General features: G+C 60.8%; 55 protein-coding genes and 1 pseudogene (2 of these 56 cut by a window edge). 11 read left to right on the forward strand and 45 right to left on the reverse strand.

The window, feature by feature from the left end:
• The 8 genes from nagA to PMX60_RS04250 all read right to left on the reverse strand — a co-directional run.
• Positions 1–508, reverse strand: partial view of an N-acetylglucosamine-6-phosphate deacetylase gene (nagA, locus tag PMX60_RS04215; RefSeq protein WP_271747007.1) — the beginning only. The gene continues 662 nt to the left of window position 1, outside the view; only the first 508 of its 1,170 coding nucleotides appear in the window; the start codon lies at positions 506–508; its stop codon lies beyond the left edge, outside the window.
• A gap of 118 nt (positions 509–626) precedes the next feature.
• Positions 627–1,793 carry an AgaS family sugar isomerase gene (locus PMX60_RS04220; protein WP_148346300.1) on the reverse strand — a complete coding sequence of 389 codons (1,167 nt, stop codon included), beginning with the start codon at positions 1,791–1,793 and terminating at the stop codon, positions 627–629.
• Positions 1,794–1,907: 114 nt separating this feature from the next.
• Positions 1,908–2,639 carry a GntR family transcriptional regulator gene (locus tag PMX60_RS04225; RefSeq protein ID WP_271747008.1) on the reverse strand — a complete coding sequence of 244 codons (732 nt, stop codon included), beginning with the start codon at positions 2,637–2,639 and terminating at the stop codon, positions 1,908–1,910.
• A 185-nt stretch (positions 2,640–2,824) separates the two neighbouring features.
• Entirely contained in the window at positions 2,825–3,907 is a 1,083-nt protein-coding gene (locus tag PMX60_RS04230) for a PTS system mannose/fructose/sorbose family transporter subunit IID (protein WP_022094609.1), read from the reverse strand.
• On the reverse strand, positions 3,897–4,697 hold the full coding sequence (locus PMX60_RS04235; protein WP_035137676.1) for a PTS mannose/fructose/sorbose/N-acetylgalactosamine transporter subunit IIC: 801 nt from the start codon (positions 4,695–4,697) through the stop codon (positions 3,897–3,899). Before PMX60_RS04235 ends, PMX60_RS04230 begins: the two co-directional genes overlap by 11 nt.
• Before the next feature lie 90 nt (positions 4,698–4,787).
• On the reverse strand, positions 4,788–5,270 hold the full coding sequence (agaV, locus tag PMX60_RS04240; RefSeq protein ID WP_117640370.1) for a PTS N-acetylgalactosamine transporter subunit IIB: 483 nt from the start codon (positions 5,268–5,270) through the stop codon (positions 4,788–4,790).
• Between the two features lie 36 nt (positions 5,271–5,306).
• Positions 5,307–5,588 carry a preprotein translocase subunit YajC gene (gene yajC, locus PMX60_RS04245; RefSeq protein WP_271747009.1) on the reverse strand — a complete coding sequence of 94 codons (282 nt, stop codon included), beginning with the start codon at positions 5,586–5,588 and terminating at the stop codon, positions 5,307–5,309.
• Positions 5,588–6,031: a PTS sugar transporter subunit IIA domain-containing protein gene (locus PMX60_RS04250; protein ID WP_117564748.1), complete on the reverse strand. Its 444-nt coding sequence runs from the start codon at positions 6,029–6,031 to the stop codon at positions 5,588–5,590. Before PMX60_RS04250 ends, yajC begins: the two co-directional genes overlap by 1 nt.
• Positions 6,032–6,733: 702 nt before the next feature.
• Between PMX60_RS04250 and PMX60_RS04255 the strand changes: the two genes are divergently transcribed.
• The gene (locus tag PMX60_RS04255; protein WP_271747010.1) at positions 6,734–7,372 is read left to right on the forward strand and encodes a DUF2975 domain-containing protein; all 639 of its coding nucleotides are present in this window, start codon (positions 6,734–6,736) and stop codon (positions 7,370–7,372) included.
• A gap of 9 nt (positions 7,373–7,381) precedes the next feature.
• Positions 7,382–7,621: a helix-turn-helix domain-containing protein gene (locus PMX60_RS04260; RefSeq protein WP_118388347.1), complete on the forward strand. Its 240-nt coding sequence runs from the start codon at positions 7,382–7,384 to the stop codon at positions 7,619–7,621.
• A gap of 114 nt (positions 7,622–7,735) precedes the next feature.
• On the opposite strand, the gene PMX60_RS04265 is transcribed toward PMX60_RS04260, so the two are convergent.
• From PMX60_RS04265 to tmk, 13 genes are all read right to left on the reverse strand, one after another.
• The gene (locus PMX60_RS04265) at positions 7,736–8,821 is read right to left on the reverse strand and encodes a hypothetical protein (RefSeq protein ID WP_271747012.1); all 1,086 of its coding nucleotides are present in this window, start codon (positions 8,819–8,821) and stop codon (positions 7,736–7,738) included.
• Positions 8,822–8,947: 126 nt separating this feature from the next.
• On the reverse strand, positions 8,948–10,033 hold the full coding sequence (locus PMX60_RS04270; RefSeq protein WP_271747013.1) for an isocitrate/isopropylmalate dehydrogenase family protein: 1,086 nt from the start codon (positions 10,031–10,033) through the stop codon (positions 8,948–8,950).
• Between the two features lie 6 nt (positions 10,034–10,039).
• Positions 10,040–10,738, reverse strand: a complete 699-nt coding sequence (locus tag PMX60_RS04275) for a hypothetical protein (protein WP_117654918.1) — start codon at positions 10,736–10,738, stop codon at positions 10,040–10,042.
• A 15-nt stretch (positions 10,739–10,753) separates the two neighbouring features.
• The gene (locus PMX60_RS04280) at positions 10,754–11,182 is read right to left on the reverse strand and encodes a hypothetical protein (RefSeq protein WP_271747014.1); all 429 of its coding nucleotides are present in this window, start codon (positions 11,180–11,182) and stop codon (positions 10,754–10,756) included.
• A gap of 5 nt (positions 11,183–11,187) precedes the next feature.
• Positions 11,188–12,267, reverse strand: coding sequence for an NAD(P)-dependent oxidoreductase (locus tag PMX60_RS04285; RefSeq protein WP_271747015.1), 1,080 nt, complete (start codon positions 12,265–12,267; stop codon positions 11,188–11,190).
• A gap of 98 nt (positions 12,268–12,365) precedes the next feature.
• Complete coding sequence (locus PMX60_RS04290) at positions 12,366–13,319, reverse strand: DegV family protein (RefSeq protein WP_271747016.1); 954 nt, start codon at positions 13,317–13,319, stop codon at positions 12,366–12,368.
• A gap of 79 nt (positions 13,320–13,398) precedes the next feature.
• On the reverse strand, positions 13,399–13,983 hold the full coding sequence (hpf, locus tag PMX60_RS04295; protein WP_271747017.1) for a ribosome hibernation-promoting factor, HPF/YfiA family: 585 nt from the start codon (positions 13,981–13,983) through the stop codon (positions 13,399–13,401).
• Between the two features lie 317 nt (positions 13,984–14,300).
• Positions 14,301–15,326 carry a substrate-binding periplasmic protein gene (locus PMX60_RS04300; protein WP_271747079.1) on the reverse strand — a complete coding sequence of 342 codons (1,026 nt, stop codon included), beginning with the start codon at positions 15,324–15,326 and terminating at the stop codon, positions 14,301–14,303.
• A 732-nt stretch (positions 15,327–16,058) separates the two neighbouring features.
• Positions 16,059–17,168 carry a hypothetical protein gene (locus PMX60_RS04305; RefSeq protein ID WP_271747018.1) on the reverse strand — a complete coding sequence of 370 codons (1,110 nt, stop codon included), beginning with the start codon at positions 17,166–17,168 and terminating at the stop codon, positions 16,059–16,061.
• Between the two features lie 10 nt (positions 17,169–17,178).
• A complete protein-coding gene (locus PMX60_RS04310) occupies positions 17,179–17,985 on the reverse strand; it encodes a ComF family protein (protein WP_271747019.1) in 807 nt (268 codons plus the stop codon).
• Between the two features lie 102 nt (positions 17,986–18,087).
• On the reverse strand, positions 18,088–19,788 hold the full coding sequence (locus PMX60_RS04315; protein ID WP_148346313.1) for a PSP1 domain-containing protein: 1,701 nt from the start codon (positions 19,786–19,788) through the stop codon (positions 18,088–18,090).
• Complete coding sequence (locus tag PMX60_RS04320) at positions 19,779–20,906, reverse strand: DNA polymerase III subunit (protein WP_148346314.1); 1,128 nt, start codon at positions 20,904–20,906, stop codon at positions 19,779–19,781. Before PMX60_RS04320 ends, PMX60_RS04315 begins: the two co-directional genes overlap by 10 nt.
• A gap of 1 nt (position 20,907) precedes the next feature.
• Positions 20,908–21,591 (reverse strand): dTMP kinase, encoded by a 684-nt coding sequence (gene tmk / locus PMX60_RS04325; RefSeq protein WP_271747020.1) that lies wholly within the window; start codon positions 21,589–21,591, stop codon positions 20,908–20,910.
• Positions 21,592–21,830: 239 nt separating this feature from the next.
• Between tmk and PMX60_RS04330 the strand changes: the two genes are divergently transcribed.
• Entirely contained in the window at positions 21,831–22,814 is a 984-nt protein-coding gene (locus tag PMX60_RS04330; protein ID WP_271747022.1) for a zinc ribbon domain-containing protein, read from the forward strand.
• Between the two features lie 142 nt (positions 22,815–22,956).
• Here the strand turns inward: PMX60_RS04330 and PMX60_RS04335 are convergent, their stop codons facing one another.
• From PMX60_RS04335 to PMX60_RS04365, 7 genes are all read right to left on the reverse strand, one after another.
• Positions 22,957–25,533: a DNA topoisomerase I gene (locus PMX60_RS04335; protein WP_271747023.1), complete on the reverse strand. Its 2,577-nt coding sequence runs from the start codon at positions 25,531–25,533 to the stop codon at positions 22,957–22,959.
• A 54-nt stretch (positions 25,534–25,587) separates the two neighbouring features.
• Positions 25,588–26,271: a hydrogenase nickel incorporation protein HypB gene (hypB, locus tag PMX60_RS04340; protein WP_022093858.1), complete on the reverse strand. Its 684-nt coding sequence runs from the start codon at positions 26,269–26,271 to the stop codon at positions 25,588–25,590.
• Positions 26,272–26,325: 54 nt separating this feature from the next.
• Positions 26,326–26,682 (reverse strand): hydrogenase maturation nickel metallochaperone HypA, encoded by a 357-nt coding sequence (hypA, locus tag PMX60_RS04345; protein ID WP_022093859.1) that lies wholly within the window; start codon positions 26,680–26,682, stop codon positions 26,326–26,328.
• A 6-nt stretch (positions 26,683–26,688) separates the two neighbouring features.
• Complete coding sequence (gene tatC / locus PMX60_RS04350) at positions 26,689–27,480, reverse strand: twin-arginine translocase subunit TatC (protein WP_022093860.1); 792 nt, start codon at positions 27,478–27,480, stop codon at positions 26,689–26,691.
• Entirely contained in the window at positions 27,480–28,082 is a 603-nt protein-coding gene (locus PMX60_RS04355; protein WP_271747024.1) for a twin-arginine translocase TatA/TatE family subunit, read from the reverse strand. The genes tatC and PMX60_RS04355 overlap by 1 nt, the downstream gene beginning before the upstream one ends.
• Positions 28,083–28,235: 153 nt before the next feature.
• Complete coding sequence (locus PMX60_RS04360) at positions 28,236–28,550, reverse strand: STAS domain-containing protein (RefSeq protein WP_117746092.1); 315 nt, start codon at positions 28,548–28,550, stop codon at positions 28,236–28,238.
• A 51-nt stretch (positions 28,551–28,601) separates the two neighbouring features.
• Positions 28,602–29,906: an aspartate aminotransferase type Ic gene (locus PMX60_RS04365; protein ID WP_271747025.1), complete on the reverse strand. Its 1,305-nt coding sequence runs from the start codon at positions 29,904–29,906 to the stop codon at positions 28,602–28,604.
• A gap of 149 nt (positions 29,907–30,055) precedes the next feature.
• Here PMX60_RS04365 and PMX60_RS04370 point away from each other — a divergent pair, with 149 nt between their 5' ends.
• Entirely contained in the window at positions 30,056–30,310 is a 255-nt protein-coding gene (locus PMX60_RS04370; RefSeq protein ID WP_022093864.1) for a hypothetical protein, read from the forward strand.
• An 86-nt stretch (positions 30,311–30,396) separates the two neighbouring features.
• On the opposite strand, the gene nhaA is transcribed toward PMX60_RS04370, so the two are convergent.
• The 8 genes and pseudogenes from nhaA to PMX60_RS04410 form a co-directional block, all read right to left on the reverse strand.
• On the reverse strand, positions 30,397–31,755 hold the full coding sequence (nhaA, locus tag PMX60_RS04375) for a Na+/H+ antiporter NhaA (RefSeq protein WP_271747026.1): 1,359 nt from the start codon (positions 31,753–31,755) through the stop codon (positions 30,397–30,399).
• Between the two features lie 267 nt (positions 31,756–32,022).
• Positions 32,023–32,946, reverse strand: a complete 924-nt coding sequence (locus tag PMX60_RS04380) for a manganese-dependent inorganic pyrophosphatase (protein WP_271747027.1) — start codon at positions 32,944–32,946, stop codon at positions 32,023–32,025.
• 147 nt (positions 32,947–33,093) lie between these two features.
• The gene (locus tag PMX60_RS04385; RefSeq protein WP_271747028.1) at positions 33,094–34,047 is read right to left on the reverse strand and encodes an ROK family protein; all 954 of its coding nucleotides are present in this window, start codon (positions 34,045–34,047) and stop codon (positions 33,094–33,096) included.
• 241 nt (positions 34,048–34,288) lie between these two features.
• A complete protein-coding gene (locus tag PMX60_RS04390) occupies positions 34,289–34,621 on the reverse strand; it encodes a PTS sugar transporter subunit IIA (RefSeq protein ID WP_199411192.1) in 333 nt (110 codons plus the stop codon).
• A gap of 9 nt (positions 34,622–34,630) precedes the next feature.
• Positions 34,631–34,933, reverse strand: coding sequence for a PTS sugar transporter subunit IIB (locus PMX60_RS04395; RefSeq protein WP_035137700.1), 303 nt, complete (start codon positions 34,931–34,933; stop codon positions 34,631–34,633).
• A 162-nt stretch (positions 34,934–35,095) separates the two neighbouring features.
• Positions 35,096–35,839 carry a PTS transporter subunit EIIC gene (locus PMX60_RS04400; RefSeq protein WP_271747029.1) on the reverse strand — a complete coding sequence of 248 codons (744 nt, stop codon included), beginning with the start codon at positions 35,837–35,839 and terminating at the stop codon, positions 35,096–35,098.
• Positions 35,840–35,933: 94 nt separating this feature from the next.
• Positions 35,934–36,440: pseudogene (locus tag PMX60_RS04405) on the reverse strand (PTS sugar transporter subunit IIC); the annotation flags it as partial.
• Between the two features lie 120 nt (positions 36,441–36,560).
• Positions 36,561–37,961, reverse strand: a complete 1,401-nt coding sequence (locus PMX60_RS04410; RefSeq protein WP_271747030.1) for a glycoside hydrolase family 1 protein — start codon at positions 37,959–37,961, stop codon at positions 36,561–36,563.
• 304 nt (positions 37,962–38,265) lie between these two features.
• Between PMX60_RS04410 and PMX60_RS04415 the strand changes: the two genes are divergently transcribed.
• Both PMX60_RS04415 and PMX60_RS04420 read left to right on the forward strand, forming a co-directional pair.
• Entirely contained in the window at positions 38,266–38,985 is a 720-nt protein-coding gene (locus tag PMX60_RS04415; RefSeq protein WP_195503574.1) for a GntR family transcriptional regulator, read from the forward strand.
• A 68-nt stretch (positions 38,986–39,053) separates the two neighbouring features.
• Positions 39,054–39,992, forward strand: a complete 939-nt coding sequence (locus PMX60_RS04420; protein ID WP_271747031.1) for a type I phosphomannose isomerase catalytic subunit — start codon at positions 39,054–39,056, stop codon at positions 39,990–39,992.
• Between the two features lie 282 nt (positions 39,993–40,274).
• Here PMX60_RS04420 and PMX60_RS04425 read toward each other — a convergent pair whose 3' ends face one another.
• Together PMX60_RS04425 and PMX60_RS04430 are read right to left on the reverse strand one after the other, a co-directional pair.
• Positions 40,275–43,175 (reverse strand): ATP-dependent helicase, encoded by a 2,901-nt coding sequence (locus PMX60_RS04425; RefSeq protein WP_271747032.1) that lies wholly within the window; start codon positions 43,173–43,175, stop codon positions 40,275–40,277.
• A gap of 332 nt (positions 43,176–43,507) precedes the next feature.
• Positions 43,508–44,488: an undecaprenyl-diphosphate phosphatase gene (locus PMX60_RS04430; protein ID WP_271747033.1), complete on the reverse strand. Its 981-nt coding sequence runs from the start codon at positions 44,486–44,488 to the stop codon at positions 43,508–43,510.
• Positions 44,489–44,735: 247 nt separating this feature from the next.
• Between PMX60_RS04430 and PMX60_RS04435 the strand changes: the two genes are divergently transcribed.
• Positions 44,736–45,173: a universal stress protein gene (locus PMX60_RS04435; RefSeq protein ID WP_006235921.1), complete on the forward strand. Its 438-nt coding sequence runs from the start codon at positions 44,736–44,738 to the stop codon at positions 45,171–45,173.
• A gap of 203 nt (positions 45,174–45,376) precedes the next feature.
• Here PMX60_RS04435 and PMX60_RS04440 read toward each other — a convergent pair whose 3' ends face one another.
• The 4 genes from PMX60_RS04440 to purH all read right to left on the reverse strand — a co-directional run bounded on the left by PMX60_RS04440 (position 45,377) and on the right by purH (position 49,700).
• Positions 45,377–46,420: a sensor histidine kinase gene (locus PMX60_RS04440; protein WP_271747034.1), complete on the reverse strand. Its 1,044-nt coding sequence runs from the start codon at positions 46,418–46,420 to the stop codon at positions 45,377–45,379.
• A gap of 9 nt (positions 46,421–46,429) precedes the next feature.
• Positions 46,430–47,101, reverse strand: coding sequence for a response regulator transcription factor (locus PMX60_RS04445; protein ID WP_215693267.1), 672 nt, complete (start codon positions 47,099–47,101; stop codon positions 46,430–46,432).
• Between the two features lie 178 nt (positions 47,102–47,279).
• Entirely contained in the window at positions 47,280–48,011 is a 732-nt protein-coding gene (locus PMX60_RS04450) for a hypothetical protein (RefSeq protein WP_271747035.1), read from the reverse strand.
• Positions 48,012–48,092: 81 nt separating this feature from the next.
• A complete protein-coding gene (gene purH, locus PMX60_RS04455; protein ID WP_055310400.1) occupies positions 48,093–49,700 on the reverse strand; it encodes a bifunctional phosphoribosylaminoimidazolecarboxamide formyltransferase/IMP cyclohydrolase in 1,608 nt (535 codons plus the stop codon).
• Between the two features lie 277 nt (positions 49,701–49,977).
• Here purH and PMX60_RS04460 point away from each other — a divergent pair, with 277 nt between their 5' ends.
• The gene (locus tag PMX60_RS04460; protein WP_148332653.1) at positions 49,978–50,619 is read left to right on the forward strand and encodes a GNAT family N-acetyltransferase; all 642 of its coding nucleotides are present in this window, start codon (positions 49,978–49,980) and stop codon (positions 50,617–50,619) included.
• Positions 50,620–51,109: 490 nt separating this feature from the next.
• Here PMX60_RS04460 and PMX60_RS04465 read toward each other — a convergent pair whose 3' ends face one another.
• Positions 51,110–53,053 carry a DUF2207 domain-containing protein gene (locus PMX60_RS04465; protein WP_271747036.1) on the reverse strand — a complete coding sequence of 648 codons (1,944 nt, stop codon included), beginning with the start codon at positions 53,051–53,053 and terminating at the stop codon, positions 51,110–51,112.
• Positions 53,054–53,570: 517 nt separating this feature from the next.
• On the opposite strand from PMX60_RS04465, the gene gluQRS reads away from it, so the two are divergent.
• On the forward strand, positions 53,571–54,590 hold the full coding sequence (gene gluQRS / locus PMX60_RS04470) for a tRNA glutamyl-Q(34) synthetase GluQRS (RefSeq protein WP_271747037.1): 1,020 nt from the start codon (positions 53,571–53,573) through the stop codon (positions 54,588–54,590).
• A 15-nt stretch (positions 54,591–54,605) separates the two neighbouring features.
• Here gluQRS and PMX60_RS04475 read toward each other — a convergent pair whose 3' ends face one another.
• Together PMX60_RS04475 and PMX60_RS04480 are read right to left on the reverse strand one after the other, a co-directional pair.
• The gene (locus tag PMX60_RS04475; protein WP_055310396.1) at positions 54,606–55,331 is read right to left on the reverse strand and encodes a metallophosphoesterase family protein; all 726 of its coding nucleotides are present in this window, start codon (positions 55,329–55,331) and stop codon (positions 54,606–54,608) included.
• Positions 55,332–55,416: 85 nt separating this feature from the next.
• Entirely contained in the window at positions 55,417–55,656 is a 240-nt protein-coding gene (locus PMX60_RS04480) for a hypothetical protein (RefSeq protein ID WP_196033640.1), read from the reverse strand.
• Positions 55,657–56,015: 359 nt separating this feature from the next.
• On the opposite strand from PMX60_RS04480, the gene PMX60_RS04485 reads away from it, so the two are divergent.
• Both PMX60_RS04485 and PMX60_RS04490 read left to right on the forward strand, forming a co-directional pair.
• Positions 56,016–56,558: a UBA domain-containing protein gene (locus PMX60_RS04485; protein ID WP_022093856.1), complete on the forward strand. Its 543-nt coding sequence runs from the start codon at positions 56,016–56,018 to the stop codon at positions 56,556–56,558.
• An 18-nt stretch (positions 56,559–56,576) separates the two neighbouring features.
• Positions 56,577–56,861, forward strand: partial view of a response regulator transcription factor gene (locus tag PMX60_RS04490; RefSeq protein WP_195232729.1) — the 5' portion only. It continues 486 nt past the right edge of the window; the window shows 285 of its 771 coding nt (coding positions 1–285); it begins with the start codon at positions 56,577–56,579; the stop codon falls past the right edge of the window.

Here is a 56,861-nt window from a genome sequence, read left to right on the forward strand (position 1 = left end):
TCTTAACGATGCGACCGCCCGCAGCCTCCTGCCACTGATCGAAAACCTCCTCAGAGGGATCGATCAGGTAAGCGGGATTCTGCGCGCCCACGTGCTTCATGGTAAAGAAGGGGCCCTCCAGGTAGATGCCTTGAATGCGTGCACCGCAGAAGTCGGGGCCGCGACCCTCGTCCGCCTGGGCGATAGCGGCGCAGGCGTCCTTGATCTGCTCAACGCCATCGGTGAACGTCGTGGGCAGCCAGCTGGTGGTACCGCGACGGGCGAGCTCGGTCGAGCTGATATCGATGCCCTCGGGATCGTTATCGGTAGTTGAGTGGTTGTAGAAGCCATGGATGTGAGTATCGACCATGCCCGGTGCAATCCACGATCCCGTGTAGTCCTTAATCTCGCAAGAGGGCTCGTCGGCCTGCCAAGCGCCAAAGACGCCATCCTCGACCATAAGATAGCCGCCCAGTTGCGGACCTGCCGGCAAGAAGAACTTGTCAGCCTTAATTGCGTACGTGCTCATATGCACTCCTTGCTTCTAAAGCAGTTGACTGTGGTGTTGCTTATACCCAGCTCATGTAAAAACAAAAAGCGCCCGCCCGCCGTTATGAGCGGACGGGCGCCCTTACAGGGGGACGCGATTAAGCGGTGAAGGGGTGAATCGTCACGCCCTTAACCACGCGGTTGACCGTGCCGGTGGGACTCGGCGTATCGGGCGTGTTGCCCACGCGCACGGAGTTGAGCAGGCTGATAGCCTGGGCAAACATCACGAACGGCAGAGCAAGGTAGCCCTCGGGAAGCGCCTCGTAGCCCTTAAAGGTGAAGGACTCGCCCTCGTAGACGGTGGCGCCATCCTGCTGAACGGCGACGGTATGCTGAGCGATGTCGTCGCCACCGATCTCGTTGAGGATGTCGATGTCGTACTGACGGGTGTAGGCGTCGTTGTTGACGAACACGAAGACGAGCGTCTTATCGTCGACGAAGGACTTAGGTCCATGACGATAGCCCATGGAGGTGTCGTAGGAAGTAGCGACCAGACCGTGAGCAAGCTCGAGGATCTTGAGCTGGCTCTCCTGAGCAAGGCCACCGAAGGAGCCAGAACCCAGGTAGGTCACACGGTTGAAGTCGCCGGCAAGGTAATCGGCGATCTCGGGCTCGCGGGAGATGACCTCTTCGCCCATCTTGGCGATGGTCTCGACCCACTCGGCCTTCTGCTCATCGGAAGCCTCGTCAAAGATGAGGGTGGAGAGCAGGGTCATGCAGGTGTAAGAACCGGTCATGGCGAAGCCCTTGTCGTTGGCGCGCGGGATGAGCAGCGTCAGCGCATTGGGGTCATCGGCGGACTCGACGGCCAGCTTGCCCTCGGGAGCGCAGGTGATGTTGAGGAACTTGACGTTGTGGACGAGCTCCTTGGCAACGGCGACGGCGGCAAGGCTCTCGGGGCTGTTGCCGGAACGGGCGAAGGAAACCACGAGTGTGGGATCCTCGGCGCGCAGGAAGTCACGCGGAGCGCTCACGATGTCGGTCGTGGCGATGGGCTTAAAGTCGTAGAGATCAGTGTTGCCGGCGTGACGCAGGTACGGAGCGCAGGTATCGCCCACGTAGTCAGAAGTACCGGCACCAGTGAAGACAACGGACAGACGGCCCTCGCCCATGGCGCGAGCCTCGGCCAGGAAGGCCTCGATGGCCTCCTTGTTCTCGCGGTAGATGTTGAGCGTATCACGCCAAAGCTCGGGCTGCTGGGCAATCTCGGCCGTGGTGATCTGGGCGCCGAGCTCGGTGAGCTCCTCGACACTCTTCTCGAACATTTCTAATACCTCTCTCTAGAAGTAATCCTCTGACGTGCAATTATACACTTCGGTTGGTTATCTGGTAGTAACCAGTTAAATGCAAAGAATCATCACATGAAAACACTGGAGGCGCTAAACGTTGCGCTGGTGATAAACCTTGTATTTAAACTGATCGGCACGAGCAACCGAGAGCGTATACTCCACAACCTCGTTTGACTCGTTATACGTTGTACGGACCAAATCGAGCACGGGCGAGCCCTCGACAATTCCCAAAAGGTGGGCATCGGTGGGACGGGCTATGCTCGCATAGAATTCCTCTTCGGCCACACGTATCTTTTGCTGAAAGTCTTGCTCAATCACATCGTAAAGCGGCTTACGCTCCAGCAGCGGTCGCTTTAGGGACAGAAATTGACGAACCGGTAGATAGCTGCGTTCGACCATCATGGGCATGTTGTCGGCAGAACGAAGGCGCTTAAGCTTAAAAATGCGATCACCGATACGCAATCCCATATGCTCGGCCAGATTCTTATCGGCCTCCATCTCGCAAAACTCGAGAATCGTGGTCTCGGGGTCGCGACCCATCGCGCGCATCTGCTCAGTAAAGCTGTAGGACTGCATAAGATTGGTTGCCTTTGCCGAACGGTCGGTCACAAAGGTACCGCGACCGTGCTGCCGAACCACCAGTCCTAAACGCTCCAGTTCCTGCAGAGCCAGGCGTACCGTAGTGCGCGAGAGACCATAGCGCTCCGAAAGTTCGCGCTCGGAAGGAATCATGTCACCGGCGCGATATTCATGGTCAATCTTTTCGGTCAGAATATCGACCAGCTGATCGTACAGCGGTTGCTTACGCGCTCCGATCGCCATCCTATCCTCCCTTTTGCTCGAATTCGGCTAACTACCTAGGGTGTTAAGCATTATCAGTCCGCAACACCCGAATCATCAAGAAAACAAAAGCCGCGCGCTCTTTCGAGCACGCGGCTTTTAACATACACATGGCTTAAGGGGTCGGGGTGTGAGCCGCGTAGGGACACACCCCTCAAGCTAGAGCCTTACCAGATGCTCGGCCAGAGACCAAGCGGGCCAGCGCCCAGGATGCCAAGGACAAAGAGCAGGAGAATGCCCTTGGTCGGGGTCCAGCTGTGCTTAGCGAACATGTAGTAAAGCAGCAGCGTAAGCATAAGCGGGACGAGCTTCGGGACGATGGTGTTGAGGGTGTCGGCAACGGAGAAGTTGACCGGATCCTCGGTGACGGTGCCGTAGGTAACGGACTCCATGCCGTTGCCCAGATCGGTGACGCCGCACTCGACAGCGTTGCCGTCGGCATCGGAAGCGGTGAGGGCGTTGCCGTCCTCATCGGTCATGGCGATGGTGCCGGCCTCAGCGGTCTCGGTATCGATGCCCTCCATACCGGTGAAGTTCTCGGCCTCCTTCTCGGAGACGATCACGGTAGTAGCGGAGAGGCCACGGGTGGTGCCGTTGGGGATCTGGAGGTTGATCTGGGTGCCACCCATGGTGACGACCAGGCAACCGACGACGAAGACGCCCATGATGGAAGCGGCACGCGTGAAGGCCTGCATGTTGGCAGTCAGAGCGTCAATAGCGCTGGTGCCAAGCTTGTAGGACCAGTTCATGAGCCAGAAGCGCAGAGCGAACTGGACGACGTTGAAGATCACCAGGAAGATGATCGGTGCAGCGGCGTTGCCGTTGATGGCCATGTTGGAGGTGATGCCGGCCGTGATAGGCACGAGCGTCAGCCAGAACAGAGCGTCACCGATACCACCGAGCGGGCCCATTGCGGCAACGCGGACGGCGCGGATCGTGGGGATGTCAACCTTGTTCTGCTCGAGCGAAAGCACGATACCCATAACAAAGGTGACGAGGAACGGGTGGGTGTTGAAGAACTCCAGGTTGTGGCTCATGGAAGCCGCGAGGTCGTTCTTGTTGGTGTGGATCTTCTCCAGACCGGGGATGATGGAGTAGAGCCAGCCAGCAGCCTGCATACGCTCGTAGTTGAACGAGGCCTGCAGGAAGCAGGAGCGCCAAGCCATCTTGTTGAGGGTCTTCTGGTCGAGCTGCGGAGCAGGAGTGAGATCCTCGTAGTGCTCCGGGATCACATACTCATTAGATGCCATCTTCGAAGTCACCTCCGTCAGAAACAGCTGCACCCTTCAGCTCGGTCTGCTGCTGGAAGTCCCAGAAAGCGATGCCGAAGCCGATGAGAGCGAGGATGAGCAGGGCAGGGGTTGCCAGAGAATCGTTGGCAACGGTGATGAGCGCGAGGCCAAAGCCCATGAGGAAGAAGCCCCACATATCGCGGTTCATCATAACCTTGAGCAGGACGGCGAAGCCGACGAAGCGCATCATGCCGCCTGCAGCGGAGAGACCGGTCTGCAGCCAGGTCGGGATGGCGGAAGCGATGGTCTGACCGATGGTAGCGCCAGCGATGAAGAACAGGGTGACGACGACAGCGAAGATCAGGCCGAGCAGAGCCATGGCGAAGTAGTTCAGACGCTCGATACCCTTGGTGTCAGCGTTGTGAGCCATGTTGTCCGCGGAGGACATGAGCGGCGACATAAGCGTGAAGACCAGGGTAACGCCGAGCTGACCAAGCAGAGCGAACGGAATGGCAAGGCCGACTGCCGCGTTGGGCTCGAGGCCCGTAGCGATAGCGAGAATGGCTGCCATGATGCCGCCGATAACGGCGTTAGGCGGCTGAGCACCTCCGATCGGCATGTTGCCGATCGTCATGAGCTGATAAGTACCACCCACGAGAAGACCGGTGTTGAGGTCGCCAAGGATAAGACCGATGACGGCGCCGGTGACGATGGGCTGATAGAGAGACTCGAGGAAGTTAAACTGGTCGATTGCCGCGACGAACGTGACGATGAAGACCAGAGCGACCTGGAAGATCGTGTATTCCATCTTGCTCCTCCTTTCAAAATGTATGTACGCACTTTGGATATCACGTACAGAATGTCAGGGTTTCACTCCTGACAACGTGGATCACGAGGATTACGAGAAGAGCTTGCTCGTGTCCTCAACAGGCGTGCTCGGAACGCGCCTGATCTCCAACTCCACCCCCAATTCCTGCAGCTCTTTAAACGCAGCGACATCCTCGTCGTTAACTGCGACGGAGGTGGCGACTTGGCGCTTTCCTTCCGACATGTGCATGTTGCCGATGTTTACCTTCTTTATAGGCACACCGCCCTTGACGAGCGTAAGCACGTCTTCCGGTGTTTCGGCCACGATGAAGATCTTCTGGCGCGGGCTCGCCTTGCCGATGACGTCGATGGTCTTCTGCAGGGAGAAGAAACGCGTAGCGACGCCGGTGGGAGCGGCCATCTTCATGAGGTTCTGGCGCATGGTGTTGGTCGACACGTCGTCGTTGGCGACGAGGATGAGGTTGGAGCCCAGGGTGGAGTTCCACTGGGTGGCAACCTGACCATGAACCAGTCGGTTATCGATGCGGGTAAGAAGAATGTTGGGTTCTGCCATGTTGATCAGCTTCCTTTCGTTGATTGCTGACGACAGTTACTTGATCTCCTGAATCGCGTAACGCGAAACATCTACGACGGCACCGGATCGGACTTTGATTTGGACCTTATCGCCTTCGATGCCCTTGACGGTTCCGTAGATACCGCCGGCGAAAAGGACCTCCTGACCCGGCTTGAGCTCGGTGTGCAGCTCTTTGAAGTACTTCTGCTTCTTCTTCATGTTGATCTGAGACCAAATGGTGTAAATCACACCCATGATGGCAAGAAGACCTAAAAGAGCGACCGAGGAGCTCAGGACGCTAGCTCCGAAATCGGCCATTAGATGCCGTCCTCGTCGCCGAAGATATCCTCTTCCTCGGCACCAGCCACGGAGGCGACCGTCTGAGCGGTGATGCCCGTCTGGCCAACGGTCACGGCCTGCTCGCCAAGCTCGGCGAGCGTGGCGTTGCCGCGGAGGAACAGAAGCTCAATAACCATGGGAAGGTTAGTTCCAGTCAGAATCTCGACGTTGTCGACATCCTGGGCAATCATCATTGCCTGGTTGAACGGGGTACCACCAAGCAGATCGGTAAAGACGAGCACGCCGTCGCACTCCTCGCGCATGGCGGTAATAGCGGCGCGGAGATCCTCACCGTAGGAAGCAGCCTGGTCGCCCTCGAAAGGAACGACGGTAAAAGCGGGCTGGTCACCAGCGACCATAGCGATAGCGCTTGCAAGGCCGGGTGCGAACTGTCCATGACCGGTAAGAATAAAGCCAACCATTCAAATTTCCCTTCCGAAGGTGTGTACAATCTGAGTCCGATAGTTTTCGGAAGCCAGCGGGCAGACGCCCTTAAAGCTTCTTGGAAAGCGTTCTTTGAAGACCAGTGGTCTCTCAACTGGTAGTAACCATGTGACGTGTTGTTGTCACTATATCACCACAGAAGAGGTTGCTTTCGTTGATTCATACAGTAAAACGTTTTTGCACCGCTCACGGCGATAAATCGACCGTTTACCGCTCGTTAACACTTCTACCTACGGTTTTGAAACCGTTTCGAAATGACTTAGCGAAAGATCGGAACCTTTTCTGTGTCTAAACAACGCAGGGTGGCTAAAAATGGCGTGTAGAAAAAATGCAGGTCATTGTGAAGATTTGTGAATTGGTCTTTTTGACTTAATACCAGTTAGAACCAGTTTAAAAATTATCGGTGAACGGTAGTTTTTGACCGTTCACCGGTTATTTGCAGTCGTTTGCAGCTGTTTTCCCATATGAATTAGGGGAACCCGATGGAGCGCTTGCGCGATCACAGGAAATTTTGGCATTTGTCCTTATCCCCCACGCGCCAAACTCCGGCACCCAAAATGAGCTAATAGCTCACGCTAATCGTTTTCAATCATTACTTACTCAGTATCCGTAATTATTTATCGTTTATCGTTAATTCTAATATGATACAAGTATCATCCAAAACGCCGATTGGAGGGGTTATGGTCCATCGAAACGCGTCTATATCGAATGAAACCATCAGCCGCGAACAGACGGTAGCCAAACTGAGGAAGCTCGCTCGCATCTGCAAATGGGCCACGATCTGCATTACCACCGCGCTCGCTCTGGGGTTCCTCGCAGTCATTGCGATTGACCTTCTACTCATATTGCCTGGCCTCTCCCAAGGCTCGTGTCTCCAATCCGTAGAACTTCAAGCCGGCGAAGGGCGGTGCCTTGCTATCGTCGGTACCGATGCGCAGGCCCCACTTATGCTCGTCGCACACGATGGTCACACTGCCATAGGGAGCCTCTTGATGACATGTCTCGCGCTTACCATCGCGATAAGCGTGCGCAGGCTTTTCTTCAGCATTGAAAAGGAAGGCAGGCCATTTGACCTTGAATGTAACCAGACACTTCGTCGAGTAGGACATTTATTCCTTATCGGCGGCGTTGCCGTGAGGCTTCTTGGCGCCGTAATCACGGGAATGATACTCTCAGGATTTGGCGGCAGCTTTACGGATGCGTTCGTCGGCCAGTTATTCGAGCCCTCCATGCTCTTTGCAGGCCTGATTATTTGCCTGATTGCCAGCATCTTCCGCTACGGGTATATCCTGCAAAAACAAGATGACGAGTTGCTCTAGGGGGAATCCATGATTATTCTGCGGCTTGACCGCATGCTCGCCGAACGCAAGATTTCATCCAAAGAGCTTGCGGAACGTGTGGGCATCTCCCAGGTCAATATGTCACGCATTAAGACGGGCAAGGTTTCTGCCATACGTTTTTCAACTCTTGACGCGATATGCCGGGCACTCGACTGCCAACCGGGCGATGTACTGGAATATATATCCGACGATGAAGCCGATAGCCTTTTTGGGCTTAAAGATGAATAGCCATAATTAAACTGCCGATCACGCTCTCAACGCAAATAGCCCGCCAGAACGACTTCCGTACTGGCGGGCTACTTGCTGTCTATCGGCTAGATGCTCGATGAGCCGTGCAACTCTTTACGCAAACAGGCCGTAGATGCTGATGTTGGCCTTGGCGTAGAGGCCGTTAGCATACTCGGTCCACTTGGAGCTGGCGCTCGAAGCCTGCGAGGAATACTGCTGGTAGGCGGTGTAATAGGCGGTCATGGCCTGCTTATAGGTAGCGCTATCGGCCGTAAAGGCATCGTCAGCGAAGGCCTTAGCGTAGGTGCTATCGGCGTCCTTCCAGGTACCCTTTTCGCTATCCCACTCGTCGCCGGCAAGGTTGATGATGTAGTCGGCATAGTCCTTGCTCGCGGTCTCCTCGTTGCCGTCAGAAGGCTCGGTCGGGGCGGTCGGCATGCTTGCGGAGCTGTCGCCGACCTTCTTCTTGTAGAGCTTCTGCAACGTCGCGGACTGGCGGACGATCTGCTTGGCCTGGTCCTTGGACACGCCATACTGCGTGGCCATGGTCTTGTAGTCCGAAGTGCCGATGGAATCCTCGGCGTACTTCTTCATCTCCTTAGAAGAGACGGTGATGCCCTCGTCCTCGGCGGCGTCGAGCAGGATCTTGTTGCGCACGTAGGACAGGATAACGTCGGCAGAAGGAGCGGTGTAGTTGCCATCGCTATCCTTGACGGTATCAAGGCTGTACTGGCTCTCGATGGCCTCGCGCGCGGTGATGTCGCTCTTCTTGCCGTTGTAGCTGTAGCTTGCAACGGTCGAATCGAGCTGGTCCTCGGTGAGGGTCGCCGAGCCGACGCCCTTGCTGCCAAAGCCGCCATTGCCGATAAAGAAGCCGACCACCGCAGCGATCACGACTGCAACCACAAAGGCGGCAATCATCGTCTTCTTGTGCTTGGATGCATGGTCGTCCACGTCGGAGTCGTTGTCCTCATCCTGCTCCTCGGGCATCAGATTCTCGTCGGCGGCATCCGCGGCAATCTGAGCCTCCAGGCGGGCGTCCTCCTCCTCGGCCGTCGTACCGGCGGCAATGTGCTCGGCAGACGTACCGGCGACCAGGTCGATCTTCTCGTCCTCGTCACCGTCGGGGCCTTCGCCGCGCTCGATGATCTGGATGCCGTCGATCTCGTCCTTCTCGTCCTTCTTTTGAATCAGACCCATATCAGTTACTCCTTGTTAGGAAACATAGTCCGCAATAGAATACGCCCGACAGAGCGCCGGGCGTATTGATTCTCAGGTTATACGCAAACACTTAAGTACTATTTAGGCGTTTGCAGCGTGCATACCTTAGGCCAGGTGCGCGATAACGGCATCGGCAAAGGCTTGCGTGCCCACAGCGCCCTCAACGGAGCCGGTCTGGGCACGACGAACGTCGCCGGTAACCTGCTCGCCCTCGTCAAGCGTGGCAGATACGGCGGCGCGAATGCGATTGGCAGGGTCGTTCTCGCCTAGGTGATCGAGCATCATCGCAGCAGACAGAATCTCGGCCGTGGGGTTAGCGATATCCTGGCCAGCGATATCGGGCGCGGAGCCGTGCGTTGCCTCGAAGATAGCGCAGTCGGCACCGATGTTGGAACCCGGAGCCATCCCTAAGCCGCCCACCAGGCCGGCGCACAGGTCGCTCACGATGTCGCCGTACAGGTTGGGCAGCACCAGGACATCGAAGTCGTTGGGGTTCTGGACCAGACCCATGCAGGTGGCGTCGACGATCTTGTCGTTGAACTCGATATCGGGATAGCTGGCGGCCACCTCGCGCGCCACGCGCAGGAACAGGCCGTCGGTCGCCTTCATGATGTTTGCCTTATGCACGGCCGTCACCTTTTTGCGGCCGCAGCGGCGGGCATACTCAAAGGCATACTCCACAATGCGGCGGCTCTTGGCGATGGAGATGGGCTTGATTGAGATGGCGGAATCAGCGGCGAAGGTCTTCTGACCCGAGCGGTCGACGAGCTGCGAGAGCTCCTCGACCTCGGCAGCGCCCTCATCGAACTCGATGCCGGCGTAGAGGTCCTCGGTGTTCTCGCGCACGATGACCAGGTCGACATCGCGGAAGCGCGAGCCGTCGCCCGGCTGCGACAGGCAAGGTCGCACGCAGGCGTACAGGTCGAAGTGCTTGCGCAGGGCGACGTTAACGCTGCGGAAACCCGTGCCGACCGGCGTGGTGATGGGGCCTTTGATAGCAACCTTGGTCTCGGCGACCGCGTCGAGCACGTGCTGGGGCAGCGGAGTGCCAAACTCGTCCATGACGCCGGCGCCGGCCTCCTGGACGTTCCAGTTGATCTGGACACCGGTGGCCTCGACCACGCGGCGCATGGCCTGCGTAATCTCGGGACCGATACCGTCACCGGGAATCAGGACTACATCGTGCGCCATAATCTGTTACTCCTCGTCTTCGGCGTCGTCAGATTTTTTAACGCTAGCACGCTTCTTCTTTTTGGAGAGATCCAGGCCAAAACGTTTAACAAGCATTTCGCAAATCTCGCTCGAACGGGCCTTGAGATAGCTGCCCTTGCCGTTCTCGGCATCGAACTTAAGGCGCAGCGCAAGCTTCTCGGCGACCTCGGCGTCGATCTCGCCCTGGCCAAACTCGTACAGGCAACCGAGCATGTCGCGATACTCGAGGTCGCCGTGGTAGCACTGGATAGCCTCGTCTAGGATGGGCCAAGCCTCGCGCGAACGCTCGACGCTCGTGGCACCCCACACGCACAGCAGGCGGAAGGCGGCATAGCGCAGCGTGGAGGAAATCTCGTCGAACAGCGCGGTCTCGGCGCCCTCAAAGGCATCGCCCAGCTGCTCGGGGCAGGTGGTGGCGAGCGCCGCAAGGGCATCGAGGGCCTCCCAGCGGGTCTGAGCCTCGGGACGGTCGAGTGCCTCGATCAGCGCGGGCACGCAGGGCACGACGCGCTGCGGATCGCGCTCGGCAAGCAGGTGCAGCACGCGGGCGGCAAACTGACGGATGCGGCGCGTGGGGCAGCCGAGCTCCTTGACCAGACGGTCGACGGCGTTCTCGTTCTCCTCTGCCAGCTGAAGCTGTGCCAGCTCCTCATCGGTGAGCTGTTCGTCTTTGTTTTCTGCCATAGTTACCTCTTCTTACTATTTCTTAGCGTGCTTGCCAGCACCCTTGCTGTCATCGGTGACCGAGATGAGCTGTCGGTCGGCCGCGCCATTGCGACGTGCGCGGCGGCGCTCCTCGGCGTCGCCCGCGTCGGCGGCGGCTCGATGAGCCTTGTTGACGTTAAAGACCTCGTCGTGCTTGCGCCATGGGCCAACGGACTCGCCAAAGCTCATCTTAAGGCCGGCGATAAAGCCACCGAGCCAGCCGACCGGCGCAAACTGTACCAGCGGGAACAGCGAGAACACCCAGGTCAGCAGGATGACTGCCGCCGCACCCGCAAAGTTGGCGATCCAGTAGTCGCGCTTGGTGATCACGCGCTTTTCGCAGGCCCACTGGCCGCACAAGAAGCCAATGTAGATCGCAAATAGAAAGAGCACCAGCGAGAGCACCACGAACGTCCAGCTCATGGGCGCTACTCCTCGTGATGATGGCCGCAGCAGCACTCGTGGCCGTCATCGTGGCCGTGACCGCCGCAGCACTCGTGGTCCTCGCCATGGTGGTGACCACAACCGCACTCGTGGTCGTCGGCGTGCTCGCCGCAACCGCAGCCGTCCTCGTGAGCACCGTGCTCCTCGGGGCGATACTGCGACCAGTCCAGACCGGCGGCGATGGCGTCGGCCTCCTCCTTGTAGAGCACCGTGATGGCCTGGGTGCCCAGCTTGGCGCCACCGATGGCGTCGAGCATGTCGTAGAGCGTAAAGGCCACGTCGGCACCGGGCAGCGCGAGCTCGCGGTCGTCGGCGTAGGCGAGCGCCAGGCGCAGGTCCTTAATGAAATGCTCGACCATAAAGCCGGGCTTGTAGTCGCCGTCGAGCGCCTTGGGCGCCAGGCTCTCCATTGCGCCGGACTTGCCGGTGCCGCCCAGGATCATCTCGCGGGTCTTTTCCAGATCGAGGCCGCTCAGCTCGGCAAATGCCATGGCATCGGCCATACCGACCATGCAGGCGCCCAGCGACACCTGGTTGGCGAGCTTGGCCGCCTGGCCCTTGCCAGCGCCATCGAAGCAGCAGATGTTGGCCGCAAAGGTGGCAAGGATGTCGCGAACCGGGGCGATGTCGTTCTCGGTGGCACCCACGATAGCCGTGAGCGTGCCGGCGATAGCACCCGACTCACCGCCGGTGACGGGGCAGTCAAACGCCATGCGGCCGGAGACCTGGGCGGCCTCGGCAATGTCGCGGGCGAGCTCGGGCGAGCTCGTGGTGAGGTCGATCAGCACCGCTCCCGGCTTGGTGCAGGCCAGCAGGCCGTCGCCCGCCAGGTAGAGTTCCTCGACCTCGGAGGGATAGCCCACCATGGTAAAGACGACATCGGCGCTTGCCGCGGCCTCGGCCGGCGTGTCGGCCCAGACGGCGCCGCGCTCGACGAGTGTGGCGGCCTTGGACTTGGTGCGGTTGTTGACCGTGACGGGATAGCCGGCGTCCAGGATGTGACCGGCGATGGGGGCACCCATGATTCCGGTGCCGATGAATGCGACGGAGAGCTTGTTTGCCATGAAACCTTTCCTTTTGGGTTGGGTGTTGTTACCAGGTTAAGTACTCGGCGCCAGCGTTTGGGCCGTGACTTGAGGGCGCTTGCGACCGCAACGCCTGCCTACTCGCCGCGCACGCGGCGCGCGATGCGATCGGAAAGCGAGGCCTTGTCGGCGCGGTTCTTGCCCCAAAACGCACAAGCCACCATGCCGGGGCCCACATGCGAGCCGATGGTGGGGCCCACGGAGCTGCGAATGATCGTGACGTCGGCGCAGCCCTCCTCCTTGCGGATGGCGGCTTCGAGCCAGTCGCCGTCCTTCTCGGCATCGGCCGTCATGATGGCGATGGGCATGGTGCGATCGGGCACGTAGTTCTCGCGGAACGACTTGAGGATGGACTTGAGCGCCTTCTTGCGGCCGCGGTTGACGCCGATCAGCGACAGCGAGCCGGCCAGGTCGTAGGAGAGCTCGGGCTTGACATCGAGCTTTGCCGTGAGCTGCGCCGCCGCGGGCGGAATGCGGCCGCCGGCAGCCAGCGCGTCAAAGCTCTCGAGCGTAAAGTAGCCGTGGACGTAGGTCTTTGCCTCGTTTGCCCAATCGACCAGCTGCTTGGCGGTCAGTCCCGCCGAACGCTGGCGCACGGCCTCGAGCGCCAAGAGCGCGCCGGTCGCGCAGGGCAGAGCGTTGTCGACCACGTACAGCTCAAAATCGGGATACTCGGCGCGCACGGCGTCCGCCGCCTGGCACGCGGAGTTGTAGCTCGACGACAGCGCCGAGGTAAAGCACAGGTAGACCGTGGGCGTACCTTCTTTGGCACACTCGGTAAAGAACTCGATATAGCGACCGAGCGACACGGCGGAGGTAGACACGCGAGCGCCGGCGCGCATGCGGTCGTAGAACTCTTTGGGCGTGATGCTCGACCAGATATCGTCCGTGCGCTCTTCGCCATCGATAATGAAGGGGAAACCCAGGATATCGACATCGAGGTTCGCAGCGACCTCGGGGCTAAAGTCGCAGCAGGTATCGACGACGATGCGGCAACGGTTCGAATGACCGGCGGATGCGGCCTTGTCCATCAAAGCGACTCCTTACGTAAAAAGGCGGCCACCCGCATGGGATGGCCGCCAACCGTTAACTCATGCAAGTTAACGTATTTTACTCGTCAAGTGTTTCGATTCGGGGCTTGATGATGCCATATCCACCATTCTTACGGTGATACACCACATTGATGAGGCCAGTCGTCGCGTTCTCGAACACGTAGAAGTCGTGGCCCAGCAGATCTGTCTGCACCAGCGCCTGCTCCTCAGTCATCGGGGTGACGTCGATAATCTTCTCGCGGACGAGCAGGTCGTCCTCTTCCTCGGGCAGCAGCAGGTCGGCCAGATCCTCAACGCGCTCGACCGGTGCGACATCCGCGGCGCTGGCACCGCCCTGGCGGTTGTCCACGACCTTGGTCTTGAACTTGCGCAGCTGGCGGGTGACCTTATCGGCGGAGAGGTCGATGGCGGCGTACATATCTGCACCGTGCTCGGCAACGCGAATCACCGAACCGCGGGCACGAACCGTAACCTCGACGATTGCCGGGTTGGGGTTCGAGGGGTTCTTCTCATAGCGAAGTACAACGTCGACCGTCATGGGCTCGATATCGAAAACCTTGAGCGCCTCGCCGATCTTCTCATCCACATGCGCACGCAGAGCATCGGTTACCGTCGTCTTGCGTCCAGAAACCTTGATATCCATACGTGGCTCCAATCTGCCTCGGGGACTTACTGTACTGGCTATGTACCCATTGCCGTGCATTTAATCACGCGGATTCCTAAAGACCCGAATAACGATTGCTTGATACCGCATACCGAAGTCTCGCACTTTTCCATGGCAAAGTGCGCTATAGGAGGGAGCCGACAGATTTGTATTTGGTCCCGAAAATTGGCTTTGACCTGCTGGTTTTATAGGGATGAAAAAGCCGGGCTCCCCTATTGGGGAAGCCCGGCAGTGCATGTTGAAACCGTGAAGAGGTGTCCTTTCCAACGTATAGGAGACACCACCCCTGGCAATAACTAGCTATTGAGTTTGTTAATGTCATCGTCAGTGATGGTGCCTTCCTGGCTGGACGATTTGTCCTCGGAGGATGCGGTCTCATTGTTGGAATCGAAAGACTCGCTGCCGGAGGACGTGGTCTCACTGGACTCAGAGTCGCCCGGTTGCACGTTAGCGCCCGAAACCGTCTTAGTGGTGAGGTCGTAGGGAATCTGACCGTACCAGACGCAGTGAACCGCCTCGAGCGTACCGTCGACCGTGATGTCGTCGAGGGCATCACTCACGGCACGGCACAGTTCGTCATTGGACGAGAGGCCCGCAACACCAAGCGTCGAGGGCGCCTCGAGCGCACCGACATAGGAGACCTCGCTCATCAGGCGTGCAAGGTAGCCGCCGGCCGTGGAGTCGCAGACCACATAGTCGACCTCGCCGGACTCGAGCGCCTCAAAGCACTCGTTGATGTTGGAGTAGGTCTTTTGGTTGGCGGTGATGCTCTGCTTAGCAAGCGCCTCCTGCGAGGCCGAGGACATCTGAATACCCAGAGTAGACGTGTTAAGGGTATCGGTGGAAACGCTTAGCGACCCACCATCGCTGGTTTTACCGAACACGGAAGCGGCATCGTACAGGCAGGTGCCGAGCGAGCTAACGTCCCCGTCCGTGGAGTTGATCTCGCCGATAAAGATATCGGCCTTTTTGTCGCCGAGCGCGGAACCTGCCGAGGACGCATCGACAAAGGCGACCTTAAGGCCCATGCGGCTTGCGAGGGCGCGGGCGGCGTCGACCGCATATCCCGTGAGCTCGCCGTCGGCGCCCTGCATGGCCTGCGGCGCCTCGGAAGTATCGAGGGCAACCGTCAGGGTACCTGGAGTGACCAGGGCATCGTCCGACACCGTAGGGGTAACGGTCTCGCGCTCGATCTGGTCAATCGTAGGCGTCGTGAACGTGGACAGTGGATTGAACGCGCATCCGCTCAAACCCAATACGGCAATGACCGCCGCGGTCCCAGCACCTAACCGAGCCGCGTGCATCAAGCTGCCCCTCACCATGTCCACTACCCTGCCTTCTGTGTCGTATACAATCCGTGCGTTGCGCGGAATAACGGGTGTTCCCACCAGCTGACCTGGTATTTGACCCCACACTTGCGCACCGGGGTGTTTGCTCGGGAGGCCATAGCCACCTTCACGACTGGCCCGCTCGCCCGCGAGGCGGTATTGCCCCAAAGAAAGTAGAACGGACGGTGCGGCTTACATCTAGGACGCGCCATGATCGCGCCGCGCGCACGCGGTCGCTTACGTGGATCCCTTTGACCGCGTCTGTCTTGGACTAGGATGGATATTTCGTCCGTCCGCAACCACAGCCTGGCAGGAACGTAGCGCATTATAGCTAAGTTCAAGCTAAAGTTTAAGGTTAGGGGCGTCATTCGCACCGTGAGCACAGATTTTGCAGGTCGGAGCGGACCATTCGTGCCCCCCATGAAGCCCGGAGCTCCCCTACGGGGAGCTCCGGGGCACCCGTCTCAGGGTGCCGTGGCCAAAAAATAGCAAATATGAGTACTGTTACCAATTTTGTAACAGGCAATTTTGGCCTCTCGGACAGATTTTGCGCTTAGTGTCGCCAATCTGATGCTTAGTTATTCTACGTTTGTTTATTATCTTCTTTCTTTACGCCGCCTCCGAGTCCTAAATTCTTTGATTTTGCTGTTACTGATTTAGTGACAGTACTCATATTTGCCATTTTTTGGCCAGGGCATATGATTAACCCCCTATTTTTGACGCGAATTATACCGGCTTAAGCCCAAAACACGCCCGCAGCGTGTTAAGCAACGCCTCTTGCTTCTTCCTGCGGGCATCGACACGATTCCGGTACCGCTTTCGCATACGCTGGTGGATGCGCCATGCGAGTGCCTCCATTGCCTCCATGTCGCAGAGCATTTCGTTGTTGACCGTCGCGACCTCGATTCCCATAGTAATCAAGCCCGTGTTGCGTTTTTCATCATGGATACGCCCCCTCCGGGAGGAATGACCCAGCTCGCCGTTGTATTCCAGGTCAAACCGGGCTGCCTCCTGATATGCATCGCAAACTGCATGGGGCATCCCCGAGATTGCCTGCGCGCGGTCATCGAACTCGATCTTGTAGTCGGTCTTAAAGGGACCGCAGGCAAATCCGCCATAGGAAAACGGAAGCGAAAACATGGCAAGCATGATGCACTCCATGGGTGAGCGCAGGTTTTCCGACAGATAGGGACACAGCCGCCGCAGTTGTTTGGCCGCACTCCCCTTGCATGCCGCGAGGTAATCTGTCAGGCGATCGGGCGTCAACACCGGCTCGACTTCAAAGTAGCCCACGTCTGCCGGTTGGTCCTTGTCCTTTACAAGTCTATTCGCAACAGGTGAGGTGTAGGGAGGCAGATACTTCCCGCGATCGCTCAGTGAAATCTTGGAACACAGTTCCTGGGCCAGGGCAAACGCCTGGATACAGCCGACCTCGCGGGCGACGGCAACACAAAGGGCCTCGGGAGATAGGCTGTACACCCCCGGTTCCACCTCTAGAATCGAGCCGGCAGGCAACCCGGAACACACGGACCAGCCCACGCCAGGCATGCGTCGGCGCTGCGCCGCAGATCCCACCAGCAAGCACAGATCTTCTTGCACCTCGCCGCTTTTGGCTCCAATTCGCACCAGGTCGGGAAGATAGATATCCTCGGTCGAAGGCGATGACGTACACAGCACGCGGCGCTCTTCATCGGGATTAAGGTCTTTCCAGCTGATATAGCCCATCTGCCGGCGCTCGGCGCGCATCATGCGCAGCGCTGAAGCACCTGTTAGGATTACGGAAGCCGCTAGCTGTTCGCCTGTCGGCTCGTTGCGCCGCTCAATCTTCACTGCCACAAAACCACCCCTACCAAACACGTGCGATAGCAAGGCCATCGACTGCCGCAGCGCCGGCACGCTTGAGCTCCGCCGAGGCTGCTGCCATGGTCGCGCCCGTGGTAATGACATCATCGATAAGCAGCAGGCGGCGGCCGTGCACGTCCTCAACCGTCTCGTACATGCCTTGGGCACGCTCGCGACGCTCCTCGCGACCGAGTTCGCGCTGGTCGACATGCCCGTACTTGACGAGGGCATCGAGCAGAGGAACACCCGACAGCTCGCAAAATGGGCGCGCAATGGCCTCCATATGATCAAAGCCACGCCGCCGAAACGCTGCCGCCGTCGCAGGCACAAACACCACCGCATCCGCACCGGACAGCACACCTCCTAAGCGTTCGGGCGCTACGACCTGGGCATGCAGGGCGGTGTCGTAGAGCAGCTCCGCCAGATACGGCGCCAGGCGTCGCTCGCCCGCGTCCTTGTACGCTTTAATGATGCGCGGCAGCGGCTGCGCATAGACGGCGCACGCCAGGCAGCGGTCGAGCGCCTCCGCCATTGCCGAGGACGTGCCCTCGACCGAACACTCAGTGCACAGCAAATCCCCAAACGGGGCGCCGCATCGGGTACAGCTATGACGTGGGTCGATGAGCGCGAGCGCGGCCAGGCAGTCTTGGCAAATAAGCGCACCGGCGCGCTCGCAGCCGGCACATCGTGTTGGCGACAATGTCTCGAGTGCCTCGCGTGCCGCCCGCTCGGCAAACGGCAGCAATTCGTCCGCAAACGGTAGGGCGCCGGCACCCTGCAGACGGCTCAATTTGTTCAGATGGCTCTTCAAGACACAACCCTCCCTACGTTCGGTCGCAGGGAGGGTTGTTGATTCAGCGCTATGGTACCCCGACGCGATTGGGGTAAGGCGGGTTAAATCCGCTCGCGGGCGTTATTCGCCGGCGGGCGGTTGTGGTGCGGCCGAAGACGGGGTCGAGCCCTCGCCACCATTCTGGCGCGACTTGCGGGAACGGCGACGGCGACGGCGCTTTTGACCCTGGTCGGCCGAGCCCTCGCCACCGCGATCTTCGCGCGACTCGCGCTCGTCGCGAGCGGCGCCACGCGAAGCCTTGGCAGCCGCTCCCCCGCCATCTCCGGGACGACGGCGCGTGACCTTGACCTCGCCATCCGAGACCTGATCGGCAACGGAGGGCACTGAGGGCTTCTGTTGCGTGCCCGAGGAATGGCGACGGCGCGGACGCGGCGCGCGCTCATCCTCGCCACGTGACTTGCCGCCCTTGTCGGCAGGCGCATCGGAACCCGAGGGACCCTTGGAAGCGGCACCAGCCTCGCGAGCAGCTGCGGCGCGGAAGGCATCCTCGCGCTCCTCGCTCGACAGGTGACGGCGGCGACGGCGCGTGGGGTTCATGCCACCGCCGCGGTTTTGCTGCTGAGGCTGCTGAGTCTCGCGCTCGCGGGAGGAGTTCTTGCCTGCAGCTGCAGCCTCGCCGACATCGCCCGAGCCCGCGCGCTTGCGACGACGACGGCCACCGGCGGCCTCCTCGGCCTCGGGCGTTGCGGCATTGCCGCGGCCCTTTCCGCGGCCACGGCCCTCGCCCTGACCCTGACCGGCGCGAGCATCGGATTCAGCATCGCGACGACGGCGCTTGGGCATCGACGTGCCGGCCAGACGGTCGGCACTCGACAGGCCATCGCCCACGTCGACGCCGTTTTCGCGATCGAGCTCCATGAGCGCCAGGCGCATCTCGGGCGACTCGATGCGCTCGAGCACGTCGCGCGTCACGCAGTCGGGGCGGCAGTTGCAGCCCTGCTCGGCGGCCTTCTTTTTGCAACCCTCCGAGCACGTCATATCGGCTAGGTTGACCTTAAAAACCTTGCCGTTCTCCAGGCGCAGCACCAGCTGCTCACGCGGCGTGTCATATTCCTGAATACGCGCCTTGCCGAGCGGCGTATCGATGAGCGTCTTCTTTTTGGGCGCACGGCTCTTAAAGTCCTTGTACGCCTCGAACTCATAACGCAGGCAGCACATCAGGCGGCCGCACACGCCGCTGATCTTGGACGAGTTGAGCGGCAGGTCCTGCTCTTTTGCCATGCGAATCGAGACGGGCTCAAACTGTCCGCCAAAGCGCGTACAGCAGAGCTCCTGTCCGCACTGGGCATAGCCGCCCACCAGGCGGGTCTCGTCACGCACGCCGATCTGGCGCATATCGACGCGAATGTGCAGCGTCGAGGACAGGTCCTTGACGAGCTGGCGAAAATCGACGCGCTCCTCAGCTGCAAAGTAGAACACGGCCTTCTCGCCGCCAAACAGGTACTCGACGCCCACCGGCTTCATCTCGAGGTCGAGCTCCTTGACCAGGCGGCGGAAATCGACCATGGCCTCGTCGCCCTGGATGGCCAGGTCATCGGCAAGCTGCAGGTCGATGGCGCTCGCCACGCGCAGCACGGGCTTGAGCGGCTGACCGATCTCGTCTTGCGGCACCTCAAAGGGATCGGCCGTGACCAGGCCGATCTCGGTTCCGCGCTCGGTGGAGCAAATGGCATAATCGGCCTCGAGGATATCCAAATCCTGCGGATCGAACCACAGGTCGCGCGAGGCGTAGGTAAACTTAACGGGTACGACTAACGGCATTTCAGTGCCTTCCTGATATCGAACAGCATGACCTCGATGGCCAGCTGGGGAGTAACGTTTCTGGCGATGTTGCGCTCGGCGGTCGCGACTGCCTCGAGCGCCCGGGTGGCACCCGCAACATTGGTCGCGGCGGCAAGCCGACCGATCGTGTCGCGCACGTCTTCGTTCACCACGTCGGCTGCCTCGTCCTGAAGCGTCAGCAGCACGTCGCGCATGAGCGTCCGCGCGCTCGCCAGCGCTTCCATGATACCCGAACGCTCGCGCGCGTTGAGTTCGCGCTTGTTGCGGTCCTCAAGCTGCTTCAATGCTCCACGCGACAGGTAATCGGCGTTTTGCTCGAGCACCTTTTCCTGCGTGGACTTGACCTCGGCGAGCGGCGCCTTAACGGCGACGATGAGCGACTTGGCACGGCTGAGCACGTCGGCCTCGTCGGCGGCGATAAGCGAATCGATGGCGCGAACCATCTGACGGCGGGCGTCCTGGCGCTCGGCGCTCTTGAGGAACTCGATGCCACGCGTGGGGCTTCCCGCTACGGCGACGGCCATGCGGCAACGCGCAGGGTCCTGACCGGTGGCGCGGCTCACGGCCTGCGCGGCGACGGCGGGCGATACCAGCCGAAACGGCACGCACTGGCAACGACTCACGATAGTGGGCAGCATCACGTCGGCCGAGGTGCCCAACAGGATGAACATGACGCCCTCGGGCGGCTCCTCGAGCGTTTTGAGCAGCGCGTTGGCGGTGTTGGCGCGCAGCTGCTCGGCACGGTCGATGATGTAGACCTTTGCCTTGGCGCGGATGGGCGCCAGCGGCACGTCGTCGAGCAGCTCGCGGGTCTGGGCGATGAGGTAACCCGTGGCGCTCTCGGGCGTGCAATAGTGCACGTCGGGATGCGTATGCCGAGAGACGCGCACGCAGCTGTCGCATGCGCCGCAGCCGTCCTGCTCGCACAGGAAGGCCTGGGCGAGCGCCCACGCGGCGTCGAGCTTACCCGCGCCGGGCGCGCCCAAAAACAGGTAGGCGTGCGATGCGCGACCGCTGGCGACGGCATTGGTCAAAAAGTCGCGCACACGTTCCTGGGTGTCAAGCTTGGCCAGCAGACTTGCCTGAGCGGGGGCCATGTTACTCGGCCTCCTTGGCAAGCGCGGCGGCAACGGCTTCCCGCGGAATGTCGAGACCGTACGCGCGAACCTGCTCGACCGTCTTCCCGAAGACTTCCTCGACGGTCGTAGTGGCGTCGATGAGCTTTACGCGGTTTGGCTCCTCGGCAGCAATGGCGCAAAATCCCTGATAGACACGCTCTTGGAAGGCCATGCCCTTGGCCTCCATGCGGTCGGCCACACCACGGGCGGCCATGCGCAGCGCCGCCTGCTCGGGCGTGATGTGGTAGACGAGCGTGAGCGCCGGGTGCGTTCCCGCGACGGCCAGGCTGTTGGCATCGCGCACCATCTGGCGATCGAGGCCATCGGCAAATGCCTGGTAGCAGGTCGTGGAATCGTAGAAGCGATCGCACAGGACCACCTTGCCGGCAGCGAGGGCGGGGGCTATGACCTCGTGCACCAACTGGGCGCGCGCCGCCTCGTAGAGCAGCAACTCGCAGGTATCGCCCATCGCCGTGTTGGCAGGGTCGAGCAGCAGGGCGCGAATCTTTTCGCTGATGGCAGTGCCACCCGGCTCGCGCAGGCTCACAACCTGGTAGCCAGCGAGTTCGAGCGCGCGGGCAAGCAGGCGCGCCTGCGTGGACTTGCCGGCGCCATCGACGCCCTCGAGCGTGATAAAGCTATGTTGAGCGGGCTCAAAAGCCATGGGCGCAGCCCCTTCCTACAAGGCGCGTAAATGCAGATATATCAACCAAGCCATGATACCCCAGTGCTCGGCGCGTCCCCAATGGCTAAAGGTGCCTTTCCAAAGTTGCGGTGAAATAGGGACTGATTGAAACTCTGAGACCGCCAAACAGTCCCTATTTCACCGCAACGTATGATGGGGATTTTTGGATGCTGGGTATAATCGTCGTATTGCATTGAAATGTGGCGAAAGGAGTGGCAATGTCTCGGTATTGCGCCTCGTGCGGCAAGCTTCTTGCAGATAATGCCAAGTTCTGCACCTCGTGCGGTGCACCCGTTGAGCAAACAACCGCGAGCGATAGCCAGCCCGCTTTTGAGCAGACCGGCTCCCTCGATACGCCGCAAGCCAAGGCGGACGACCCCCTCGCCTATCGCCCCGACCCCGCCGCAAGCCCCGCGGCCGTCGAGACCACGCAGCGCATACCCGTCGCGAGCGGCTCGCCCCAACAGCAGCCGGCTCCCGCATACGCGCCCGCTTCGCCACAGACCCCCGCTCCCAAAAAGAGCGGCACCGGGCCGCTTATCGCCGTTATCGTTGTGCTGGCGGCGATCATCATCGCCCTGGTCATCTTCTTTGCAATCAGACCGTTCGACAACGCCACCACGCAGACGACTGCCGAGGTAGCTAAGCTGCACCATGACGTCGACGACGATGACCTAAAACCTCTCGGCGATCCCAACAGCCTGTACGACGATGATGACGATGACGACGAGGATGGCGGCGAAGCAACGCTCTCCGAGCAGAACCTCTACCGCCGACTGAGCGAATACTACGACCTGCTCGAAGATCTCGACAGCCAGGTCCGTGGCTGCGCGCAGAACTTCAACGGCAACTATCTGGAAGAGGATCGAACCACCCGTCAAAATCTCGCCGACGTCGCCGAGCGCACGGAGGACACCATCGAGCAGTATTACGACATCGTCGAGAACCTGGACGTCCCGACGAGCTCCAAGAACTGCAGCTCCTGGAAGGACATCATCGCCCTGTACGACGACCTGGATCACCGCATTGACGCAATCTGTGATGCCTGGGAGATCAGCCTGAAATACGCCAAGCCTGCGGACCACAAGAATGAGATTGTGGCGCCGCTGTCGCGCGACAACGTGGCGGGCACCAATGACAATAAGTACCGCCTAGACTTTGAGGAGCGCTATCCCGGCGCCAAGCCTGTCGAGGTGAACTAGCGCTTTGTCGTTCCCGAGCCGGCAGTTAGGGACGTTCCTAAACTGCCGACAGAAAAGGAACGTCCCTAACTGCCGGTCAAAAAAACGAGCGAGAATCGCGGGGTCCTCGCTCGTTTTTTAGGGCAATGTTTCGACTGTGCCGTTACTTGTCGGCGGCTGCTTTCTTGGCAGTCGACTTCTTCGCGGTCGTCTTCTTGGCGGCAGTGGCTTTCTTAGCCGTCGTCTTCTTTGCCGTGCTCGCCTTGGTTGTGGTCTTGCGGCCGCGGACGGGCTTCTTCTCCTTGGTCGGGCAGTCCATGTTCACGCAGATGCGCCACGGTCCGCGCGCCGTGTTGACCACCACTATGGGAGCGCCGCACTCGGGGCAGGTCTCACCCGTCGCCTCGAGCTTGCCGCGCGCCGGCAGCGGATAGCTCACGCCACAGTCATCGTAGTTGGTGCAGCGGATAAAGCGCTTGCCGCTCTTCTCGCTCTTGTGCGCGATCAGGTCGCCATGACGTCCTGCCTCGGCGCACACCTTGCACTCGCCCACCTTAAGGTCTGGCTCGTAGTTGGTGGGGCACGTGGGGTTCACGCAAATCTCGAAGGCCTTCTGGCGGAACGGCTGGCACTTAATGCGCGGCGCGCCGCACTCGGGGCACACGGCCGCCTCGCCCTCGAGCGGGCTTACCTTGACGCCGCTCGGCACCGGATAGGTCACGTCGCAGTCGGGCCAGCCCATGCAGCCGATAAAGCTGCCGCGGGTCTTGGCGCTCGTCTTCATAACCAGGTCCTTGCCGCACTTGGGGCAGGCACCCACGCGCGCATCGGCCGTGACGGCGTCGCTGATGGCGTCGCCCAGCTCCTGCGTATGCTTGAGTAGCTCGTCGAGCACGCCGGCCAGCAGCGCGCGCGAGTGCGTCACGACATGCTCTTCGGTATCCTCGCCGCGCTCCACGCGGGTCATATCGCCATCGAGCTCGCTGGTCATATCGGGGCTCGTGATGCGCGGGGCAAACTGCGTCAGCGCGTCGATGATGGCGATGCCTAGCTGGCTCGGCTCAACGGGATCATTTTTGAGATAGCGCACGGCGTACAGACGCTCGATGATGCTCGCGCGCGTGGACTTGGTACCCAGGCCGCGCTTTTCCATCTCCTGAACGAGCTTGCCCTGGCTATAGCGCGCGGGCGGCTCGGTCTGCTTGGCCTCGAGCTTAATGTCAAACACGTCGACCGTATCGCCCTGCTCCAGCGGCGGCATCTGCTCGTCGCGCTTAAGGCCGTACGGATAGGCCTCGCGGAAGCCAGGGGTCACGAGCACGTCGCCCGAGGCCACGAACGGCTCGCCGTTGACGTCGAGCTCGAGCTTGGTGTTCTCGATGGTCGCGGGACCCATAAGCGTTGCCAGGAAGCGACGGGCGATGAGGTCGTAGAGCTTGCGCTGGCCGCCGTCGAGCGTGGATGGGTCGCCCTCGCCCGTGGGATAGATAGGCGGGTGGTCGGTGGTCTCGACCTTGCCGCGCGTGGGCTTCATGGGACCGGCGAGCACCTTTTTGCAAACGGGCGCCAGCGCCGGGTTGATCTTTGCCAGGTCGCTTACCACGGCGCCCAGATCGAGCGTCGCAGGGTACACGGTGTTGTCGACACGCGGGTAGCTGATAAGGCCCGCCATGTAGAGGGACTCGGCGATGCGCATCGTACGCGCAGGCGAGATGCCCTCGGCCGCGGCGGCAGCCTGCAGCGAGGTGGTCGCAAACGGCGTGGGCGGCTGCTGCTTGCGCGAGCGTTTGGTCACCGCGGCGACGGTTGCCGTCGTAACGCCGTCGACATGGCCGTACGCCGTCTCGGCAGCATCCTTGTCGGTAAAGCGTACCGTCTTGTGCGCAATCTTAAAGCGGTCGTCCTCGGCAGCACCCTGCGCGGCACCCATACCGCGGATCTGCCAATAGTCCTCGGGCACAAACGCCATGCGCTCGCGCTCGCGCTCGACCACCAGGGCAAGCGTCGGCGTCTGCACGCGGCCGGCGGAACGCACGTTGCCAAAGCCGCCAAACTTGGCGAGCGTCAGGTAGCGCGTGAGCACCGCACCCCAAATGAGGTCGATGTGCTGACGGCTCTCGCCGGCGTCGGCCAGGTTCTGGTCGAGCGAGACAAGGTTATCGAAGGCCTGCGTGATCTCGGCCTTGGTAAACGAAGAATACTGGGCGCGGGCAACCGGCAAGTCCGGCGCAACCTCGCGCACCTTGTTGAGGGCGTCCGAACCGATCAGTTCGCCCTCGCGATCGAAGTCCGTGGCGATGATGACGCTGTCGGACTTTTTGGCGAGGTTCTTGAGCGAGCGGATGAGCTCCTTCTCAGCCGGCAGCTTAATGACGGGTGCCCAGGTGAGATAGGGCAGGCTCTCAAGCTTCCAGCCCTTGATGGAGATGCCATCGGCAAGGAACGGCTTACGCTTGGTGTCGTAAGGCGGACGAGCCAGGCCATCGGGCATGTCGGCCGGCAGCATCTCGCCGTCCTCGGTAACCGAATACCAGCCCAGCTTTTTATCGAACAGCACGCTGTCGCAAAAATCGGGCGCAAGGATGTGACCGGCCAGGCCGATGGTCACGCACTCCTCGCCCTTCCACTCAAAACGGTAGATGGCGGTGTTGTACACCTTATCCTTTTTGGGTTTACCCGTGGACAGACGCTCGGCGATCTGACGCGCGGCGTCGTTTTTCTCGGCGATGATGAGCTTCAAAAGAGGCTCCTATCTCGTATCTCTGCGGCTACGCCCGCCCGTATGGCGGCCGACTTACGCCCTTGCTTGCTCAATCTGCCCGATGAGCCAATCGCACCAGGCATCCATGCCCTCGCCCTTGCGCGCGCTGACGGAAAACCGCGGCGCCTGCGGATTGAGGTCATCGAGTGTCTTAGTATACCTATCCATGTCAAAATCGAAAGCCGGGGCCACATCGACCTTGTTGAGCAGCTGCGCGCCGGCGTGCTGAAAGATGCCCGGGTACTTGATGGGCTTGTCGTCGCCCTCGGGCACCGAGAGAATCATGATGGACAGGTTTTCGCCCAGGTCAAAGTCGACTGGGCAGACCAGGTTACCCACGTTTTCGATAAAGATGACGTCGATGTTTTCCAGACCCACGGCCTGGTCGAACGCGTCAACGGCCTCCATGATCATGTTGCCCTCGAGGTGGCACAGGCCGCCCGTGTTGATCTGGATGGCAGGCATGCCGGCTTCCTTCATGGTGATGGCGTCGACGTCCGAGGCGATGTCGCCCTCGATGACGGCGCAGCGCAAGCCGGCCTTGTCGCGCAGGCGCTCGTTGGTGCCCAGGATCGTAGTGGTCTTGCCCGAACCGGGACTCGACAAGACGTTGATCACATAAGTGTTTGTCTCATTAAATCGTTGACGCAGTTGATCTGCCAGGCGCTCATTGCGCGACAGAATCGGCGACGCGATATCAATCGTTTTCTCGACCATACTTAGCGCTCCTTACTTCTACCATTTATACCCCGTCCCCAGGTTGCTGGCGGGCTAATCGTCGGGGGTCTCGATCTCGATACTTGCGATGTCGAGTTCGCGGCCGTGCAGCAGACGCACGTTGGCGCCGCCACACTGGGGACAGCGACAATGGAAACGGTCGTGATCAAAGACCTCGCCGCAGTCCAGGCACTCGCTTTGTGGATGGACTTCCTCCACGGCAAGCTCGCAGCCGCGCGTGAGCGGGTCCTCGTCGCGAAACGTCTCCCAGGCAAAGTCGAGCGCCTCGCGCACGACCTCGGTCATATCCCCGATACGCAGCGTTACCAAAACGGCGCGCGAGGCCCCCGCCCCACGCGCCGCGCGAATCACTGTATCGAGTATGCCGTTGACAATGCCAACCTCGTGCATACCGATTTACTCCTCGTCGTCCTCATCGTCCGAGAACAGGTCCAGACGACTCACAAACAGGCCCTCCTTGCCCTCGCGCGCGGTAATGACCACGCGAGCGATGGCAAGCGAAATCTCGTAGAGCGAGAGCAGAGCGCCATACATGAGGCCCAGCGTAACGGGCGAGCCGTCGGGCGTAATCACAGCCGATCCCACAAGCAGGCCCACGTACACGTAGCGCCAGGCGCCGCGGAAGGCCGCGTAGGACACGATGTGGAAGACGGACAGGTAGAAGATGATGAGCGGCAGCTCAAACGCCACACCAAAGCCGATCATAAAGAGCAGCTCCATGTTGACGTAGTTCTCCAGATCGGGCAGCGCCGTGGCGACGGCCGAGGTCTCGCCGATGAGCCACTCAAAGCCTGCCGGGATAATGATGAAGTAGCAGAAGATGGCACCCAGGAAGAACAGCACCGTCGAGGCGAGTACCGTAGGCACGACCCACTTGCGCTCGTTGGGACGCAGTGCCGGCAGGAAAAACGCCAGAATCTGCCAGATGATCATGGGCGTGCACATGACCACGGCCATCTTGATGGCCAGCGAGAAGCGCAGGCCAAAGCCGCCGAGCGTGGTGGTGATGTAGAACTTACCGTCCGGCACAAACGAGCGGATGGGATCTTCCAGGATATCGAGCACCACGGGCGTGGCGAAGTACAGCACGATAGCGGCGGCAAACACCGACACGACCACGATAGTCAGACGGCGACGGAGCTCTCCCAGGTGATCGAAGAGCGGCATACGCGCAGGTCCGATAGGCATTACTCATCGCCTCCCTTCGGGGTGTCGGCGGCAGCGGCCTCGTCCTCGTCCTCGTCCTCGGCCTCGAGCTCGCGAGCGAGCTGGTCGACGACGGCCTTGCGCTTGCGGGGACGACGGGCATAGAGGTCGGCCGTCGTGGGCTCTGCCGGCTCAGGCTCGGGCTCCGGTTCTGCAGCAGGCTCAGGCTCGACGACAGGCTCAGCGGCAGCGGCAGGCTCGGCACCCTCGGCCTCGGACTCCTCAGCAGCACCCTCGCCCTCGGCGGCAGCCTCGCTCGCGGCCTTCTCGGCAGCAAGACGGGCGCGACGCTCGGCAAAGGTCTCCTTCTTGGCGGGCGCTGCCGTCTCGGCGGCATCCTCGTCCGCATCGGAATCGTCGTCGGTCGCAGCAGCCTTCTTGGGCTTGACCGGGGCCGAAGCGGCCTCGCTCACCGGATCGATAATCTCGGACTGAACAACGGCCGTCATCTTTTCCTGCGTCTCGCGGAACTGACGGATGGCACGGCCGATCGTGCGGCCCATCTGCGGGAGCTTATCCGGGCCAAACAGCAAAAAGCCGAAGACCACGATGATCGCGAGCTCACCCTCTCCAATACCAAACACACATACCTCCAAGGCTCGATGTGAGTCGAGCCCGCACCGCGCCATTCGGCCGGAACTCGTCTATTCATTCGGTCAAGTATAGCGCCCGGACGCCAAAACGTCCGAGCGCATCACAAACATATGCCAAACGGCACGCCCTTTTGGGGGCAAAGATTATGCAGCGGTGATCGAAATCTCTTGGTCGACACCCAACAGCTGAACCACGCGCATCACCGGGGGCTGCACATTGGTGCAGCTAAAGCGCTTGCCGTGGTCGACCGCGTGGTGTGCGGCGCCCACGAGCACGCCAATGCCCGTCGAATCGATGTAGCTCACCTGGGCAAAATCGAGCTCAACGGCCTCAGTGGGCTGCTCGAGCGCCAGGTCGATGGCATTGCGCAAGCTATCGGCGTTAGAGATATCGATCTCGCCGGCCACCTTAATGGTGTAGAGCTCTGGCGTGGGGTTGGTGGAAATACCCAAATCCATGTATACGCTCCTTTACGTATCGAAAGTGCGGATAGTACGGGAAGCCGCGCGTTAGGCGCGCTCGGCACGCGCAAGCTCGGCAGCGACGAGCTTAACAGCCAGCACCAGCACATCGAGCGCGGCCTCCAGGTCCTCGACCGTGGGATAGCTCGGCGCGATGCGGATGTTGGTGTCGCGCGGATCCTTGCCATAAGGCCAGGTGGCACCAGCCGGCGTGAGCTTGACGCCCAGGTCGGCGCAGAGCGCGGCGACCTTCCGGGCCGAGCCCTCGGGACCATCGAAGCTTACAAAGTAGCCGCCGCGGGGGTGCGTCCAGGTGGCGCAGCCCGTGTCGCCCAAGCCCTCGGTGAGCTTTCGCTCGACAGCCTCAAAGCGCGGGCGCAGGAACTCGGCATGCTTTTTCATGTGCTCCTTGACCGCCTCGATGGTGGGAAGGAAGCGCACGTGACGCAGCTGGTTGAGCTTATCGGCGCTGATGAGGCCGGCCTTCAGGCGCTTGGAGAACTCCGCGATAACCGCGGGGCTCGCACCGATAAAGCCGATACCGGCACCCGGGAAGGTGATCTTGGACGTCGAGGCGAATGCCACCACGCGGTCCTCGGTGCCCGCCGCGCGGGCAAGATCAAAGATGTTGGCGAGCTCGTCGGTCTCGTCGTACAGGTCGTGCACGCAGTAGGCGTTGTCCCAGAAGATGCGGAAATCGGGCGCGGCCGTGTGCATCTCGACCAGGCGGCGCACGGTGTCCTCGCTAAAGGTGATACCCGTGGGGTTGGAATACTTGGGCACGCACCAGATGCCCTTGATGGAATCGTCGGCGGCAACGAGACGCTCGATCTCGTCCATGTCGGGGCCGTTGTCGGTCATCGCGACGGGGACGTTCTCGATACCCAGGTCGGCGGTGATGCCAAAGTGGCGGTCGTAGCCGGGAACAGGGCACAGGAACTTGACCTTCTTGCCGTCATGCGCGGCCTCGTAAGCCTCCCAAGGCTCGCTGCCGCACGAGCCGCAGCGCCAGAACATACCGGCGATATCGTGCTCAATCAGCAGGCTCGATGAACCCAGCACGAGCGTCTGCTCGGCGGGGCAGCCCAAGAACCCCCCTGCCAGCTTGCGTGCCGAGGGAATGCCCTCAAAGCAGCCGTAGTTGGAGCAGTCGACATTGCCGTCGTGCAGATCGGCATCGGCATTGAGGATATCGAGCATGGGTCGAGAGATGTCCACCTGGGAGGGCGACGGCTTGCCGCGGGCCATATCGAGCGCCAGGCCCTTGGCCTTGACCTCGGCGACCTCGGCTTTGAGCACCTCGATGGCGGCATCGAGTTCGGTGGTTTCCATCTTCTGGTAGATCGTCTGCATGGGTGCGACCTTTCGCGAAGCGGTACGTTGCAGTTCGTCTAAGTATAGACCGCCACCGCCGCAAGGGTATGAAGCCGTGATAGATTAAGTCCATCGCAATAAATTACGAAACGCCGCGCATGCCGGCGTGGGGCGCCCAAGGAGGCACTATGGAGTACGGATCGTTCCAGGCCGAGGAATTCGGCGACCTGCAGCGCCTGGTCGACGGGCTGTTTTATGACCGCCACGCCATCGACCGCCTGGATCTCATCGTGCAGGCCGAGATCTTGGACCTCGCGCCCGACCTTATGGAAATCGTGAACCTTTTGCCGCCCGGCTACTACGACCGCCAATCGCTTTGCGACCAGCTCAACTCGGCCCTTGCCGCCCACGGCTGGGGCGCCGTCTACGGCACCGTGGAATAAGCCTAGTCATTTAAGAACGTCCCCAATGACTAAAACGCCGCTTGTGATGGTGTTCACAGGCGGCGTTTTCAAACTTGTATGTGCTTTTACTCGCCCTTGGGCGCGGGGTGTTTGCAAACCACGCTCATGTAGATCATGCCGAGCACGGCAGCGGTGACCGAACCGGCAAGAATGGCAGCCTTGGCGGCAAGAACCTCAAACTCGGCCGTCGGGAAGGCAAGGCCGCTGATGAGAATCGACATCGTAAAGCCGATGCCACCCAGAATGCCCACACCGGCAATCATGTGCCAGTTGACATTGCGCGGCAGCTCGCAAGCCTTAAGCTTGACTAGGGCAAACGTCATGCCAAAGATGCCGATCGGCTTGCCCAGCAACATGCCAAAGTACACGCCGAGCGTCACCGGGTCGGTGAGTAGCGTGCTCATGTCCACGCCCACCAGGCGAACCTGTGCGTTCACGAACGCAAAGATCGGCAGGATCACAAAGTTGACCGGCGTGGAGATCAGACGCTCCATGCGGATGAGCGGCGGGGTCACGCGGTGCATGACGCGCTCGACCTTGGTGGTCGAGACGGTAAAGTCATGCTGACCCAGGATGTGCGCCTCGTCATCGTAGCGGTCATCGAGCAGCGGCAGGCACTCCCCCAACCAATCGGTAAGGCTGTCGAGCTTAACACCGCACTTGGCCGGGATGGTAAAGGCCAAGATGACGCCAGCAAGCGTGGCATGTACGCCGCTCTTGAACATGCAGAACCACAGCAGCAGACCCAGTACCGAATACGGGGCAAGGCGGTAATGCTGCGTCTTGTTGAGCCACACGAGCGCGCAGGTCACAAGCGCGGCGGCGCCCAACCAAAACGGATTGGGGCTCTGGCCGTAGAAGATGGCGATGGCGGCGATGGAAATGAGGTCGTCGGCGATGGCGAGCGTCGAGAAGAACACGCGCACGCCGTTGGGCACGCGATTGCCCAAAAGCGACAGCACGCCCAGCGCAAAGGCAATATCGGTTGCCATGGGAATGGCCCAGCCGTTGTGCGCGCCGGCATGGTTAAAGATCAGATAGATGCAGGCGGGAACGACGACGCCGCCCACGGCCGCCAGCATGGGAAGCATAGCCTGGCGCGGGTTTTTGAGCTCGCCAACTGTCATCTCGTACTTGAGCTCAATGCCCACCAACAAAAAGAAAATCGCCATGAGGAAGTCGTTGACGAAAAGCTCGACGGTGAGGCCAGCCGTCAAATGCCCCAGACCCACATACAGCGGGGTCTCCAAAAAGTGATGGATGGCCTCGTAGGCATCGGTATTAGCGCAAATGACGGCGGCGATGGCGGCGAAGACCATGACGGCGGCGGAAATCGTGCCGTTCTCGGCGATGCGCTCCCAGATGTCGTGACGTTCAAAGCGCTTGCGCTCGCGAACGTTGAACAGCTGCTCAGTTGCTGCCATGGGCGGCTCCTTTCACGGGATGGCTCCCGTCTTAAAAAAGCACGGCCCGCCCAAGTGGCGGCGCCGCGCTCTAACGTATTACGCTTGCATCTAGCCTACCCTGCACGACAAGCACGCAGGCGTGGCCGAAAAGCGGAACCACAGGTTGAACATTATTTGCTCAACGGCACGGGCACGCCTGTCCAAGAGACGACGCGGCGCCGTGCACAAAAAACGACCGGAGCGCGGGGCGTCCGCGATCCGGTCGTGGCGTTTGGTCAACTAAACCTAGCAGGCGGCCATGATGGGAGCAGCAACCTGCTTCTTACGGGAGAGGACGCCCGGCATCCAGACGCCGTCGTGCTCGTCGGCAATGCCCAGGCCCTTCTGAGCAGCCTCGGTCTCGCCCTCGAGCAGGACCTGCGAGCCTTCCTCCATGATGTCGGTGATGCACAGGACAATGCCGTCAGCACCCTTCTCGGCGGCGTAGGCGCGCATGGCCTCGCGGATCTCGTCGATCATACCGAGCGCACGGCTCTTGTCGACGGTCTCGTACTGGCCGATGAGCAGCTTCTTGCCGGCGGGCTCGAACATCTTGATGTCGTTGCCAACCATCTCGGCTGCGGTGAAGGAGCCGGACGGGCGGGTGAGGAAGACCTCCATGCCAAACTTGACCGGGTAGACGCCCACCTGCTCGCCGAGCTTGGCGGCGACGGCGCGGTCGACATCGGTGGTAGTGGGGCTCTTGAGCATGAGCGTGTCGGTCATCATGGCCGAGAGCAGCAGCTTGGCCTGAACGTCGGAAAGCTCAACGCCGAGCACGCCGGCGAGCTTGGTGACGATGGTGCAGCTGGAGCCCCAGGGCAGGCAGATGTAGTGCAGCGGGCCGGCGGTCTCGAAGTCGCCGATGCGGTGGTGGTCGACGACGCCAAAGACCGTGGCGTCCTTAAGACCGGCGACGGACTGGGCAGACTCGTTGTGGTCGGTGAGGACGACGAGCTGACCGGCCTCGACGGACTCGATCACGCGGGGCTCGGCAATGCCGGCGTCGGCGAGCAGCTTGGCGGACTCGGCCGGAAGCTGACCAAGGGCGCAGGCCTCGTAGGTGTTGCCGGCATACTCAACCTGGTTGAGCAGCTGGGACAGGACGACGGCGCTCATGATGGCGTCGTTATCGGGGTTCTGGTGACCAAAGACAAGAACGTTTGCCATGGATATCCTCCACTTGATATGTGTACTTGGACGAGGCTATGGTAGCACGCTGGCGCCGAACCTTATGAGACGCAAGGGCCGCGGCGCAATTTGGGGCGAGCCTGGGGGCGAAGTCTGCCCCCTTGTACCACCGCCCTCCTGCACCGACTATTTACCGGCGGCGCGCAGGGCTACGTAGGCGGCACCGATGATGCCGGCGTCGTTTCCGAGCGAAGCGACCTTAATGGGCGTCTCGTGCGAGGCAGAGAGCGCGTACTGCTTAAAGTGCTCGCGAACCTTGTCGAGATAAACATCGGCCGAAGCGGACGCGCCGCCACCGATCAGGAACATCTCGGGGTCGACCACGTTGGCGATAAGCGCCAGGGCGCGGCCAAGGTAGTCGGCCATGGTGTCGGCTGCGGCCAGCGCGAGCTTGTCGCCCTCGCGGCAGGCCTGGAACACGTCCTTGGAATCGGAGGGGCCGGTGAGCTCGATGGGCTCGACGCCCGCCTTCTTGCACTCGGCAAGGTAGTTGCTCACCACGCCGGTGGCGCTGGAATACTGCTCCAGATGGCCATGGCCGCCACAGCCGCAGGTGCGCTCCTCGGCCGGGTTCAGGCACATGTGGCCAATCTCGCCGCCGGCGCCCACAACGCCCGATACCACGTCGCCGTTAACGATAACGCCGCCGCCCACGCCGGTACCGATGGTGACCATCACCACGTTCTGCACGCCCTTGGCAGAACCGAGCCAGGCCTCGCCCATGGCAGCGGCGTTGGCATCGTTCTCATACTTAACGACCGCGTCGGGGCAGTGCTTCTGAATGGCGATCCTCAGCTCGGGCAGGTTAATGGCAATGTTGGCCTTGACCTTGGCATCGCCCGACGCCGGGATGGGGCACGGAACGGCCAGGCCAATGCCCGCCGCAAAGGCACGCGGAATCTGGGCCTTGGCGACCACCTGGTCGATAGCCTCGGTCACCGCGGCAAAGCCCGCAGCGTCAACGATGGGAGGCGTGGGCACGCTGGCCTTGGCAAGCAGGTTGCCGTCCTCGTCGAACAGGCCCTCCTTAACCGAAGTGCCGCCGACGTCGATGCCGATGTAGTACTGCTTAGGTTCCATGGGAGCCCACCTTTCTCGTTTAAACATTGCCTGTATGGTACCGCTCCCAAGGCAAAAACCTACCAAAAAGGGACAGGTTTATTTTGGCAGGTTTTATCTGGGGAAACGCAAATGGCTGCCCAACAGGCCGCGCAAGACCATCCCCAAAAATAAAGGCGCCGGGAGGCGGAGGCTCCCGGCGCCCGTCAAAGGGACTATGTTGTCTATTGGACCTCACGGTCCGTCGCGGCGATAACGCCGATTAGGCCTTAAGTGCCTGCAACTGCTTGTGAATCTCGATGAGCTCCGTCGCCATGACGCGCATGGTCTCGGTGCCAGCCATCTGGTCCTCGGCATGCAGCAAAATCAACGGGGCCTCGCCGTTACGCTCGCCGTTGGCCTCCTTCTTCAGAAGCCCCATGTGAACATCGTGGCCACCGTTATAGGCCTCATCGCCCTGCTTGATAAGCTCCTCGGCGGCGTCAAAATCGCCCTCCTTGGCCTTTTGCACGGCATTGATGTACATGCTCTTGGCGGTACCGACGTAGCTGATGATCTCGAAGCAGGTCATCTGCAGTTCGTTCATATCCTCCATGCGGAGCACCTAGCCCATCACGCTGACGCAGTGGTCGATGATGCCGGCAGCATTCATGCGGCCGTAGTCGACCATGTTGATGACTTCGACCGGAAAACGACCGGCGGCTTCCTTCTCAAAATCGCCCTTGGTGTAGCCGATCTGCGGGCCAAGCAGCAACATGTCGCACTCGTCCAGGTGATCGTGGGCCTCGTTCATGGGACGAGCCTCGACCTCGATATCCAGACCACGGTTTGCAACCTCGGCCTGCATCTTCTGGACCAGCAGGCTCGTGGACATACCGGCATTGCAGCAGAGCATGATCTTCTTCATGGTTTCCTCCTTATAACTGCGCGGCGCGCAGACGACAACTGGTTGTATTCCTTGCGGCTATTGTGCCCACCCCCCCTGCATCTTTACACAAGGGAGAGAGCCGCGGGCACCGGCACCGCGTACCGGCGCCCGCAAAGGTAAAAGGGACGAACGTTAGGCGTTCTACTCGGCGAGAGCCTCCTGCTTGGCGATCGCCTTCTCGGAAATCTTCATAAAGGGCAGGTAGACAGCCATGCCAATGACAAGCTCGATAGCCTGCCACGCGCCGGCGCGCCAGTCAAAGCCCGTAGCGAGCAGGGCATTGATGACGGGAGGCATGGTCCAGGGCACCTGGGCGATGCAGGGGCTGATGATGCCTGCGCAGGTAAGGCCATAGGTGATGCCGATGAACAGGTCGGGAAGAAGGACGAACGGAATCATGAGTGGCAGGTTGTACACGATGGGGTAACCGTAGATAACCGGCTCGTTGATGTTAAACAGACCAGGCAGGATAGCCATCTTGGAAACGGTCTCGGAAGCCTTGTTCTTGGAGAACAGGAGCGTGTCGAGCAGAAGCATGAGGGTGCAGCCCGAGCCGCCGATGAGGGCGAAGCTGTTAACGATCTGCATGTTCATGTAGTGATCGGGCTGGATGGTGCCACCGGCGGCAAAGGTAGCCATGTTGTCGACGATGAGCATGGTCAGGATCGGCTCGACGGTAGCGCCAGAGATGGTGGACTGGTGAATACCGACGCAGAACAGCAGGTTGGCAAGGGTGTAGATGAGGATAACAGCCCACGGACCGGCATTCATGATGTTCTTGAGCGGGTTGGAGATGCACGTGGAGATGATGGTACACAGATCGGTGCCGGCGCACACGGCGAGCAGAGCTGCGGCAAGAGCGAAGATTGCGAGGTTGAGCAGCATCGGGATCATGACGTTGAAGGAGTTGGAGACCGCGGGGGGGCACGCCCTCGCCCAGCTTAACCTTGAGCTTCTCGACGCCAGAAATCTTGATGAAGAGCGAGACGGAAAGCAGGGCGATGATAATAGCCGAGAACAGACCGTTGGTGCCGGTGTTGGCAGTCGAAAGGGCGCCCGTGACCTCGGCGGAGGTGATCTTGTCGGTGAGCAGCGGGCTCGTGGCGGCAAGCGTGGCGGTGACCTGCTGCGGCATCATGATGACAAAAGCAGAGATGGCGACGACCACGCAAGCGAGCGGGTTATTGAAACGCTTGTTCTTAGCGAGGCTGTAGCCAATCAATCCGGCCAGGATAATGGCAGAGACGTTGAGGGTGCCCAGCGTAATTGCCGAACCCCACGTCTGAAGGTTGGCAAGGCCCGCCGCATCGAGCGGGAACAGGGGGAACACGACGTTGTTAATAAGAACCGCGATACCCGCAAGGATATAGAGCGGCGTGATGGTCGCGAAGGCGTCACGCAGGGAACGCAGGTGAACCTGGTTTCCCACCTTCGCAGAGACCTCGGCAAACTTGTCGAGGAAGCTCTTTCCGTTGTCACTGGCCATGATTGCTCCTAACTTTCAAATCCGGCCTTTTCCTATGCGCACGGTGGTCTGTCGCCCTCTGCCACCAGATGTGCCATGTGTTGCGCGCAGCGGCGCGCGGTCTGGGCGTTCGCCCGTTCGCTAATCAACCACGTGAGTCGTGGCGACCTGCTTGAGCCAAGCTGCCGACTTCTTAAGGCGGCGCTTGTAGCCGTCCATAAGGTCGACCTCGACAAAACCGTAACGGTTCTTAAAGGCATTCGCCCAAGACCAGTTATCGATGACGGCCCAATAATGGTATCCGCGGCACTTGGCGCCCTCGGCAATTGCCTTGGCCACCCACTCCAGGTGCTGACGTACAAAGTCGACGCGGTAGTCATCCTGGATGGTTCCTTCGGCGTCACGGTTCTTGTATTCGTCCATGATGCCGATGCCGTTCTCGGAAACGAACCACTCAAGATCGGGGTAGTTCTTAGCGCAGTCCATGCCAAAGTCGTAGAGGCCCTGCGGGTAGATCTCCCAGCCGCGGCTCTCGTTCATAACGGCGTCGGGCCACACATACTCGTCGGCAAAGTGCGGCAGGCCGTACTGGTCAATCTTGCTCGCCGGCGCCTGAACGCGCGTGGGGTGGTAGTAGTTGCAGCCGAGCCAGTCGACAACACCCTGCTTAAGAATCTCTTGGTCGCCGGCACGGAACGGGAGCTTAACGCCGCCCTCGGATAGGCTGTCGAGCACGTCGGCAGGAAGCTCGCCCTTGGTGATGAGGTCGAGCCACCAGCGGTTGTTGATGCCGCTGGTCATACGCACGGCCTCGAGGTCTGCCTCGCTGGGGTTCTCCTTGGTGTAGACCGGAGTAAAGCAGTTGATCATGCCGATCTTGGCATCGGCGCGAATAGCGCCCTCGTCATAGGCGCGACGATAGTTGGCCACGGCCAGCGCGTGCGCCAGCGAGATGTGATACTGCACGGTGCGGGCGCGGTTGAAGTCGTGGAGCTGCGGGAACCACACGCCCTCCTGATAGCGCTGCTCGGGCTCGACGATGGGCTCGTTAAAGGTGAACCAGTACTTAATCTCCTGGCCAAACTCGTGGAAGGCGACGTCGGCGTAATGTGCGTAAGCCTCGACAACCTCACGGCTCTCCCAGCCGCCACGGTTAAAAAGGTAGGTGGGCATGTCAAAGTGGTACAAGTTGACAAACGGCTCCAGGCCGGCTTCGCGAGAGGCGCGGAACAACTCGTGATACCACGCGGCGCCTTCCTCGTTGAGGTTGCCGTCGGCATCGAGCAGACGGCTCCACTGGATGGAAGTGCGATAGGTATCCAGGCCCAAGTCCTTCAAAATGCGAAGGTCTTCCTGGTACTTGGCCATAAAGTCATTGCCGGCGTAAGAGCCAACGCGGTTGTAGAACGAACCCAGATCCTGGATGGACCAGGTGTCCCACAGGTTCTCGAGCTTGCCGCCCTGGTTCCACTGACCCTCAGTCTGCGGGCCGGACATAGCAGCGCCAAAGAAGAAGTCGTTGGGCAGCTGATACTGTGCCATCAAAGTCCTCGCTTTCGTGTTCTAGAGCTTCCGGTTGGAGACGGGTTTGCTTTGGCAGGTTATCCGGCGCGGGCGCGCACCGGCCATACCGATATCCAACCCGCCAAAACAAAACCGTCCCCAAACGGTCGATCCTGTTGTGCGGAAGGATTCCGTTCGTTGCTTAAACTATAGCGCTCTGATTTTAAAAGTAAAGCGTCTTTTTCTTTTTTCTTTCTCGAACTTCTTAGATAAAAGTAATATGGATGCCCTGTTGAGGGTTATACTTACTTTTTGTATTCATATATGTCGGAAAGGAGGTTCCATGATTCCCAAATACGAGGCGATAGCTGCAGATATTCGTCGAAGTATCGAGGATGGCGCTCTTAAACCGGGCGACAAGCTTCCCACCGTCGTTGAGTTCTGCGAGCTCTATAGCGTTTCCAAAATCACCGTCAAACGAGCTATCGAGCAAATCACCGAGGAAGGTCTTATTACCAGCCGGCGCGGATCGGGTACCTACGTTAAGGACACGGCGGGACTTCCCGGCCAGGCGTTTTTCCAGGGCAAAAACGACCGTGCCCAGGGCTTTTCGTATGAGCACCGCGGGGAAAAGGTGACCTCGGTGGTCTACGATTTCTCGATTGTTAATCCACCAGCGGACATCGCAGCCCAGCTGGGAATTGCCGAGGATGACTTTGCCTATCACGTCGTGCGCGTGCGTCAGGCCGATGGGAAGCCCATCGTTATCGAGTACACCTACATGCCCCTCGAGCTGATTCCGGGGCTGAAAAAGAAGGACCTGTACGGATCGGTCTACCATTTCATCCGCGAGCAATGCGGGCTGAAAATTTCGAGCTTCCACCGTACCATTCGCGCCGTGGCAGCAACCGAGGAAGAAGCCGATCGCCTGGACACCAAACCTGGCTCTCCCCTGCTCGAGCTCACCCAGATTGGCTTTTTGGACAGCGGCGCCGCCTTTGAGTATTCGGTCTCGCGCAACGTTGGCGACCGCTTTGAGTTGCACAACGTAACGTTGGCATAGGTTTTTGTAGTCATCCGGGCGCTCGCTTTGAGCTGTTTTGTGCAGCGCCCGCACAACACAATGGGGGTATGAACATGTCCGATTTGATTAAGCTGACGCCGATCTTTCACGAGAAGATCTGGGGCGGCCGCCAGCTCGAAACCGTATTTGGTTACGACATTCCCGATGGTCCCATCGGTGAGTGCTGGGCCATCTCGGCCCACCCCAATGGCGACTGCCAGATTGCGGAGGGCCCGTATGCCGGTCACACGCTGTCGTGGCTGTGGGCCGAGCATCGCGAGCTCTTTGGCAACTGCGAGGGCAAGGAGTTCCCGCTACTCGTTAAGATTCTGGACGCCAAGGACGACCTTTCGATCCAGATTCACCCCAACGACGAGTACGCCGCCGAGCACGAGAACGGCAGCCTGGGCAAAACCGAGTGCTGGTATGTGCTGGACTGCGAGCCCGGCTCCACGATTATCGTCGGCCAGCGCGCGCATGACCGCGCCGAGGCCGCACAGATGATCGAGGACGGCCGCTGGAACGACATGCTCAACGTGCTGCCGATCCACAAGGGCGACTTTTTCCAGATTGATTCCGGCACCGTGCACGCCATCAAGACCGGCACGCTCATTTTGGAGACGCAGCAGTCGAGCGACGTGACATATCGCCTGTACGACTACGACCGTCCCGGCACCGATGGCAAGCTGCGCCCGCTGCACATTGAGCAGAGCCTCGACTGCATTGACTTTGATGCTCAGGCTCCGACCGACGGCACGGTGACCGCGCCCGAAGTCGATGGCGTGACCGAGCTCGAGTCTAACTCCTGCTACACCGTCGATCGTGTGCGCGTCGACGGCAGCAAGACCCTCGACCAGCGCTGGCCCTTCATGTGCCTGTCGGTCATCGACGGCGAAGGCACCGTCTGCGGCGACCCCGTCCACAAGGGAAGCCACCTGCTGGCCCCGAGCACCGTCAGCTCCATCGACCTCGAAGGCAAGATGGAACTGATCATCAGCCACCTGTAGGTCGCACCAACAACCCAAACGCAACAAGGGGCTCTCCCGTTCTTCAACGGGGGAGCCCCTTGCCATGTCTAAGTATTCAGCCAACCCGGCTCTCCAGATCAAAAAGCGGACGAGCAAGGCGACGTTCGCAAGCAACGTTACCTAAGGACCTGGGCGGGCGTATGGGGCAACATCGATCGCGAGTTCCGCACGCAAAGGAGGCCACTTAATGTGGCCTCCGTCTTGCGCAGGACTGCCCGAGCAGGCGATGTTGCCCCATACGCCCGCCCAGGTCCGCCGGGATCACGACAGCTTGACGATCGGTGCAAAGCCCTTCATTAGCTTTTTGGTCTGGCCGGTCTTTTCGAATTGAACCTCAATCATGTCTCCGGCGACCGAGATCACGGTACCCGTGCCAAAGGTCTTGTGGCTCACGGTATCGCCCGCGGCAAAGTCCTGCGATGCGCTGGCGCGATCGACCTTGCGCTCCACCGTCGGCGACACCTTGGACGACGGCTTTTTGGCTCGCGGCGCGCCCGAACCAAAGGTCGAGGCAACACGGCCGGCATTGGGCGAGACCCCACGATGGCGTTCGGTCCCGTAGCTGCTGCCGCCAAAGAAATCGTCAAAGCTCGATCCGCCGCGCGAACCGGAACCGCCGGTCGAGCGCGTATGCGAGCCGAACACCTTGCCGCCATACATATCCGAGCCCATGCCCGAGCCAAAGGTGCCGTGACGGTCGCCGCGCTTCTCCCAGCCCGTGCCTTCAAAGCCGGCAGAGCCGATACCGCTAAACTCGATATCCTCAAACGGAATCTCGTTGAGGAAGCGCGAACGCGGGTTGGCAGAGGTCGAGCCGTAGGTGCGACGCGTGGCCGCATAGGTCAAGAACAGGCGCTTACGGGCGCGCGTGATGGCGACGTAGGCCAGGCGACGCTCCTCCTCGAGCTTACCCGGGTCATCGCTGCCGCCAAAGTCGTGCACGTGCGGGAAGATACCCTCCTCCATGCCGGCCACGAACACCGCCGGGAACTCCAGGCCCTTGGCGGAGTGGATGGTCATCATGGTAATGGCATGCGTCTCGCCGGCCAGAGAATCCAAGTCGGAGCGCAGGGCCAGCCACTCCATGAGCGCCGGCAGCGCCTTACAGGTGAGCGGACCGTAGGTGCGCTCGATCTCGTCGGCATGCACGGCACCCGCCGGCATCTCCGTCGACGCGGCATATGCGTTGCCCGCGATGGCGGCGGCCAGAGCATCCTGCGGCGAGAGCGCCGGGGCGGCTAGGCTATCGAGCGGATTGGAACCTGCGGCATCGCGCGCGCCGACCAGCGCCTCAAACGAGGACGCGGGCGCGGACGGTCCCGGCTCGGGCGCAGGCGCGCTCACCACAACGGGCTCGGGCTCAGCGTCGGCAGGCACATCGGCAACGCCAGCCGCGCGCAGCTCTTCCAAGCTCTCAAGCGTACCCTCGATATCCTCGTGTGTCTCTTCAAATTCGGCCGCAACGCCCAGGAATTCCTGGATGTTCTCGGCGCGGCTCTCGGACTCCATGGTGCCCTCGGCGCGGAAAGCCTGCAGCAGGCCCGTCTTGTCGACAATCATCTCGACGACGTCCTTGAGCTCGCCATCCATGCGACGGCCCTCGCGCACCAGCGACACAAAGCTCGACAGGCCATTGCGCACCTTGGCGCTAAACATGCCGGTTTCGGCGCACGCGATCTCGCAGGCCTGGAAGAACGAGCAGCGGTTGTCGCGCGCCAGCTGCTCAATTTTTTGAATCGAGGTGGAACCGATGCCGCGGCGAGGTGTGTTGATGACGCGCTTGACGCTCATCTCGTCAGCCGGGTTCACGATCATCTTGAGGTAGGCCATGACGTCGCGGATCTCGGCACGGTCGAAGAACCGCGTGCCGCCCACGATCTTGTAGGGCACGCCCGCGCGCAGGAACATATCTTCGAGAATGCGCGACTGGGCGTTGGTACGATAGAACACGGCGATATCGTCGTAGCTCGTGCCCTTGGAGTGCAGCTTCTCGATCTCGCCGGCAATCCAGCGGCCCTCGTCGCGCTCGTCGCTTGCCTGGAAGGCCTGGATCTTCTCGCCATCGCCCTCGGCCGTAAACAGGCGCTTGTCCTTGCGCTGCGAGTTATGGCGCACCACGGCGTTGGCGGCACTCAGGATATGACCAGTAGAGCGGTAGTTCTGCTCCAGCTTAACGGTCTTGCAGTCTTTAAAGTCCTTCTCAAAGTCCAGGATATTGGTGATGTCGGCACCACGCCAGCTATAAATGGACTGGTCGTCGTCGCCCACGACCATGAGGTTTTGGTACTTGGCGGCCAGCAGGTTGGCGATCTCGTACTGGACGTGGTTGGTGTCCTGATACTCGTCGACGCTAATGTAGCGGAAGCGCTCTTGGTACTTATCGAGCACCTCGGGGCGGGTGCGCAGCAGCTCGAGCGTGCGCACGAGCAGGTCGTCGAAGTCCATCGCGTTGGCGGCGCGCAGGCGGCGTTCCAGCTCCAAGTAGACCTGCGCGGCCTTTTTGTCGTTGGGGCTGTCGGCGGATTTGAGCATGTCCTCGGGGCCGATCATGGCGTTTTTGGCCGAACTGATCTTGCTGCGGATCATGTTGATGGGGAACTGCTTTTGCTCGATGCCGAGCGCCTGCATAATGTCACGCACCATGCGCTTTGAGTCATCGTCATCGTAGATGGTGAACTGGCCGGTGTAGCCCAGCAGGTCGGCGTCCTCGCGCAGCATGCGCACGCACATAGCATGGAAGGTGCACACCCACATGCCGCGGGTACCGCTGGGGATGAGTGCCGCCAGACGCTCGCGCATCTCGGCCGCGGCCTTGTTGGTAAACGTGATGGCAAGGATCTGCCAGGGCTTAACGCCCAGGTCGCCGAGCATATGTGCGATGCGAAAGGTCAAGACGCGGGTCTTGCCCGAGCCGGCGCCGGCAAGGACCAGCAACGGACCCTCGGTGGTCAGGACCGCCTCGCGCTGGGCGGGATTAAGGCTGTCGAGGTCGACGAGCGGCTTGGCGGGTTTGGGTGCCGGCGCGGGAGCGTCGTAGATGTCGAGCGGAACGAGCTCGGGCTCCGGCGCAGCGGGGGCGGTGTATGCATTGAGCGGCACGGGTCCCGGCGTGGGCGGCACGGGTACCGCGGCGTTCTTTTCCCAGGGCAAGGGCTGGGTCATGGGCGACTCCTCATCTGACGGACGGCGCGCCTGCGGGCGGCGCCATAGTTTGAGCCGTACCAGTATACCGAGCCGCGCGGACACCGACGCAAATCACACCACGACTCCGTCCGCCACAATCGGGCCCGCCCAGCGGATTTGGCGCAATGGGGTCAGGTTACTTTGCACCAATCTATTGACAATCACGAAACCACCGATGTCATGGCAGCAGCAGCGAGCGACGGTCAGGGCGAACAAATTGGCATGAAAAGGGGGCGGCATAGACCTTTTGGTCATGCCGCCCCCTTTGAATGACAAGTTGTCGCCCTGACCGCCGCGCAGCGTCGACTAAGTTAGAGGCCGAGCATCGGCTCCAAGACGAAGAAGTACGCAAGCACCACGATGCCCAGAACGATGCGGTAGACGCCGAAGCACTTGAAGTCGTGACGGCGGACGAAGCCCATGAGCCACTTGATAGCGATGAGCGAAACCACAAAGGCCACAACGCAGCCCACGCCCAGGATGGCGACCTCGTTGGCACCGAACGTACCGCCCTTGATGAAATACTTGACCAGCTTGAGCGCACTCGCGCCAAACATGACAGGGATGGCCAGGAAGAACGTAAACTTGGACGCCACCGAACGCGTGCAGCCCAAAAGCAGGCCGCCGATGATGGTGGAACCGGAGCGCGACGTGCCCGGAATCAGCGAGAGCACCTGGAAGCATCCGATGCCCAGTGCGGTCTTCCAACTCAGGTCCTCGAGCGTGGTGATGGAACCAAAGTCCAGATCCTCGTCATCGTCCTCATCCTCAGCGGTAGCCGCGGCGGGCGCCGCAAAGTGCGCACCGGCGGGACGTCCACCCGACACCACAGCACGCGAACCAAACGAACCGGCAACGGCCATTTCCTCGCGCTTGCTCGCGCGCCAGTTCTCGATCACGATAAACAGCACGCCGTACACAATGAGCGCCAGCGCCACGACGGGAGCATTGTAGAAATGCTCCTCCATCCAGTCGTTAAGCGGCAGACCGATCGCCGCGGCGGGAATGCAGCCGAGCACAATCTTGCCCCACAGCACCCAGGTGTCGCGACGGCCCTCCTTGCCCTTGCTGGGCGAGAACGGATTGAGCTCATGGAAGAACAGCACACAGACGGCCAGAATGGCGCCGAGCTGAATCACGACCAGGAACATATTCCAGAACGTCTCGCTCACGTTCATCTTGACGAACTCGTCCACCAAGATCATGTGACCGGTCGACGAAACAGGCAGCCATTCGGTGATGCCCTCGACCAGGCCCATGAAGGCAGATTTTAGAAGCTCGATAATATCCAAAGGGACCCCCTCGTTAGACACCCGCCGATATTGTTCTGCGGACGGTGCGGGCGATGTCCCATTATCAACCGTTCGGGCGCGTCTACGCCTACCCTTACCAAAAAACTCGCCCGTTCACAGAATTGCGAGTGGTCAAACCCAAATCCTTGGGTATAACTGCAACAAGATAAAGTGTCCGGCGGCCAACGCGCCCGCGCCCGCCCGATGCACGAGCCCCGCGCCCGTGCGATAGACCAAGGAGGAAACCATGAACGAGGGCTACACCAAGGTATTTGTTTCACTCGACGGTACTGAGCAGCAGGATTTTGTGCTCGCACGCGCCATCAAGGTCGCCGCGAACAACGGCGCCAAGCTAATCATCGGCCACGTTATCGATTCCACGGCGCTCGAGAGCGCCGGTTCCTATCCGGTCGATCTGGTCAACGGCCTAGAGGAGGCATTTAAGAACTCCATCGCCAAGCAGCTCGAAGAGGCCAAGGCCAATCCCGATATTCCCGAGGTCGAGGTCATGATTCGCGCCGGCCGTATTCGCGAGACGCTCAAGGACGAGATGCTCGACGTGGTTAAGCCCGACCTGGTGCTCTGCGGCGCCCGCGGCCTGTCCTCGATCAAGTATGCGCTGCTGGGTTCGATTTCGACGTTCCTGCTGCGCAACACGGACTGCGACATTTTGGTCGTAAAGTAGCGTTGCTCCCACCGGCCGCGGGGCCTGCGGGGTTTCCACGGGCACGTCCTCGCCGCGTTGCGGCTGCGGGATGTGCCCTTAGGAAACCCCTCCCGGCCCCGCGGCCTTCGCAGCCTTACTTCAACGAGTTATCTGATGGAAAAATGGCGTGCCGCCCCGTTTGGGGCGGCACATTTTGTTTGGACGGGCGTTTGCCGTGTGCGTTACTCGAAGTATTGGAACTTGTTGGTTGAGAAGGCGAATGTTACGACGAAGCCTTTGCCGGAGTCGGATGCCGCGGTGACGTCGATGCCCATCTTGGAGCACAGGCGCGCCACCAGGTAGAGGCCGATGCCCGTTGCGCGCTTGGTGGTGCGGCCGTTGTCGCCGGTAAAGCCCTTCTCGAACACGCGCGGCAGGTCTGCCGCACACACGCCGCAGCCGTTGTCCGCGACGGTAAGCTCGATGCGCTCGCTCGCCAGACCCTCGTCCAGCAACGCACCCGAAAACACGATCTTTGCGCCGTCCTCACGCGCATATTTAATGCTGTTCTGAATGAGCTGGCCCAGAATAAACTCGAGCCATTTCTCGTCGGTAAAGACCTCAAAGTCGAGGTTCTCGCACACCGGAGCCACGTGCGCCGCGATAAGCTCGCGCGCGTTGGCTTTAATCGCGCCCGTCACCAAGGTCTTGAGATCCCAGCGGCGAATCAGGTAGTCGCGCTCCACGACTTCCGAGCGCGCATAGTACAGAGCTTGGTCGATATAGCGCTCCACGCGGGCAAGCTCGCGTGCCAGATCGTCCACGCGCGACAGGTCGTCTTCGCTACCGTCCAGGTTTTCCAAAATCAGATGGGCCGCCGCCAGGGGCAGCTTGGCCTCGTGGACCCAGCTCTCGATATAGTCGCGATAGTCATCGGTCTGACGCCGGCCTTCGGCAACCTCGTCGCAGGCGGCTTTGCCCACCCGGCGCAAGACCTCGTACTCGAGCTCGCCCTCGGCATAGGTCGGGCATTGCACCATCTCCTGCACCCATGCGGGACTCTCGAGCTCCTCTGCCGCACGCTCCAGCTGGCGCAGAAAACGACGACGGCGCGCGTATTCGATCACGATGCCGAGCATGCCAAAGATAAAGGACACGCCGACCGCCACGACCACGATAGAGACGGGTGCACCGGCGACCGTCAGCACAAAGCAGCTCAGCAGCACGCCGCACGTCCACACGGCGACGGGAAGCAGCGCGTCTTTAAAGAACTTGCCAAACGACATAGCCGGCCCCTAGACCGAATAGCCTTGGCCGCGGTGCGTTGTCAAATACCCCTTGATGCCGATTTTTTCGAGCGTGGTGCGCAGGCGGTTGATGTTGACGGTGAGCGTATTGTCGTCCACGAAGGCGTCGGAGTCCCACAGGTCCTGCATGATGGCCGAGCGCGAAACAATCTTGCCCGCGCGGCTCAGAAGCAGTGAGAGGATACGCAGCTCGTTTTTGGTGAGCTCGGTGCTAGTGCCGGTTTGCGTGTTGGTAACCATGGAGCGGGCGAGGTCGAGCTCCAGCCCCTTGTGGACAAGTGTGCTGCGCTCGCCTGCCGCCGCGGTGCGACGCAGCAGTGCGTTGATGCGCGCCACGAGCACACGGGCGCTGTAGGGCTTGGGAACAAAGTCGTCCGCGCCGAGCGTCATGGCCATGACCTCGTCGATCTCGGTCGTGCGCGACGTGAGGACGATAATGGGAACCTCGGATTCGCGGCGAACCTCGTGGCAGATATGCTGGCCGTCCTTGACGGGAAGTGTGAGGTCGAGCAGCACCAGGTCGGGCGCGGCGGCGAGAATATCGCGCGAGACATGCTCAAACGATTCGCAGGCCTCGATTTCAAACCCGGCGCGGGCAAGGATGTCGATAAGCTCACGACGAATGGGCTCGTCGTCCTCAACGACATAGATCAGCGCCATGGATTCCGCTCCCCTCTTGGTTGTCTTGCCCCATTATGACCGCGGAGCCGCAGGTGCGCGCCTCGCGCGGCACCAAGGTGACAGAACTGTTCGCAAGCGGGGGCGTTTTGTCCGCCTCACGCTCGCGACGGAAACGGAGACCAAAATGAGTTTTTAATCCCCGTCCCAGAAAAATCATTTAGCGGCGGGCGCGGAGCTTTTCGTAGCCGTCGGCAAAGAAGGCGACCGTGGCGGCGTCGGCCTCCGCAGCGTCCGTCTCGGTTGCGGGAACCACGCCGTGCTCGTCGCTCACCAGGAACAGCGCGCCCTTGAGCTGCGCGGGAATGTCTACGCGCGTGACCGGGATGCCCTTGGTCTGGGCCAGCTGCTCAATGAGCGTCGCCGTGCCGCACAGGCACTCGTCCGCCGGCGCCACAAAGGCAAGCTCGCCGTTACCGACGGCGGCGAGCAGCTCGGGCGCCACGCCGGTCTCGTCGGCCTCGGAGCGGGCCTCGGCGGAGCGGGCACGTAGCGCCTTAGCCGACGTATCGGTTAGCGGCTCGTACTCCCCCACCGTCATGGCGGCGTTGCCGTTAACGTCGATCACCAGCATGAGCACGCCATCGTGCGCGGTATAGTCGCCCTCGGCTAGCGACCACTCAACGTGCTGCTTGGCCCAGCTGAGCATGTTATGGGTAAGCGGCTCGCCCTGCACCAAGCGCTCGGACAGTGCGCGAATGTGGCGGTTGAGCATGGGCACCTTTTTATTGGACATGCGCCAACGGCAGACAAGCGCGGGCTTGTCGAGCGTAAACTTCTCGACCGCCTCCTGATTGGCGCAAAAGTCCTCGTACGCACGCTGATCCTCGGCATTGCCAAACAGCTCGGCATCATCAATCTGGGGCATGGTCATACCTTTCGTGTTAGTCATTCCGTCCTCTTATACCAAAAAGACGGCCCTCCAAACGGAGCGACCGTCTTTTGCAGAGATTATTTTGTCCCGGGGCGAAACTTAGTGACGGAAATGCCTGGCCCCCGTGAAGACCATCGCAATACCATGCTCGTTGCAAGCCTGGATGCTCTCGTCGTCGCGCTTGGAGCCGCCGGGCTGGATGATGCAGGTCACGCCGTGTGCAGCAAGCACGTCGACGTTGTCGCGGAACGGGAAGAACGCGTCGCTTGCACAGGCAAAGCCGCCCTTCTCCACGCCCTCGCGCTCGCAGAAGTCCTCGGCGCGCTCGCAGGCAAGCAGCGCAGAGTCAACGCGGTTAGGCTGACCCGGGCCCATGCCAATGCCGGCCTTGCCCTTGGAGACCAGGATGGCGTTGGACTTAACGCCCTTGCAGACCTTCCAGGCAAACTCGAGCTCGGCCATCTCGGCGTCGGTGGGCTTGCGGTCGGTGGGGAACGTAAAGGTCGCGGGATCCTCGGTCACGTGGTCGACTTCCTGCACCAGCATGCCGCCGTCGATGGAGCGCAGCTCCACCTGGGCGCCGTGGTCCACGCCGCCGGTGGCCAGCACGCGCAGGTTGGGGCGCTTGGCCATGCGCTCGAGCGCCTCGTCGGTGTAGCTCGGGGCGATGATGACCTCGACGAACTGCTTGTTCTGATCGGCAAAGTGCTCGACCAGCTCATAGGGAACCTCGCGGTTGCAGGCGATGATGCCGCCAAAGGCACTCTTGGGATCGCAGGCAAAAGCGCGGTCGTAGGCGGCCGTGATGTCCTCGGCAACGGCAGAACCGCAGGGGTTCTGGTGCTTGAGGATCACGCAGGCCGGCTCGTCGAACTCGCGGACCAGGTTCCAAGCGGCATCGGCATCCAGATAGTTGTTGTAGCTGAGCGGCTTGCCCTGGATCTGCTCGGAGCCAACGAGCGGGAACTGCGAGCTCGCGGTGTTCTCGCAGCCCTCGGCAAAGCGGTAGACCGTAGCCTTCTGCTGAGGATTCTCGCCATAGCGCAGGTCGTCGACCTTCTCCAACGAGATCTCGAGCTTGGCAGAGGTATCCGCCACGTCGCTTGCCTGGGCGGCAAGCCAACGGGAGATAGCCGTGTCGTAGGCGGCGGTGGTCTGGTAGACCTTCACCTGCAGGCGACGACGGGTGGAAAGCGTGGTGCAGCCACCGGTCTCGTGCATCTCGGCCAGGACGGCATCATAGTCGGCAGGGTCGGAAATGACGGTAACGCTCGTGGCGTTCTTGGCGGCAGAACGCAGCATGGAGGGGCCACCGATGTCGATGTGCTCGATGGCGTCCGCAAAGGTGACCTCGGGGTTGGCAACGGTCTTCTCGAACTCGTACAGGTTGACGACGACCAGGTCGATCAGCTTAATGCCGTGCTGAGCGGCCTCCTGCATGTGCTGCTCGGAATCGCGGCGGGCCAGCAGCGCGCCGTGAACCTTGGGGTGCAGGGTCTTAACGCGGCCGTCCATCATCTCGGGATAGCCCGTGAACTCCTCGATGGGGGTTACGGGAACGCCCGCGTCCTCGATGGCACGAGCCGTGCCGCCCGTAGAGATGATCTCGACGCCAAAGTCATCGACCAGCGTCCGTGCGAAATCGACGACACCCGTTTTATCGGTAACCGAGATCAACGCGCGTGCGATCTTCACATCAGATCCCATACAGTCCTCCTGTCTGGTACGCCGCCGTGCTCTGTGAGTCGGTGATACGTCGATCTGCAGCGCTCGCGCAGCGGCATTGAAAATACTGATTTAATGTAGCGCATCGAGCGCATCGATGCATCCCGCAACGGGCGCATATGCAGAAAAAGTTTGCGAGCGGAGGGGATGGGCACGGCACCGGGCACGGTGAGTTCATGGAACACAGGGGCACCATAATTTGATGCCAATGGCGTGGTAGAACTGTGCTCGATATGCATCCGCAAAAGAAAGAGGCACCATGGTCTCGCGGGTTCTCTACCGACCGTTTGATACCGAAGACTTCGACGCCATCGCGCTGATTCTGCAGCAACTTTGGCATAACAATTCGGATAACGATGAGTACAACCGCCTTGAAGCCGCATGCGACCTCGCCTATTGCCTTTCGTCATCGACGTTTTCGCAGGTAGCGGTGATTGACGGCGAGGCGCGCGGCATTGCACTTGCACGCGCAGGACAGAACTCCGGCGTCACTATCAACGAACATTGGATGGATACCGAACGCGCGCTGCTATCGCAGATGCGTGAGCTGGAGCCTGATGCCTGCGCCGAGTATCTCTCGTTTGTGCGTGCAACCATCCGAACCAACAACCGCCTGCTCGAAAGCAGCCCGTTGCCGCACGACAACGAGGTCACGCTGCTTGCCGTGGATCGCGATGTCCATGGCCTGGGCGTTGGCACGGTTCTGCTCGACGCCGCGGTCTCGCACCTGTCCTCGCTTGGAGCGACGAGGGCGCACCTGTACACCGACTCCAACTGCTCGTGGAAGTTCTACGAGCTGCACGGCTTTAAGCGCACGGCCACGCACCGCGCCAACCGCGAAGAGCGCCGTCACGACATGCCGCGCGAAAGTTTCCTCTACGAACTCGACCTAACAGCCTAAACCTGTCACTTAGGGACGCTCCTTTTGTGCCGGCACCCCGGGACACTCCTTGGCGGCGGCAGAAGGACTAGTCGTTGGGGACAGTCTTGATCAAAACGACCGACAAAGCCCTTCTTAAGGTCGCTATCTGAGGGGTTACAAATGGCTGTGGACAAAAAACATCAAATATGAGTACTGTTACCTTTTTAGTAGCAGCGCAATTCGGCTTTTTCGGGTCTCTTAGACGTCTCGACGCGTTGGATGAACTAACGTATCTCCCCAAATGTACAATAAAATGGACTCCTAACGAGAAATAATCTCGTTCGGGAGTCCATTTTTAATACAAACAAATGTGACAATCTAGGCAACAGTACTCATATTTGGCATTTTTTGCCCACTGCCCCTTGCGCGAAGGTCCGCAGCGGAAAGCATGGCCCGTTTCGATGCACAAAAATGGGATGAATCTTCCCTGGCAACCGCCCAGAAAGATCCACCCCAAAGCAAGCGCTCGCTAGAACGTTCCGCCGCCGCCTCCGCCGACGCCGCCGCCTCCGCCGCCCGAGAAGCCGCCGCCACCGCCACCGCTCGAGCTATCGGAACTCGAAGCCAGCTCACGGATGCTCTCGTGATACACGTCATCGAATGAATCGAGCGGAGACTGGTTTCCGTAGTGATGGTAGTACCACCAGTAGCAGGGGTAATTGTCGTAGAAATCGTCGCTGTTGCGCAGGTCCGCAGGCACGGCCTCGGCAAGCTGACGCAGGACTTCCTTCGAAACGCCAAGCGCCGCGCCCATCACCAGAAGTTTATTCCATAGGACCAAATCGCCGGGGACGGCTTCCTTTAGACGCGTGAAGTCCTCGAGCCAATGCTTAAGCGCCTTGCAGCGAGCCGCCACCTCGGCGCCCTCCGGCGTAAAGCGGCGGAACGTAAGGCCCACGCCAATACCCACCAGCACAATCGGCACCGAGATAACCGCGGCGATAATGTTCGCCTGTGCGCCATCGGTAAAGAAGATGGATCCCACGGGAACAAAGGCAACCAGGATACCAAGAACCAGGCAAAACACCATTGCAACAATGCCGTCCGAGGCAACGTACTCGCTATCGGCCAGCTTGCCCTTAACGGTGTTCTGATAGTCCTCGAGCTTATCACCCACGGGTGTAGCGTGCTGCTTGACGTAGTGCTGCAGCTCGTCAAACGTGCGCGAGCGATCGCCGTTCTCGTCAGGCTTAGCACCGGCAAAGAAGACCTTGAGCACCATGTGGTCAATGCCCTTGGCCGACTTCCAGCCCGCATCGCTCACCGTCACGCGATACGTCTGCTCTTCTTTTTCACGCCCCAACAGACCCTTCTTGGCCTTGGTCACGGTCGCCTGCTCCAGCTTGATCACACGGTCGTCAGTGAGCTTCATGAGCGTGGCGATATATGCCTGATCGGGCACCTCGTTCCAGCTCATGAGGGCCGAAAGCACGGCGGGATGGTCGGCCGAGGGCACATCGCGGAAATATTCGTCCTGGAAAAGCGGCTTGGGCTTGCGCTTGCGCAGCTTGAGCATAACGATTGTGCCGGTAAAGGCCACCGCCGCAACAACACTTAGCACGGCAAGTGCATTGGCAATCATGCGAGCGTGAGCGCGGCGGGCGTTAGCTTCGTCGGCCCATTCCTTCTCTTCGCTCAGGATCGTTGACATGCGCTCTTCGCCCGAGACGGCAAGCTGCGGCACCCAGTCGCTGGGGAAGGCGATGCGTGCCTCGGCGAATTCGCCCTGATGCACGCAGGGAATGGTATAGGTGACCATGGGCTCGTCCTCATCGAGCGACACGTCGCCCGCCAGCGGACCGTGGCCCCATGCGCGGAAGTTATCGCCTTTGACGGCCGCCGTCCCGGCAGCGGCATTTGCGAAGCGCACTTCCATCTCGACATCGTCGGAATCCGCAGACCAGCCGTCGCCCACGAACTTCCAGTAGAGCTCGGCGGTATCGGCCCAGTTCATAACCGCACCGGTCATGGTGTAGCTCACGTAATAGATCGCGCTGTCGCCGCTCTCGTGGGGGCTGAACACCTTAATCCTTACGCCGTCACCGGCCTGCTCGACCGTGTAGACGCCAGAATCGCCCTTGTTCGCGCTATCGACTTTGTTAAACGCGGTGTCCTCTTCCTCGACACTCAGCACGTCAACGTCCGCCGTGCCGCCCTGCTGGTTGGTGCCCGTATTGATCTCCCAAAACACGCCGTTGATGTCGTCGTCGAAATCAAACTGGCGTCCCTCGACAACGGCCAGCGATCCATCGGCCTCGACCGTGGCGCTGATGTAGGTTTGGGTCATGGAATAACCGTCGGCGTGTGCGGCGGCGGGCAGTAGCAGCAATGCAAGCGCGACGAGTGCGCAGACGGAAGCAAATCGCGCAAACAGGCGGCGCTGCCGGCTGACTTTGGCGGCGAGGGTGTTCATAGGCACATCCTTTGTCTGTAAAACCAACAGCGCCATTGTCCCACGTTTGCGGGTACGCATGACGAACATCTAGGCGACCGGAGCGCCAAACGGGATGAAAGTCACGCCCGCGGCCGGCACCTGGGGACATTCCTTATCTGCCGGCAATCTGGAACACTCCTTGGCATAGCCCGCTCCGGCAATAGATACCACTTCATAGCTCCGTCACAGGTGTAGCGGCTTTGTGTTGCCGCGGCGTAAGCCGATTAAGCTGGCGAGCGAGGGGCATAAAGCAGTTGAGCGAAAACGGTTTGCCCCTTTGCCGTTCGCTTGAGGATCATGTCCCCCTTTTCCGCGGAAACCCCGGCAGTTGCGAAGAGCTGCCGGGGTTTCTGTCGTTTGAGGGGTTGAAGGGGCTGAGCTTGGGGCGGTAATCGAGGTGTTGAGCGGTGCCCGCCGCGCACAACACGCAGCCTCGGCAACTCGCGAGCATCGACGACGCCCCCCCCCCACCTCACCCCGCGCTATACTCGTCCGCATGGATATCAACGCATGCAACATAGCAACACACGCCGTGGCCACGTCGACGGCGTCCAACAGCAAGCTCGCCCCCGCCCTCGCGCCCGTCGTGGGCCGCTTTGCCCCGTCGCCCTCGGGCCGCATGCACCTGGGCAACGTGTTCAGTTGCCTGTGTGCGTGGCTTTCGGCCCGCAGCCAGGGCGGCAGCATCGTGTTGCGCATCGAGGACCTGGACGATCGCTGCAAGCGCCCGGAACTTGCCGCCCAATTGATCGACGACCTAGCTTGGCTGGGGCTTGAGTGGGACGAAGGCCCCTACTACCAGCACGATCGCCTGGACTTGTACGAGGACGCCCTGCACCAGCTGCAAGACGCCGGCCTCACCTATCCCTGCTTTTGCACGCGCGCCGAGCTCCACACCGCAAGCGCGCCGCACGCCAGCGACGGCACGCCCATCTACCGCGGCGCCTGCCGAGGCCTTTCTGCCGAGGAGGTTGCCCGCCGCAGTGCCCTGCGCGCTCCCGCCACGCGCCTGCGCGTGCCCGCCGTCGACGACCTCGCCGGCGACGTGATCGAATTCGTTGACCGCACGTACGGAGCCCAATGCGAGGCACTCGCCACCGAGTGCGGCGACTTTTTGGTGCGCCGCAGCGACGGCGCTTTTGCCTACCAGCTAGCCGTAGTGGTCGACGACGCTGCCATGGGCGTCACCGAGGTCGTGCGCGGATGCGATCTACTGGGCTCCACGCCCCGCCAAATCTACCTGCAGCATTTGCTGGAACTTCCCACACCGCACTACGCACATATTCCGCTGCTCATGTCACCGGACGGCCGCCGCCTTTCCAAGCGCGACCGCGACCTAGACCTGGGCGAGCTCCGTACCCGCTTTGGCACGCCCGAGGCGCTGCTGGGATGGCTCGCCGGGCAAACAGGCATCGCGCCGGACGCCACACCGCGCTCTGCCGAGCAGCTGGTCGAGCACTTTAGCTGGAACGTCATCCGCGCGCATCGGGAGAACATCACTGTAACGGTCGAGTAGCCAGCCACCCCGCCTCTACGCAACATCCCAGGGCTGGAGTTCGTCGCCCAAGCGAACGATGCAGTCGTAGAGCACGGTGTGACGCTCGGCCGGGTTGGTATCCCGATGAAAATGCCCGTAGTACCAGCGCTTGTAGTCCAAGCGGTCTTCCAGCTCATCGAAAAATGCCGTAAGCCGATCAACGGAGGGGCAATTCCAGCCGGACGCTGGATAAAGCGTGGACGAAAGCATGCGCGTAGAGCAGGTGTGAGTGATCACGTAGTCGACCGTCCAGCCCACGCTGTCGAGCTTTGCCCGCGCCTCCTCAAAGTTGCGCTCGTCCGGCAGCTCCTGCGGCCACCAGCTGGAATACGGAATGCGGTATTCCTTGTCCACGCTCGTGGCGCCGCCCATGGTAAAGACCGTTGAGCCGTCGAGCTCAAAAACCTCGCCGCGCGTCAGGCGCCGTATGGGCGAGGTATCCGACAGGCGCTGCGTCAGCCCACCGTGCCACAACTCCATGGGGCGTTCCGCCCAGTGATCGAAACGCTCGTGGTTGCCGTCGACAAACAGCACGGTGTAGGGGCGCGACTCCAGCCAAGCAATATCGGCACATTCCTCGGTAGAAAAGTCCCAGGGAAAGCCAAAGTCGCCCGCGATGATGAGATAGTCGTCGCTCGCCAGGCTATCCCCAAGCTCCCAATCGCGGAGCTTTTGCATGTCAGCGCCGCCATGAATATCGCCTGTTACATAGACCGTCATCGGATTACCACTTCCCTGTAAGTCGCTAGCCCACATTCTGCACGATCACTAAGCCAACCGTTCCAGCCCTTCCATCCCTTAGGGCTTACCCTTCGTTCTTCCATCCAAACGGGTCAAGCACCCAAAAAACCAGATCGAGCACGCCGCCGGTCATCATGGCGCCGGCAAGGGCCATGCAAACGTGCAGAGAACTGGCACTTCGGAGCACGTCGAATGGCCCCAGAACAGCCAGCAGCGCGACCGCTGCGCCGGCAAGGCACAACGCGAGGCACGGCCCCGCGTCCTTGACGCACTTCTTTGCGAGATGCTTGGTGTTATCGCTCATTGGTATCGAACTCCTTAGAGGGTCGTTGTTTGGGTACATGCCGCCGCGGCAGAGCAGGGCGGCAGGGTAAGTGTCCCATGCCGTGCGGACATCAATGGAGAAACCGCCTGCTCGACCAACCTTTGACGCCGTTTTGCACCGGCACCACATCCCCCGCTATCGAGGTCTAATACTTTTCCCACCGCCACCCAAAAACTCATCCAACGTTAATCTTGGCTCAAGAATCGCTTAATCTATAACCTGCACTATAGAGTTCGACCAAGGACGGGGCGGCGCCGCGCAACGCAGACCGCCGAACGCAACGCTCGCGCCCGGGCAACTCGCCCGGCGTCGCGCCCATCGAACGAAAGGAACAGGTCATGGACGACCTCGAAAAAGTTGAAACCATCCGCACCAAGTGCAACGTGAGCTACACCGATGCCAAGGCCGCGCTCGACGCCGCCGACGGCAACGTCTTGGATGCCATCATTTGGCTCGAGTCGCAGGGCAAGACCCAGACCACGTCGGCGCACGCCGCCACCGAGTCCGCGCCAGTCGATGAGCCCTCAGCCGAGATGGTCGCCGCGCAGGCCGCCTACGAGAAGTCGAGCGAAAAGACCGACTTCTCCAAGAAGATGGACAGCGTGTGGGAGTACCTCAAAAAGCTCTTCCGCCTGAGCCTGGACACCAAGTTTATCGCCACGCGCCGCGACGCGATCATCCTCAACATTCCCATCCTGATCCCCATCGTCGCGCTGTTTGCCTGGGGCGCCACGATATGGCTGATGCTGATTGGCCTGTTCTTTGGCATGCGTTACCGCATCGATAGCGACGGCGACGTACCCGGCAGCATCAACAACCTTATGAATCACGCTGCCGATGCCGCGGACGACATCAAGCAAAATCTCAACGACGACAAGTAATCTCAGACGGGGGCACGCATGGCACGGATCCTGATCGTAGAGGACGAGGAGAAAATCGCCCGCTTTGTGACGCTCGAGCTGGAGCACGAGGGCTACCAGGTGGAGCACGCCGCCGACGGCCGCACCGCCGTGGACCTGGCGCTGGAGCGCAACTACGATCTGATTCTGCTCGACGTGCTGTTGCCGCAGCTCAACGGCATGGAGGTGCTGCGACGCGTCCGCAAGCACAAGGATGTACCGGTGATCATGGTCACCGCGCGCGATGCCGTGATGGACAAGGTGGCCGGGCTCGATGCCGGCGCC

The organism is Collinsella aerofaciens, from assembly GCF_028206995.1.
Taxonomy (GTDB): Bacteria; Actinomycetota; Coriobacteriia; order Coriobacteriales; family Coriobacteriaceae; genus Collinsella; species Collinsella aerofaciens_AQ.

Bases quoted from the DNA above. Each gene is read 5' to 3' on its own strand.
- PMX60_RS04220 (WP_148346300.1), bottom strand. From the start codon at position 1,793: ATGTTCGAGAAGAGTGTCGAGGAGCTCACCGAGCTCGGCGCCCAGATC.
- PMX60_RS04225 (WP_271747008.1), bottom strand. From the start codon at position 2,639: ATGGCGATCGGAGCGCGTAAGCAACCGCTGTACGATCAGCTGGTCGAT.
- PMX60_RS04230 (WP_022094609.1), bottom strand. From the start codon at position 3,907: ATGGCATCTAATGAGTATGTGATCCCGGAGCACTACGAGGATCTCACT.
- PMX60_RS04235 (WP_035137676.1), bottom strand. From the start codon at position 4,697: ATGGAATACACGATCTTCCAGGTCGCTCTGGTCTTCATCGTCACGTTC.
- agaV (WP_117640370.1), bottom strand. From the start codon at position 5,270: ATGGCAGAACCCAACATTCTTCTTACCCGCATCGATAACCGACTGGTT.
- yajC (WP_271747009.1), bottom strand. From the start codon at position 5,588: ATGGCCGATTTCGGAGCTAGCGTCCTGAGCTCCTCGGTCGCTCTTTTA.
- PMX60_RS04250 (WP_117564748.1), bottom strand. From the start codon at position 6,031: ATGGTTGGCTTTATTCTTACCGGTCATGGACAGTTCGCACCCGGCCTT.
- PMX60_RS04255 (WP_271747010.1), top strand. From the start codon at position 6,734: ATGGTCCATCGAAACGCGTCTATATCGAATGAAACCATCAGCCGCGAA.
- PMX60_RS04260 (WP_118388347.1), top strand. From the start codon at position 7,382: ATGATTATTCTGCGGCTTGACCGCATGCTCGCCGAACGCAAGATTTCA.
- PMX60_RS04265 (WP_271747012.1), bottom strand. From the start codon at position 8,821: ATGGGTCTGATTCAAAAGAAGGACGAGAAGGACGAGATCGACGGCATC.
- PMX60_RS04270 (WP_271747013.1), bottom strand. From the start codon at position 10,033: ATGGCGCACGATGTAGTCCTGATTCCCGGTGACGGTATCGGTCCCGAG.
- PMX60_RS04275 (WP_117654918.1), bottom strand. From the start codon at position 10,738: ATGGCAGAAAACAAAGACGAACAGCTCACCGATGAGGAGCTGGCACAG.
- PMX60_RS04280 (WP_271747014.1), bottom strand. From the start codon at position 11,182: ATGAGCTGGACGTTCGTGGTGCTCTCGCTGGTGCTCTTTCTATTTGCG.
- PMX60_RS04285 (WP_271747015.1), bottom strand. From the start codon at position 12,267: ATGGCAAACAAGCTCTCCGTCGCATTCATCGGCACCGGAATCATGGGT.
- PMX60_RS04290 (WP_271747016.1), bottom strand. From the start codon at position 13,319: ATGGACAAGGCCGCATCCGCCGGTCATTCGAACCGTTGCCGCATCGTC.
- hpf (WP_271747017.1), bottom strand. From the start codon at position 13,983: ATGGATATCAAGGTTTCTGGACGCAAGACGACGGTAACCGATGCTCTG.
- PMX60_RS04300 (WP_271747079.1), bottom strand. From the start codon at position 15,326: ATGGTGAGGGGCAGCTTGATGCACGCGGCTCGGTTAGGTGCTGGGACC.
- PMX60_RS04315 (WP_148346313.1), bottom strand. From the start codon at position 19,788: ATGCCGTTAGTCGTACCCGTTAAGTTTACCTACGCCTCGCGCGACCTG.
- PMX60_RS04320 (WP_148346314.1), bottom strand. From the start codon at position 20,906: ATGGCCCCCGCTCAGGCAAGTCTGCTGGCCAAGCTTGACACCCAGGAA.
- tmk (WP_271747020.1), bottom strand. From the start codon at position 21,591: ATGGCTTTTGAGCCCGCTCAACATAGCTTTATCACGCTCGAGGGCGTC.
- PMX60_RS04330 (WP_271747022.1), top strand. From the start codon at position 21,831: ATGTCTCGGTATTGCGCCTCGTGCGGCAAGCTTCTTGCAGATAATGCC.
- hypB (WP_022093858.1), bottom strand. From the start codon at position 26,271: ATGGTCGAGAAAACGATTGATATCGCGTCGCCGATTCTGTCGCGCAAT.
- hypA (WP_022093859.1), bottom strand. From the start codon at position 26,682: ATGCACGAGGTTGGCATTGTCAACGGCATACTCGATACAGTGATTCGC.
- tatC (WP_022093860.1), bottom strand. From the start codon at position 27,480: ATGCCTATCGGACCTGCGCGTATGCCGCTCTTCGATCACCTGGGAGAG.
- PMX60_RS04360 (WP_117746092.1), bottom strand. From the start codon at position 28,550: ATGGATTTGGGTATTTCCACCAACCCCACGCCAGAGCTCTACACCATT.
- PMX60_RS04365 (WP_271747025.1), bottom strand. From the start codon at position 29,906: ATGCAGACGATCTACCAGAAGATGGAAACCACCGAACTCGATGCCGCC.
- PMX60_RS04370 (WP_022093864.1), top strand. From the start codon at position 30,056: ATGGAGTACGGATCGTTCCAGGCCGAGGAATTCGGCGACCTGCAGCGC.
- nhaA (WP_271747026.1), bottom strand. From the start codon at position 31,755: ATGGCAGCAACTGAGCAGCTGTTCAACGTTCGCGAGCGCAAGCGCTTT.
- PMX60_RS04380 (WP_271747027.1), bottom strand. From the start codon at position 32,946: ATGGCAAACGTTCTTGTCTTTGGTCACCAGAACCCCGATAACGACGCC.
- PMX60_RS04385 (WP_271747028.1), bottom strand. From the start codon at position 34,047: ATGGAACCTAAGCAGTACTACATCGGCATCGACGTCGGCGGCACTTCG.
- PMX60_RS04390 (WP_199411192.1), bottom strand. From the start codon at position 34,621: ATGGAGGATATGAACGAACTGCAGATGACCTGCTTCGAGATCATCAGC.
- PMX60_RS04395 (WP_035137700.1), bottom strand. From the start codon at position 34,933: ATGAAGAAGATCATGCTCTGCTGCAATGCCGGTATGTCCACGAGCCTG.
- PMX60_RS04400 (WP_271747029.1), bottom strand. From the start codon at position 35,839: ATGCTGCTCAACCTCGCAATCTTCGCTCTTGCCGCAGCTCTGCTCGCC.
- PMX60_RS04410 (WP_271747030.1), bottom strand. From the start codon at position 37,961: ATGGCACAGTATCAGCTGCCCAACGACTTCTTCTTTGGCGCTGCTATG.
- PMX60_RS04415 (WP_195503574.1), top strand. From the start codon at position 38,266: ATGATTCCCAAATACGAGGCGATAGCTGCAGATATTCGTCGAAGTATC.
- PMX60_RS04420 (WP_271747031.1), top strand. From the start codon at position 39,054: ATGAACATGTCCGATTTGATTAAGCTGACGCCGATCTTTCACGAGAAG.
- PMX60_RS04425 (WP_271747032.1), bottom strand. From the start codon at position 43,175: ATGACCCAGCCCTTGCCCTGGGAAAAGAACGCCGCGGTACCCGTGCCG.
- PMX60_RS04435 (WP_006235921.1), top strand. From the start codon at position 44,736: ATGAACGAGGGCTACACCAAGGTATTTGTTTCACTCGACGGTACTGAG.
- PMX60_RS04440 (WP_271747034.1), bottom strand. From the start codon at position 46,420: ATGTCGTTTGGCAAGTTCTTTAAAGACGCGCTGCTTCCCGTCGCCGTG.
- PMX60_RS04445 (WP_215693267.1), bottom strand. From the start codon at position 47,101: ATGGCGCTGATCTATGTCGTTGAGGACGACGAGCCCATTCGTCGTGAG.
- PMX60_RS04450 (WP_271747035.1), bottom strand. From the start codon at position 48,011: ATGACTAACACGAAAGGTATGACCATGCCCCAGATTGATGATGCCGAG.
- purH (WP_055310400.1), bottom strand. From the start codon at position 49,700: ATGGGATCTGATGTGAAGATCGCACGCGCGTTGATCTCGGTTACCGAT.
- PMX60_RS04460 (WP_148332653.1), top strand. From the start codon at position 49,978: ATGGTCTCGCGGGTTCTCTACCGACCGTTTGATACCGAAGACTTCGAC.
- PMX60_RS04465 (WP_271747036.1), bottom strand. From the start codon at position 53,053: ATGAACACCCTCGCCGCCAAAGTCAGCCGGCAGCGCCGCCTGTTTGCG.
- gluQRS (WP_271747037.1), top strand. From the start codon at position 53,571: ATGGATATCAACGCATGCAACATAGCAACACACGCCGTGGCCACGTCG.
- PMX60_RS04475 (WP_055310396.1), bottom strand. From the start codon at position 55,331: ATGACGGTCTATGTAACAGGCGATATTCATGGCGGCGCTGACATGCAA.
- PMX60_RS04480 (WP_196033640.1), bottom strand. From the start codon at position 55,656: ATGAGCGATAACACCAAGCATCTCGCAAAGAAGTGCGTCAAGGACGCG.
- PMX60_RS04485 (WP_022093856.1), top strand. From the start codon at position 56,016: ATGGACGACCTCGAAAAAGTTGAAACCATCCGCACCAAGTGCAACGTG.